This window comes from Oryzicola mucosus (assembly GCF_014534685.1).
Taxonomy (GTDB): domain Bacteria; phylum Pseudomonadota; class Alphaproteobacteria; order Rhizobiales; family Rhizobiaceae; genus Oryzicola; species Oryzicola mucosus.
The window spans coordinates 908,549-965,197 of the sequence record NZ_JACVVX010000001.1 but is presented as its reverse complement, the minus strand read 5'-3'; the positions used below and the strand labels follow the sequence as shown (position 1 = coordinate 965,197).

The window sequence follows — 56,649 nt, the reverse complement described above, 5'->3', positions numbered from 1 at the left end:
GCTGTTGATGGCAGGGCTTCTGGTCCCGATGGGCACACTGGCGGACCGCGTCGGCAACCGCAAGATTCTGCTCATCGGCCTTGCCATTTTCTCAGCGGCCTCGGCATGGGCAGCCTTTGCGCAAAGCGCGGCCATGCTGATTGCCGCGCGCGTGCTCCTGGCGCTCGGCGGCTCGATGATCATGCCTTGCGTGCTGGGCCTTATCCGCAAGACCTTCGAAGATGAGGGTGAGCGGGCCATGGCTCTCGGACTTTGGGGCATGGTCGGAGCCGCCGGCGCGGCAGTCGGTCCGCTGGTCGGCGGCGCCCTTCTGGAGCACTTCTGGTGGGGTTCGGTCTTTCTGATCAATGTTCCGGTCATGCTGGTGGTCGCGCCGGCCTGCTATTTTCTGCTGCCGCACGTCGAGCAGACGACGCCCGGAAAGTGGGCCATCGGCCAGGCGCTCCTGCTGATCGTCGGGATGATATCGCTGGTTTACGGGATCAAGGCCGGGTTCGGCGGCAAGCAACCTCTGCTCATCATAGTCCTCATGGTTGTCCTTGGCATTGCGGCCTTGACGCTGTTCGTGCGCAAGCAACTGGGTTCGTCCGAACCGATGCTGGACCTGTCGCTCTTGTCTCATCCCGCTGTTGTCGCCGGGCTGATCATGGCCGTCGTCGCATCGGGCGCGCTGGCCGGCGTCGAGTTGACGCTGGCGCAGGAACTGCAATATGTGCTGGGCAAGACGCCGCTCCAGGCCGGCATCTTCATGATCCCCATCATGGCGGCGGCAGCCATAGGCGGCCCGGCCGCAGGCTATCTGTCCAACCGGTTCGGATTGCGGCTGGTCGCCACACTTTCGCTTGTGATCTCGGCGGGAATGCTGATGTTGCTCGCGCAAAGCGACTTCCACGATCCGGGTTTCCTCGTTCCGTTCGCACTTGCCATTCTCGGGCTCACGCTCAGCATCGGACTGACGGCCTCGTCGATCGCAATCATGGGCTCCGTCGATGCGAGCAAGGGCGGCGCGGCGGGCTCGCTGGAGGCGACGGGTTATGAGTTGGGCACCGGTCTCGGGATCACCCTGTTCGGCGTCTTCACGTCGACCGTGTTCAGCCGTACCATCGAACTCCCTATCGGCTTGTCACAGGATTTGGCCGAACAGGCGTCCAAAACGATCGGCGATGCCTATATCGTCGCCGGTGCGCTTCAAGCTGAGCAGGGTGCCGCCCTGATCGAGGCCGGCAAGGCGGCCTTCAGCCGAACACACACGGTCCTCCTGATGACGGCTGCCGTTGTGATCGCGGCGCTGGCAGTCATCGTGTTCTTCACCCTCGCAAGGTACCGCAGCCTGTCCCATGCACAGCACTGACCACTTTTCAAAGAGTAGAGCACATGCAGATCATCGAGACAGACCGGCTGATCCTGAGGCCATTTCGCGAGGGGGATGCAGTTGACCTCTTTGCCTATCTGCGCGCGCCGACCGCCACCTGCTTCCTCTCGCTGAAACTCGCCGACCTGGCCGAGGCCGAAATCGAGGTCAAAAAACGCGCGCTCGACGAGGGCAGCGTGGCGATTTGCCTGAAACAGACCGGTCAGGTCATCGGCGATCTTTTCGGCGGCGGCGCAGGAGAGGATGAGGACGCCGCGACTACCTCAGTCGGCTGGAATCTCAACCCGCAGTTCGGTGGCCAGGGATATGCGTTCGAAGCCGCAAGAGCCCTGCTCGACCATCTTTTCCGAGCAAAGGGCTTTCGCCGACTTTATGCCTATGTCGAAGACCACAACAAGCCCTCGCAGCGCCTCTGCGAGAAGCTGTGCATGCGCCGGGAGGGCGTGTTCGTCGAGTTTGTGTCGTTCACCAAGGACGATGCGGGCAATCCGATCTACGAAAACACCATGCAATACGCCATCCTGCGCAGGGAATGGATGTCTGATGCTGTAGCAATTGGTCAATCGCTTGGCATGACCGGCGTCGCAGGCGCCGAGACGTCGGGCAGTGGCGCATAAACGGCGGTGCTTGGCGGAACGGAGGGATTCGAATTTAGGTGTTCGCCTGCTGCCGATGGGAACAACCAACAAGATAGATTGCGGAGATTACCCCAAGCGTAGCGGCATGCTGTACCTGTCTCAGGACCTATCTAGAGCCGACTACTTCACGCCGCTCGCCAAAAAAGCCTGCAGCTCAGCTGTGGTTGGACGTTCGAAAAGCTCCTTCGACGGGCCGGCCTCCCATATTTTGCCCTGATGCATGAAGACGGTCAGATCGGCGACGCTGCGGGCGAAGCTCATTTCGTGCGTGACGAGCAGCATCGTCATCCCTTCTTTCGCAAGCTGCTCCATGACGAGCAGCACCTCGCCGGTCAGTTCCGGGTCGAGCGCGGAGGTCACCTCATCGAACAGCATCACTTTCGGCCGCATGGCGAGCGACCTTGCGATGGCCACGCGCTGTTGCTGGCCGCCGGACAGCATGTCGGGATAAGCGTCGAATTTTTCTAGCAACCCGACCTGCGAGAGGACCCGACGGGCAATGACTTCCGCATCCGCCGCTTTCACACCCTGGGTGATCCTGGGGGACAAAGTGATGTTCTGGCTGACGGTCAGATGCGGGAAAAGGTTGTAACTCTGAAAAACGATTCCGACATCCTTGCGCAGTTCGCGAAGCTTGGTCGGCTCCTGTTGTACGTCGTGGCCCGCAACCGTGATGCTCCCGGACTGAAACGCTTCAAGCCCGTTTATGCAACGCAGCATGGTGCTCTTGCCGGAACCACTCCGACCGATGATGGCGACCACCTGACCTGTATCGACGCTCAGCGAAACCCCCTTCAGGACCTCCAGGGCGCCATACCGCTTGTGGACTTGATCAATGGCTACGACCGACATGGAGCACCCTTTCGAGATAGCGGCTTAAACGCGACAGTGGAAAGCAGATGGCGAAATAGATGGCCGCGACGACCATGAAGACCTCGAACGGTCTGAACGTCGCGTTGTTGACCAGTTGCCCGGCGCGCGACAGTTCCACGAAACCGACGACGGAGACGATGGAGGTGTTCTTGACGAGTTGAACCAGGAAGCCGACCGTCGGCGGCAGGGAAATCCGCAGCGCCTGAGGCAGGATGATGTAACGATATTGCTGCGGTCGGGTCAGGGCAAGCGATGCGGAAGCCTCCCACTGTTGAGGGGGCACCGCCTGGATCGAACCCCGCCAGATTTCGGCGAGATAGGCCGACACATAGATCGACAGCGACACTGACGCTGCAAGCAGCGGCGGGATTTCAACTCCTGCGATCGACAGCCCGTAATAGGACATGAACAGGATCATCAGGACCGGAATGGACTGAATAACCAGGATGTAAATGGCGGCGATGTTGCGCAGCACGGCGTTGTTGGCAAGCCGCATGATGGCGAACGCCCCGCCGCCAATCGCGCCAAAGGCGAACGCGATGACGGTCAAAACGATCGACCAACCCGCCGAGCGCAACAGAAAAAGAAATTCGGGCCAACCGAAAGTCGACATCAGGCGATCCCTCCCTTGCTGGCGGTACTCAGGATGGAAACCACCTTCCTGTGGAACAGCCGATGGCCGAGCCAGATCAGGATAAGTTTGAGGACGAGGGCGAGCGCGAGATAGCTCAGCGTAACGACGATATAGGTCTCAAAGCTTCTGAACGTCCGTTGTTCGACTATCGCGGCAGCGCCTGACAGTTCGGGAACAGAGATGAACGAGCAGATGCTGGATGCGAGCAGCATCAGGACGAACTGGCTCGAGAGCGAAGGCCAAACCTTCGCGATGGCGGGCTTCAGGACAACGTAGCGGAACACCTGTATCCGGCTGAGCGCCAGGGAAAGGCCGGCCTCGATCTGCGACTTGTGGATCGAATCGACACCTGCGCGAATGATCTCGGTCGCATAGGCCGACAGGTTCAGCGTCATCGCCAGAAGCGCGGCCTGGGTGCCCGACATGCGAACTCCCATCAGCGGCAATCCGAAAAAGATCATGAAGAGCTGAATGAGGAAAGGCGTGTTGCGCAGAAGCTCGACATAGGCATCGACGCAACCGCGAACGAATTTATTCCCGAGGTTGCGTGTTGCCACCAGCAGTATCGCCAGGCCGCTGCCAAGCAAAATGGCGCTGGATGACAGGCCGATCGTCAACAGGATGCCACGTATGATCAGGTCGGACTCTGCGAATACCGACGCGAAATGAAGCGAGAATTCCATAGCTCACCCTTCTCCCAAGATTGCTGTCCGCAACCGAACCAAGCTGCCGGTCGCGGACAGTCACAGGTGCGACTAGAATGTCGGGAGTGGCGGCAGCGGCGTTCCGACCCATTTACGGGCAATGGCATCGAGCTCGCCGTTTTGCTTCATCATGTAGATGGCGTTGTTCAGCCATTGATGCAGTTCGAACGCGTTCTTGCGAACTGTCATCGAATTCGGCTGCATCGAGAAGAAGAACTTCACTTCGGTTGAGGTGTCCCCACGCGAGCGGATAGCCGCGTTCGACTGTGCGTCAGGGCCTGCGATTGCCTGGACCTGGCCGGAGAACAGAGCCTGCATCGTGGTCGCATCATCCTCGAACCTCAAAATTGTCAGGCCCAATTCCGTCTCACGATTGACGAACTCTTTTTCGACGCTCGATCCGCGATTGACGCCGACCGTCATCCCTTTCAGGTCCTCCCATGTTTTGATCTCGGCCGTCTTGGCGGCATAGATACCGACCTGGAAGGCGCTGTAAGGAATGGTGAACATGACCGCCTTGGCGCGTTCCGGAGTTGGAGCCAGCGTGGCCACCAGGAAATCGACCTTGCCGGATTCCAGTGCGGGGATACGCGAGGGCGGCGTTAGCTGAACCATGGTGACTGGCACACCGAGATATTTCCCGACCAGTTCGGCGACATCGGCGTCGTAGCCGATGGCATTGCCCTGTGCATCAACCGAGCCGAAGGGCGGCGCCCCGACCAAAACCCCGATCTTGACGGAACCGCGGCTGACGATTTCATCGACGCTTTGCGCGCTCGCAGAACCCGCCGCTACAATGCCGACGGATACCGCCAATATGGCAACCACTGATTTAACGGAATGTAAGAAGCTCATCACTCTCTCCCTTGTTTGCTGAGCTGGCGGTCGGAACCCCTTTTTGAGCCGACCGAAATTCGTCCCTTAACCCTGCCGGATTTCTTCTCTGACGACGTTCATGCAAGGGCTGCCCTCCAGCCGCCGGCTTACATTTTCTGCGATGGTCTTCTGACGGCGGCGAATGGTGCCGCTTGTCCAGCCGGACATGTGCGGCGTCATGACGATGTTATCGAGTTGATGAAACGGCAGCGACGATGGGTGTTTGGTGGATGCGTCCGCGCTCGGATAGGCATACCAGGTATCTATGACCGCGCCGCCTATCCGCTTTTCCCTGAGCGCATCGAAAAGCGCCTGCTCGTCGATTGTTGGACCGCGACCGACATTGAAGACAACGGCGTCGGCCTTCATGACGGAGAACGCCGCTGTGTCGACAATGCCGCGGGTGGACGGTGTCAACGGCACCGAAACGACGATGAAATCCGCCGTTGGCCAGAACTGCGCGAGATCTTCCAGCGTGAACGACTGATCGACCAGATCGGACGGCTCGACGCGGCTGCGGTTGGCAACGGTCACGCGCATGTCGAAGGCCTTGGCGCGCCGTGCGATAGCCTTGCCGATATGACCGAATCCGACCAGACCAACCGTCTTGCCCGACAACTCGCCATGCACACGGTGGAGTGCGCCGGACCAATAGGCCCATTCGCCGTTCCGAAGCTTGCGGTCGGCCGCTTCGAGCGGGACATGGCGGCTCAGCATGGCCGCAAAAACATATTCTGCGATCGCCGGATCGTGGCCAAAGCAATTGCAGACCACCGCGCTATCCGGAAGCAAGGAGAGGTCGACCGCATCGTAACCGGCGCCGGGCACGTGAAACAGCGAGAGGTTCCTTGGCATCGGCAGCGATGCATCGAATTTGACGCCGACGATGAATTCGGCTTCCGCGTAAATCCTGCGCTCCGCCTCGGTGCTTAGCACATCAGGAAGAATGGCAATGTCGCCTATTCCCGCGACCTGACCGGCGAAATCCTGGCTGAAACACGCGGCGTTCTCACCATGGAAAACGATCCTCGGCGACATATGACGTCCTCCCTAGAAACTTAAAGCTTGAAAATCGGCTCGATGCTGCAATCGAGCAGGCGCGGATCAACGCCTGCCTCCATCTCGTAAAACATCGATTCAACGAATCCGATCAAAGCGTCGGTTGCCGCCAAGGCGGTATCGAGATGTCGGTTCGCCACAGCGTTCAGCACCGACAGGTGACAGTCCACAGTCCGGGTCAGGTCGGACGTTCCAAGCGTATGCGTGTGATGGATGAAGCCGATGCGCCGGTAGATGGTGTGCAGCGGGCGCAGCGTGTGGACGAGGAACGGCTCACCGGCTGCGGAAAGAAGGATCTCGTCGATCCGACGGTCCAGCACATTGAATTCAGCCAAGGTAATAGCGCTGCGCCTTTCTTTCAGTGCGCGCTCGATATGCAGCATCTGGTTACGGTGTGAGAGGCTGGCCCGCTCGATAGCGAGCTTGACAACGAAACGCTCCACATCGCGCCGCAACTGCAACAGCAAACGCTCTCTTGACAGATCGATGGGCGCAACCTTGAGGCCATGGCGCGGCACAATGACGAGCAACGTATCGGCGGCCAGCCGGCTGACGGCATTGTGGACAGGCGTGCGGCCGAGGCCGGTCATGTCCTGTAATTCCTGAAGCGTCAGTTGCCGACCAGGCTTTAGCTCGCAATTGACCAGCAGATTCTCGATCCGCTGATAAGCGAGCTCAAGAAAATTCACCCGATTTGCTCTGGCTGGTTGTCCGCCATCGACCACCAGTTGAGGCTTATTCTTCGTCTTGGCCATGAACGGTCTCCTCCCCTCACGACTGCAAACAGCTGTCTACGTTCGAAATGTTTTTAAACATGTTGTGAAATTTTACAAGCGATATTATCGTAGCGGTCGGGTGGAGCGAGGCGCGTTGGTCAACCGGCCTACAGGGTTCAGGCATCGTCTCGGCAGCAGGAGGAATGAATGAAGATAGTTTCGCTCGAAACGTTGCGGACCGACGAGTTCGCCAATGTGTTGTGGGTGCGTGTTCACACCGATGCCGGGGTGATCGGCCTCGGTGAGACTTTTTACGGCGCCGGCGCCGTCGAGGCTCACATTCACGACACCCTGGCGATGCGCCTTTTGGGCAAGAACCCGCTGAACATCGAGGCTCTCCATAGGGAAATGACCAACCTGCCCATGGCCCAGGCATCCACTGGCGTGGAATCGCGGGCCACATCCGCCATCGACATCGCGCTCTGGGATCTGTTTGGCAAAGTGTGCTCGCAGCCGGTGCACCAGATGCTGGGAGGCCTTTGCCGCGACAAGCAGCGGGTCTACAATACCTGCGCCGGGTACAAATACGTCCGCTCACAGAACATCAAGCCGGTATCCACATGGAATCTGGGCGATGTCAGCGGTCCTTACGAAGATCTGGACGGCTTCATGAACCGCGCCGACGCTGTCGCGGAAAGCCTGCTGGAAAGCGGAATTACCGCCATGAAGATATGGCCGTTCGACCCGGCCGCCATCGAGAACCACGGCTTGCATATCACACCTGAGCAGATGAAAAAGGCGATCGAGCCGTTCGAAAAAATCCGCAAGGCGGTCGGCGACAAGATCGAGATCATGGTCGAGTTCCATTCGCTCTGGAACCTTCCGACCGCCATCAAGATCGCGCGAGCACTCGAGCCGTACAGCCCGACATGGTACGAAGACCCGATCCGCATGAACTCTCCACAGGCGCTGGCGGAGTTTGCACGCTCGACGACGGTTTCGGTCTGCGCGAGCGAGACGCTCGGGTCCCGCTTCCCTTATAAGGACATGCTCGACCGGGATGCCATGCACATCGTCATGGCGGACCTTTGCTGGACCGGCGGGTTGACCGAAGGGCGCAAGATCGCCGCTATGGCCGACACCTATCATCGGCCGTTCGCTCCTCATGACTGCATCGGTCCGGTCGGCTTCATCGCAGCGATCCATGCCTCGTTCAGTCAACCAAATACGCTGATCCAGGAATCGGTACGGGCTTTCTATACCGGCTGGTACAAGGAGCTTGTCGATACGATCCCGGTGATCGAGGACGGCTATGTCCTGCCGATGGAAGGCCCCGGACTCGGCGTCGATCTTTTGCCCCAGGTTTTCGAACGGCAGGATTTGCACGTTCGTCGCAGTTCGCTTTGAAGGAGGCAGACATGACCACCTTTCCACTATTTAGCCTTCACGGCCGCACAGCTCTCGTGACCGGTTCCTCCCGCGGCCTGGGACGGGCCATGGCCGAGGGCCTGGCCGCCGCTGGCGCTCGCCTCATCATCAACGGAACCAATTCCACCCGTGTTGCAGAGGCGGTTTCGGCCCTGCGGGACTCCGGCCATTCAGCCGATGGCGCCACGTTCGACGTCAATTCCGAAGCGGAAATCGTCGCCGCATTTCAGCGTTTCGACGCTGAAGGAATTGCAATCGACATTCTCATCAACAATGCCGGCATTCAGTTTCGCAAGCCCATGGTCGATCTCGCGACCGCCGACTGGCAGCGTGTGATCGACACCAATCTGACCAGCGCGTTTGTGATCGGCCGCGAGGCGGCGACGCGCATGATCTCCCGCGGTCGCGGCAAAATCATCAATATCGGGTCCCTGACGAGCGAACTCGCCCGCGCGACTGTTGCGCCCTACACCGTCGCGAAAGGCGGCATCAAAATGCTGACCCGCGCCATGGCGGCGGAATGGGCCCAGCACGGCATCCAGGCCAATGCCATCGGTCCCGGCTATATGCTGACCGACATGAACCAGGCCCTGGTCGACAACCCCGAATTCGATGCGTGGGTCAAGGGGCGTACCCCAGCGAAGCGCTGGGGCCGACCGGAGGAACTGGTGGGGACCGCGGTCTTCCTGGCCTCGAGCGCGTCCGACTATGTCAATGGGCAGATCATCTATGTCGATGGCGGCATGTCGGTCGTGCTCTGAGAGCGCTTGAAGACTGGACACCCAAGGGAGGAGAACATGCGGGGCATTGTCATACACGCGCCGAAGGATCTGCGGGTCGAAGAGGTCGCCTCATCGGGCCTAGCGCCTGAAGAGGTGAGGGTGAAGGTCGCAGCAGGGGGAATCTGCGGATCAGATCTTCACTACTATCACCATGGCGGATTCGGGACCGTCCGACTTCGCGAGCCGATGGCGCTCGGCCATGAATTCGCGGGCGTGGTCAGCGAGATCGGCGGCGCCGTTTCACATTTGGTGCCGGGGATGCGTGTTTCGGTCAATCCGGGCCTGCCTTGCGGCATCTGTCGCTATTGCGTCGAAGGACGCCAGAACCAGTGTCTCGACATGCGCTTCATGGGGAGCGCCATGCGATCGCCGCATGTGCAAGGCGGTTTCCGGGAAATCGTTACGGTCCATCATTCGCAGCCGGTTCCCATTGCCGATACGCTGTCGATGGGCGAAGCGGCGATGGCTGAGCCGTTGGCGGTATGCCTGCATGCGGCGCGGCAAGCCGGTCCACTGCTGGGCAAAAACGTGTTGATCACCGGCGCCGGGCCCATCGGCGCCCTGAGCGTCCTTGTGGCCCGATTTGCCGGCTCGGCGCGTATCGTAGTGACCGACGTTGCGGATGCGCCGCTTGCCATCGCCCGTCGAACTGGTGCGAACCAGGCGATCAACGTCGCAAGAGACGCTGAGATGCTTGAGCCTTATCGAGCCGACAAAGGTTTTTTCGACGTGCTGTTCGAGGCATCAGGCAATCAGGCAGCTCTTGCCGACGCGTTGCACCTGCTTCGGCCGAGCGGCATCATCGTCCAGCTCGGCCTCGGCGGGGAGATGACGCTCCCCATAAACACCATCGTCGCCAAGGAATTGCAGCTTCGAGGGACCTTTCGTTTTCACAGTGAGTTCGCTCAGGCTGTCGATCTGATGGGGCAAGGTCTCATCGACGTGAAGCCGTTGATCACTGCGACATTGCCGTTCACTGAGGCTAGGGACGCCTTCGAGCTTGCCAGCGACCGCTCCCAAAGCATGAAGGTCCAGCTGGATTTCGGCGGAGGCCTGCATTGAACCACCTGCTCGCAGCGCAACTTACCGAAGAGGCTTTTCGGCCCTTCGGCACGGTTTCCGACGTGTCCGACCTGACAGGATTGCTGACGATCCACGCGGCTTACGAGGCGGGCGAGCCAGCGTCTGAACCTGTTCTTCAACTCGTCAAGATTGAGAGCATCCCGCAGCCGCTGACGATTGTCCGCCTCGAAATCCATCCCCATTCGGCGCAGACCTTTCTGTCGCTAGACATGGCGCCGTCGCTCGTCGTGGTTTGCGAACCCAATGCTGCGGGAGAGCCGGATCTGGCCACGGCAAGAGCTTTTATCGCTCGCCCTACACAGGTCGTCACCTATAATCGCGGCGTCCTGCACCATCGTCTGACGCCACTGAAAACACCCGCTGTTTTTGCGATGACAATGATGCATTCATCAGACGGAGACACGGTCGTTTTTGATCTGCAAGAGCCTATCGCCGTGGCATGGCCCGATTGAAACGCTCAGGTCACAGGCGATTAGAAATGTTCGTAAGCTGGCAAGTTCGCTAACGCGTACATCACACTTGTGCGACAGACAATGCTACGGTCTGAATAGCCCCGCACGAACGGCCGCGAAGATCGCCTATCCCCTTTGGGCATAAATGAAGCCAGCATCATGGGCCGATGGTACGACAAAATCGCTGGCCAAATTCAGTTGCCCATTTAATCAATTCCCTCCACTGCCGCCAATGCGTCGTTCAATTGCGCTTGGGTAAAGGGTTTAGAGAGCCGCCTCAGATCGCCGCCTTCTCCACCTGGTAACTCAGCATACCCAGTGGCGATAATGACTTTCATCTCCGGGTAGCGCTCGAGCACCTGCCGAGCCAATTCTGCGCCCGTCATGTGAGGCATCGCATGGTCTGTGATCATGACGTCCGGAACTTGACCCTGTTCGAGCAGCCGGAGTGCCTCTCCCGCTGAGTTTGCCTCGATCACCCTGTGCCCGAGGTCCTCAAGCATCAGGGTCGTGTTCATCAACACGAGGCTGTCGTCGTCTACAGCCATGACCGCGAGGTGCCGCAGTGCAGCCCCCGTCGAGGCCCGGTTGACAGGTTCGGGCGTCACGTTTGCTTCGGCGACCGGGAGCCAAAGCTCCGCGGTAGTGCCCTCACCCGGCTTCGAGCTAAGGATCAACCGCCCCCCAGACTGGGCCATCAATCCCTGCACCATAGGCAATCCCAAGCCTGTGCCCTTGCCGACACCCTTTGTCGTGAAGAACGGCGTCGTCGCTTTTTCGAGTGTCTCAGCATCCATCCCCTCGCCCTCGTCTTTTACGGTGAGGCAAACATATTCACCGGCTGCAAGCTCGGGAATCTGTTTCGACCTTAAGGAATGCTTGTGGGCTGAGATGGTGATCACCCCGCCACCTGGCATCGCGTCGCGGGCATTGACCACAAGGTTCAAGAGCGCGCTCTCGAGCTGGTTTGGATCGGATGAAACCGGCGGCAGAGAAAGGGGGAATGCCGTGTTGATCTCTATCGTGGGACCGATGGAACGTTGCAGAAACTCGGTCGTCTCCATGACGAGGGCGGGTACATCCACCGCCTCAAATTTGAGGTCCTGCTTGCGGGAAAATGCCAGCAACCTCTGCGTCAAAGAAGCGCCGCGCTTCGCGCCGGTAATCGCGTTCTCGATCAGGCTGACAACGTTCTGCCCTTCGAGGGCCCGCTTATGGGCAATTTCCAGACTTCCGAGGATCGCCATAAGAAGATTGTTGAAGTCGTGCGCGATACCGCCGGTCAATTGTCCGACGGCTTCCATTTTCTGAGCTTGGAAGAGCTCCTGCTGCGCTTGATCGAGTGCCTGCTGGGCCTGGCGTTTCTCGGTGATGTCCCGCGTCACCTTGGCGAAACCGACGAGCTTGCCGTCTTCGAGGTGAATTGCGTCGATGATGATGTTCGCCCAGAACCGAGTGCCATCCTTTCGAAGCCTCCATCCCTCCTTTTCGAAGCGTCCTTCCTTGGCCGCGATCTCCAAAGCCTTCTGCGGCAGCCTCGCTGCCCGGTCCTCCTCGGTATAGAAGCGTGAGAAATGCTGGCCGATGATTTCCTCCGGTTCGTAGCCCTTGATGCGCCGGGCCCCCGCGTTCCAGCTTGAGACGTTACCTTCCAGGTCAAGCATGTAGATGGCGTAGTCCGTCACGCCCTGGACCAACAGGCGGAATTGCTCCTCGCTGCGCTTCAACTCCTCTTCGGCAAGCTTTCTTTCGGACAGGTCGCGGGTGATCTTGGCGAAGCCAAGCAGTTGACCATGCTGGTCACGAATTGCGTCAATGACGACGTGGGCCCAGAACTTCTCACCGTCTTTGCGGACGCGCCAACCCTCAGCTTCAAACCGCCCATTTGCTCTGGCAGTCGAAAGCGCTTTGGCTGGAACACCGTTGGCCAAGTCTTCCGGTGTGTAAAAGCGGGAAAAATGCTCTCCGAGGATCTCGGGTTCGGTATAGCCTTTGAAACGTTGTGCACCTGCGTTCCAACTCGCAACGCGGCCTTCCGTGTCAAGCATGTAGATGGCATATTCGCTGATAGCATCGACGAGAAGGCGATATCGCTCTTCCATGGAGGCAGTCTGAAGCGCGGCGACTTGTGCGGTCAAATAATCCTCCTCTCAGAAACGAGTTCTCTCGCCCGTGCAGATGTAAACGGTCCTCGCATCCAGACAAGAACTTTAATGGGATGTTGAGCGACAGGGACTTTTGCGCTGTTGCGCGCGCCCGTTTGTTGCGAGCACTTGACTAAGTGCTCTGGGAACAAATCGGCCATGTTTTGCCTTGGAGCGGAGCCCAAGCAAGCTTGGAGTCCGATGGCGCTGGAAATGGAATCATTCGTGCAGTTCTCTTCTCATTCAATACCGCCTGCCTTGTCTAGAATCCTTTCTTCCCTAAATTGGTCGCATGGCCGCTGATCATCATGACAAACGTCCTTTCACTTCGGACGGAGTTCGGTCGATGCACTTCCAAAACAGGTTGAACCCAGAGCTTGCCACACGGGTCGAGAGCCTGTTAGGCGGTCGCACGCGGGACATCCGGCTTGATGGGGAACTTGCCCGCCATTTCCGCGAGCGCTCCTGGCGGCAGGCCGCCAAAATCATTCGAGCATGGATGATCTGGGTGATACTGCTCGATGTTCTCACGCTGGGACTAAATGCTGTATTGCTGCCCGGCCACGCTGTTGCGCCCATGGCTCTTCCCGCCTCAATTCTTCCCCCGGCAGCCCTTGGCGCCGCTATACTGTTTCGCAAGCCGCGCGGACAGTGGCTGGAGGGAGCGGTGCTCCTGACGAGCATGTTCTTCATTCTGCTGTCCGTAGCACTCGTCGGCGTCAGTGCTGGCGGCGAATTTTATGAGCGGCACCTGACGATCATGCTCTTTGTCGCTGTCACCGCCATTGTCATCTTTCCCATTCCGCTGCTCTGGGCAACAGCGATCGGCGCTTTTGCGCTTGGGCTGTACCTGGTGTTCCAACTGCGCAATCCGGACATCGAAGCGGGAAGTGCTCTGGCAGGAACCTTGTTTTTCGCCAGCGGTATTGCTGCTACTATCGTAGCCCGCCGCACGGCAACCATCTTAGCGCAGAAGACATTTCTGCTTGAATTGCGGGACCGAAGCCGGCTCGCTGACCTCACCTATGCGAATGCACGGCTCGAACTGATGGCGAGAACGGACCCCCTCACCGGCGTTGCAAACAGGCGCTCCATGACGGAAGCACTCGAACGCTTCTGGAACGAGGGCGGGGCGCATCAGGACGGAGTCGCAATCCTGATGTGCGATATCGACGATTTCAAGCGCCTCAACGACAACCTTGGCCATGCCGAAGGCGACCGAAGTCTGGTGAAAGTCGCCGGGATCATCCAGAGCTGTATGAGGGACGATGGAGATCATGTTGCCCGCTATGGCGGTGAAGAATTCCTTATTTTCCTCCCTCGGACTGGACAACAAGAAGCTGAGGGAATCGCCGAACGGATTCGCGGCCGAGTAGAGGCCGCATCGCTTCCAAACCCCACTTCAAGTGTCGTCCCCTATGTCACTCTGAGCATCGGGGTGGCCATCATGCTGCAAAGCGAGCCGCTGTCGATGACGGAACTTCAGCGCCAAGCAGATGCCGCGCTCTATCTTGCAAAAAGAGACGGCAGGAACCGCGTAGTCGTATATTCTTCTGAGCTCGATCAGACAAAGCGTTAGGTTGCGGTTGTAACAATCGGGCGGCTAGCGCTGCGTGCAAAGCACTGCGGGCCAACTGCCGCGCCAAGCCGATGTCGTCCTGGCCAGGTCAGGCGTCTGGTTCGCTCAGGTACACTTCACATTGGCCAGTGGTGATCGCCAACACCCTACTATGGGCAAACGGACCTTGGGCATCTCGCCAAATTCTAGCAACCCCATCAAATCGGTCGCTATCCCTCTATTCGAGAACTTTTAGATTCGGCGGCCGCGGACTGCCTCTTGCCTAGCATTGCGATGATCTGGTCGGCAGATATCGGCCGAGAAAGAAGGTATCCCTGCAACTCGTCACATCCAATCTGAGTCAGGGTTTTCTGTTGATCGGTTGTTTCCACACCTTCGGCAGTCACCACCATGTCCATGGCACGGCCGAGGTCGACAATCGATTTGATGATGCTCTCGATCTGTGGGTCAGTGCCCAACAACGCCGTGAAGGACTGATCGATCTTCAGCTTGTCTATGCCGTGAGTGCGCAGGTAACTGATGGAAGAGTAGCCAGTTCCGAAATCGTCAAGCGCAATTTGGATTCCATCGGCTCGAAGCTCGCGGAGGGTTGTTTGAATAAGGTGAGAATTTTGAAGCAATAGACCTTCCGTGATCTCTATTTGCAGACGCGCCGCTGGAAAACCTATTTCCTTCAAGATGGCGCGCACGCTATCGGCGAAGCGCTCGTTGCGAAATTGCAGTGGCGAAACGTTGACCGCGACCCATGGAAGGGTTGTTCCAGATGCAAATGAGCATGCAGACCGCATGACCCAGAGGCCCAATTGGTCGATCAGGCCACGCTCTTCCGCCAGGCCGATGAAGGCATCGGGCGCCATGCGGCCACGGGTTGGATGGTTCCAGCGGATCAGGGCTTCGGCACCGGCGAGACCACCGCCTACGGTGTGGAAGACAGGCTGGTAGACCAGTTGCAGGCCTTGGCCGGTGGCGAGCGCGGCGCGCAGATCAATTTCCAGCATGCGGCGCTCCTGCACGGCATCGTCCAGCTCGCCCGCAAAAAGCTGATACCGCCCCCTCCCGCTACTTTTGGCTTCATAAAGCGCTATATCGGCCTGCCGCATCAAATCCACAGCACTAACCGAGGGATTGGCGGTAACGATGACGCCCACGCTGGCTCCTACCGAAGCCTCGACACCGGCGATCGGAACCGGATCGGCAAACACATCCACCACTTTCTGGCTCAGCGCCTCGGCGGAAGCGACGTTGGGAGGCTGAAACTGGATAATGGCGAATTCATCACCACCGAGGCGTGCAACCGTATCCACTTCGTCCACAAGGCCGGCCAAGCGTTGCGCGCCATACCGTATGAGTTCGTCGCCGGCTTGGTGACCAAGAGTATCGTTAACATGCTTGAATCGATCCAGATCGATGTAGTGCAGCGCAATCATCGAGCCGGTCCGACGCATGTTCGCCAGCGCCTGCTCAAGACGGTCTTCAAACAGGGCGCGATTTGGAATGCTCGTCAATGGGTCATGGAAGGCGAGGAAGGAAGCCTTCTCCTTGGTATCTTCGAGCAGATTGGAGGTGCGTTGAAGGCGCCGGAGCAAAAACGTCACAGCGATGATGGCTGCTAAAATCCCGGCGGCCAACACCGGCGCTGTTTCCTTGATAAAGCTCGACGCGGGCTTCTCAGGTGCCCAGTTAAAGAAGCCGATAATACTCCCATTCTTTGCAAGAATTGGTGTGCCGAGGCGATCGCCTTCGGTGGCCAAGGTTTCCTCGAAACTAAGGTCCCACAATTCCGTGCGCTTGCGCATCTCCGAAAGAAGCGCCCCGTTTAGGAGACGTGTCGAAATCATAACATATTCAGTGCCTGGAGTTTGCCGCACCGCATTGGTGTCCGGCACTATCGGCCGAACGCTCACAACTGCCGCAGCGCCTGAACCGAGGCGCAGGTATTCCAGTATGCCTAGCCCGGTAATAGCCTCAGTTGAATCGTCCAGACCTGCGGAGGCTTGGGCCATTTGTGCGCGTAGAGAAACGACCAACGGCAATAAAGCCGGAAGCTCTCTTTCGTAAACGTCTTTCCTCATTTCGCCGCCGCGTTCGGTGGCTCGCACGACCTTGTTGCTAGCGTCAAAAAGAAAGATCTGATCGTGATCAAAATGGCTGCTCATCCATTCAGCCAGATTGTCTTTGATCCAGGATGTGTTGTTGCTGCGGAGATTGATTACAGCATCATCCCAGATAACCGAGCTGTTCTGCTCTACCGGAATGCGTTCGGCCAATTCGGTGAGTTCGTTATGAACCGACCGCGTTTCTCTTGCTATGGATCGGCCGTCAATTCTTGAGGCCGCCCACCATCCAAAAGAGCCAAGTACAGCCACCAGAAGGATAGCGAAGATATAGGAAAGTCCCGTTATCTGGTTTGCAAGTGATGTTGTTGGGGCTCTCATCGCCGCATATCCTCCACTCTGAAAGTGGTACACCGTCGAAGGCTAACAACATATCAATCTCTGGAGCCGATCGCGTTTTCCAATGCAGGACTGGAACCGGTGTCGAAAGATGTTTTTCCAATCAGCGGACCCTACCGCCTATCGGACACCTAAAGCTGCGTCCTTAGCAAGCTTGCCATCCAATCCGAAAACTGATCCCAGACCGAGCGGTTCTCCCAATCCTGAAAACTAATCTCCCGCGTTCGCTGTAGGTCGTGGTTGAAAATCGCAATCTGCTTCCGCGCGAAATCTTGGTCGTAAACATTCAAGATTGCTTCGTCGTTCAACCTCAATGATCTTTCGTCGAAATTGGCCGAGCCAATAATGGCCAGTTGCTCGTCTGCAATAATCACCTTCGTATGGTACATTGTCGGCTGATACTCATGAATACGGATGCCTGCCTTGAGCAGCCGTCCCCATAAATGGCGTGAAGCACGACGCGCCATTGGAACGTCATTATTGTCGCCAGGGACAATGACATCGACTTTCACGCCACGCCGGCGCAGATCGAGCAATTGCTTGATCGCGACCTCATCGGGCACGAAGTAAGCCATTGCGATGCGGACGTGGCTCGTGGACGCTGCCAAGGTCATGAGCAACATCTGGTGCATTGAGCTCGATCCGCCGCTCGGCGACGACTTTATGTGCTGGGCAACAACGGCGCCATGGCTAGGATGCTGTGGATAGAACTTGGCCCCCTGCAGCACCTCATTGCTTGCCTCAAGCCAATTCTCTGCAAAAGCCGCCTGCATGTCTGACACAACAGGACCTTTGACGAGGTAATGGTTGTCACGCCATTGGGTCGGGGCTTCGGCATTGCCCAGCCACTCATCGCCAATCCCAACGCCTCCTGTGAAACCCACTGTTCCATCAACGATGAGTAGTTTTCTGTGAGTTCGGTTGTTCAGTCGATCGATCGAATACCAGTGAAGAGGACGAAAACGGTGAACTATGACGCCGGCATCTTCCATGATGTCGATCAGACGCTGATCGAAGGGTATTGATCCTGCCCAATCGAGAAGCACTCGAACCGCGACGCCATCGCGAGCCTTGTCGGCGAGAGCTTTGGCGAAGACTTCCGCAATCTCGCCAGACCAATATATGTAGGTCAGAAAATTGATCGTCTCTTTTGCCTCGGCGATTGCTTCGAGCATCGCCGGAAAAATGACATCGCCGTTGACCAGCGTAACGATTTCATGGCCAGCTTCTATGTTTGACCCGTATACGCTTTTCGTCGTCTGTAAAAAGTGCCGGTCTGACAGAGCAATCTCGTGTGGGATCGGATCGCGCACCTCGCGGCGTTCCGGCAGGATATTGAGCGCCAAGAGTATCAAAGCTGAAGCAAGCGCGAACGCGGTTAAAATCTTCAAAATGGAGCGGATCACTTCCGACTCCTGATCGTGCAGACGTAACCCTTGTACTCGTTCATCTTCATCGCATCGCGCAAGACGCTCGCAGCATCTCGCCTGCTGCCAGTCGCTGTGGTTCTTTGGTATCTGCCAAGACTAAAGTGACACCCGAGATTCGCCCTATCCGGAGTCTATCCGGCTACACTGTTCATTCAAAGTGACAACGTTAACGCTCGACATACTGTAAGAGCGGCTCCCCCGCGATGGGGGAGCCGCCATGATTCACGTCTCAGCGAACGACGTAAACAATCTGTCGAGTTTTTCCATCTACCAAAACGGGCTGTCCGTTTACGTAAACATATCGGTATTCATAGTCGGGAACGTCATAGAGCTTGACGTTCTCGGGAAGGCTGGCTCCGACAACCGCCTCGCCATCCAGATAGACGACGTCCTGCTTGTTGCTTGTCACATACGTCCTTACATTTTGCGGCGGATCAATGACTGTGCCGGTCGCACCGCCGGCGACAACACCAGCCGCACCTCCGACAGCGGCGCCAACGGGGCCACCGATAATGGCTCCGGCAACCGCGCCGGTGATTCCGCCAGCGACCGCACCGGTGTCGCCGCCGCCCTTATTGGCAGGGGCCTCTACGACCTTGACGCCGGAGTCCGCTGGGCGCTGTGTCAACACAACCTGAGAACCACCGAATTCACCAACCAGATAGTCGGAATACACCCAGCCTTCGCCCGTTGCGGTTGTAACGGAACACCACTTGCCGCTTTCCAGGCAACCGTTCAGCGGTGCCGCTTGGCCTGCCCCAATCATGCCCACAACCGGATAGTTCGGCCCAGGACCACTACGAACATTCAGGTCTGTTGAGGCCGTCACCGAGGATTGAGCCATTGCCACATTGCCCATACATGAAAGAAGAACTCCAGCGGCGAACGTGGTGGTGAGAAGCTTGATCATTTTGAAATCTCCTAATGTCCCATCGGCACCACAACGAGCCCTTGGCAACCGCGTTCCTAAAAAATCTTGTCATAGGACCTAGGTCTGATGGAACGTTACGTTGCATCTCTGCTGGCAAAATCACCCGGCGATCCCATGCTCGATCTGGACTCTGTGGAGGACTAAATCGGACTTAGGTCCGTATTGTTACGGCGGGGCATATGAGGTCATATCGCCTCGGGGAGGCTAATTGCCGACCTAGCCGGCGCGGACTAAGCCCCCGATGCCCTAAGTCGCGCCGGCCCCCCAACCTCTCTCAAGAGCTGCGTACAGAAGGGGTGTTTACCCGCGCTGTTGCTCATCGCTTGTCACGTAAGATCGCAGATCGTCGGACTTAAGTCCGGGGAACCGCCTTACACCTCCTGCATTCTCAAAACATATCACAGGAGGTGGCCGTGAAAAGTTTCATGATGATAGTCAGCGCGCTTGGTTTGGCTGTTGGGATGCTTATGACGGGTGCCGTTGGAGCAACAATTTTCTTCCGAGCTGAACCTGAACAGGAGTTGGCGCTAAAGTCGGACGCCTTAAATGTTTGGACCGACAAGCCGGCAAAAGTAGATGTTGAGACGCAAAATTTCGATCGGGTTCCTCCCCGCCCTTCGTTCAAAACATTCGTTTCGACAACCGAAGCGGATGCAAGGGAAGCGATGATCGGGGATGCTATTGAAAGACCCGATGCTGCGCTGGAAGAGACCATACAGCATCCTGACGATGAAAACGCAACGACCACGGCCCATTGGGAATGGTGTGCCAAGCGGTTTCGCTCCTATCAAATCTCCGACAATAGCTACACCTCACATCGAGGCGTGAAACGGCAGTGCAAATCGCCATATGGCGACGGCTCCGCAGAACCCGTACAAAATGGGGAAGAAGTAAGGATTGTTGAGGCTTCCTTGCAGTCGGGGGCAGCTTTTGACGGAGCTACGCGCATCTTGAACAGCGATCACGTTCAGAGTTGCTTCAACCGCTACCGCTCTTATCGTCCCGAGGATAACACATATCAGCCCTACAGCGGCGGGCCCAGACGGCAGTGCAACTGACGATGACCTACGAGTGGACGCTTATCGTGTAGGTTCTGAGACGTGAAGACATCTGAACCAGGTGCAGTCCTGTCCCTTCCTGCACCGGTAAGGCCCGCCAGCTTCGCAACTGGTGGGCCTTCGTCATTCTGAAGCGGTTGTCAAAATGTCACCCGCGATATAACGTTCAGGCTATAAGAGGGTTTGATGGCATTTCAATTCCTGCGGCGGCCCGTTGCCTCTCTAGGCCTTTTACTGCTTATAACGAGCTCGCCTTCCAAGATTGTCGTCGAAAGTGGCGGGTTTGTTGTCGCTTGGGCAACCTCGGCGCACGCCAAGGAAAATGGCGACAAAGGCAAGGGCAACGATAAGAGCGGCGGCGGCAACGGCAAGAGCGGAAAAGACAATGGCCAAGGTGGCAAAAGTCAGAATTCCGGCAGCAACCTGAATCAACAACCCAAAGCTTCTAAAGGTGCCAATCCGAAAACGGGTGATGTCATCGAGCGTCGGGGACGCAACATTTCGGTGAGACATAGCAACGGGATATTCGAATCGATCGTTGGAGCCATCTACGAGATGAGGGATGCCAAGGGCAGGCGGATCATCCGACGTCCGGCGACGAACGCGGATCGAGCCCGTTTGGCAGCTATGTCGGGCTGATGATCAGCAGCTTTCGGCATCACGGAGGATCATCGCGGCATCAGTCCTGTTGCGCGCTTTCAACTTAGCAAGCACGCGTGTCATATGATGCTTGATCGTCTTTTCTTGCAAGTCGAGCTGGATCGCCACATGCTTGTTGCTTAGTCCAGCCGCAACAAGCCTCAAAATCTCGAGCTCGCGCTCAGTCAATGAGCCGAGTGCACCTTTTATCGGACTATCGCTGCTCGTCTGCGGCACATGCGCAAGCATACTCGTCGCGAGGGCTGGAGAAATGTAGGTCTCGCCCGCGTGAACCGAGGTCAGAATTGCTGCAAGAGAGCGCGAGCCAACCCCTTTCAGCACATAGCCGCGAGCACCGCGATTGAGGGCCACTGCTGCGTTTTCCCGGCTTTCGGATACCGTCAGTATGACGATCTTTTGCGCCGGATTCTTCTCTAAGACAGGAAAAATCGCGTTCAGGCCACCGCCAGGCATAGATATATCGAGGAGAAGAATATCCGGCGCTGAAGTCGAGGAAAGAGAAATGGCGTCGTCGCGACTTGCGCCCTCTCCAACTATATCGAACCCCATATCTGCGAGACTCCGCGCAACCCCTTCACGAAATAGAGGATGATCGTCAACGATGGCCAGCCGGATTGCTGTCATGTGGTGGTTCCTTAACTTTCAGTGTCATCGACAATCGCGTGCCGGACGTTGACGTTTCGATTGAAAACGTTCCGCCGAGACTTTCGATCCGATCACGCAAACCGGCCAACCCTAGACCCTCACCCCCAGCACGCTCGACATCGAAGCCTTGGCCAGAGTCGGTGACAGCTAGGGTCAGCAGACCCTTGCCGCAATTCACATCGACTCTCTGGCCGGCGCCGCCTGTGTGGCGATAGGCGTTGTTGAGGCCTTCTTGGAGGAACCTATAAACGCAGATCTTCTGTGGAGGCATAAACAGAAACAATCCATGAAAGTTTCCTCTCTGAGAGACCTGTACCTTTGTCAAAGTGCGCTGCTCATGAGAAGCAACGGCTAGCGCTACAATATCGCGGAGTTCGGCTGTTTCAATACTCGGCAACATCAGACCGTTGCAGATGCTGCGAATTTCCATCATCGCATCATCGAGACTTCGGCGAATGGCATTGACGGCGGTTTCTCGCTTGTGCGTCGGTGCATCTGCATCCAATGCGGCGCTGTCCATTGTCAGCGAAGCCAAAGCAACCAACTGAGCCGGACCGTCATGGAGATCGGCGCCGATACGCCGCAAATATTGTTCGTTGGAAGCGGTCGCGCGTTCGGCCGCCTGCTGGACACGTGTGCGGAGCGCATCGTTTGCAGCCAGAAGGTCTGATAATTCTTTGACTCGTTCAGCAAGAGCAACACGCTGTTGGTCGATCGTCCTGCTTCCGCGCAGCACGATAGTCGCGAGAGTCCCGAAAATGGCCCCTGTAACCGCAGCGACGACCGCCCATGCCCGCCACAGAGCATGCCGCAGATCGGCACGCAAATCGTCGGCAACCTCATAAAATTCAGAGACCGCGACCACCTCCCCAGACCAAGGTTGTAGTATGGGATTATAGATTTCGAGCAGGGAAACGCCACGGGCACCTTCCGTTTTTGCCTCGATAGCGTCAAATTCGTCAAGTTGAGCAATGACGCGGCCCTGCCAGGCGTTTCGCAAATCCTTCGACGGGCCAAAACGCTTTCCAACCAGCGATTTGTCCTTGGAATAAAGGATCGTTCCATCAGCGCGCCATATTTTGAACTCGACAAGGCGCCGTCCAAGCGCCCCCATATTCAAGGTCTCGTCCAGCGCCTGCTGCACACTGACGTCCAATTCCGTACTGCGTTGGATGTCCGGCAATAGCGGCGCGATTATACTATCGACATAAAGCGCAGTCGTCGCCGCCGCGTTTCGCGTTACGCTTGTTTTGATAAGAGTAGTGACAAAAACACCAACCACGACCATGGCAACGATGCTGACCAATCCCCCTGCAAATAGAAACTGTCTGGCCAGCGATTGGGCATTCCAAAGGGCTTTTGTATAAGTCCCTAAATTAGCGTTGATGCCCCGCATTCCATTTTTCCAATTGGACGCTGTTTCCTACACCTTATTGCGTTCGGGATTCGAGTACATCGTTCTGTGAAGCTCGACTAGCACCATCGATCAGCGCGCGGGTCTGGTGCCGGACAGCTTCATGGAAATCGCATCCTCTGCTCACGGCCGTCTGCGGAGGATGCACACTGTCGGCGGGGTCATCACTTTGGTCACGCCGGCCGAATGCGCCAACTTCTTCAAGGCCGCTGGATATGAACCAGATTAGAGAGGATATGCTCTAAATCCGACGCGCTGCTGGTTGCTGCAATCGAGAGCAATGTGTCTGACCTCTCCATGGCGCAAACGTTGAACGACGACTTTCAGACGATACGATCAAAGACGGTCAATCCGACGCTCCAATCCCTGGAGGCAATACTCGGGATGCTATGAAGAGCGCGCTTCGGTACTTCGGCCTTCTGCGCTATCAAGCCGTGTTCGCTTTGTCTTTGACGAGCAGATTGCTGAGCAGCGTGACGCCTCCGACTGCGACTGACGCATACAGCACGATGAGCAATATAACGGCATACAACTGATCCATCGAAAAGACCGTGCCGTATTTTTTGACCAGGCCGCCCAAGCCGATGATTGCGATCAGAACCTCCCCATTGATCAGGCCCTTGACCCCGCGCGCCACGCCAAGGCGCAGTCCGGCGACGAAATAAGGAGCGCCTGCGGGAAGGCGGATATCGCGGAAGATGGCCCAGCGGCTTGCACCGAATGACCTGCCCATTTCGAGAAGGCGATCGTCGATGGTCCGCATCGCAGTGGCGGCATTGGTGGCGACGATAAAGATGGAGAACGCGACAACGGTGGCAATGCGCGTTTCGGAGCCGATCCCGAAGATCATCAGAAAGACAGGGACGAAAGCAATGAGGGGAGCGGAAAGTCCCGCCTTTACATAAGGGCCTATGGCGACGTCGATGACGCGAGACATCCCCATGCCGATGCCAATCGCACTGCCGAGTGTCAAGGATATGGCCAAACCCGTCAACAGCGCCATCGTGCTGTCAAACAGCGGCGCGGTGACGGCCCCGCTCGACCAAAGCTTGCCGAAAGCCACAAGCACGGAACTCAGCGGGGGCAACGTCAGAATGTTGGCCGTCCGTCCGACAATTTCCCATATCGCCGCAAGCACCACCAAAGAGAGAAGGAACGGCCCGTATTTCCGTGTGCCTAGCCCCAATGACAACGTCATGCCGCGACATCCGCGTTAGGGTCGGTGATCATGCCGCGCAGACGATCCCACACCCGGCCCGTCAGTTCGACAAAGCGCGAATCCCGGCGCGTCGCCTCATTTCTCGGCCTGGGCAGGTCGACGTCGATTACCTCCGTGACGTGCCCCGGCCGCGCACCCATGATGACAACTTTGTCGGACAGGAAAACCGCCTCATCCATGGCATGTGTTATGAACAGCACGGACAGATCGGTCTTGGACCAGATGTCGAGCAGGTCGGTCTGGAGGATCAAACGGGTCTGCGCGTCGATTGCGGAGAATGGCTCGTCCATCAACAGCACCTGCGGCGATACGGCGAGAGCGCGGGCGAGGCCGACACGTTGCTGCATCCCACCCGACAATTGGCGCGGATAGGCATGTTCGAAGTCGCCGAGACCGACGGACTTCAACAGACCGCGCGCGATGTTGTAGCGCTCGGGTTTGGCAACGCCTCGCACCTTCAGGCCGAATGAGACGTTGTCGATAACGGTCATCCAAGGCAGCAGAGCGAAGGATTGGAACACTGTCGCGCGTTCCGGTCCCGGACCTTCCACCGCCTTGCCGAGCACCTCGACCTCGCCATGGTCCCAGCCGAGAATACCACCGACCATTTTCAGCATGGTCGTCTTGCCGCACCCGCTCGGTCCGATGATCGATACGAACTCGCCGCGATTGACAGTCAGATCGACGCTATCGAGCGCCTTGGTCTTTTTGCCGTTTCCGGAGACGTAATATTTCGAGACGCTGCGGATCGAGATGGCCGCATCTGCCTTGCCGCTCATTGTTTGCTCCACCGGCCGAGACGCCGTTCAATCCATTCCACTAGGCTCATCAGGATGATGCCCTCGATCACGATGCTACATGCCACCGCAAGCACCGGAGCTACACGGAAGCGCCCCTGAAGGTCGGCGATGAGGCTTCCGATGCCTGCGCCGACGATGGTGAGTTCCGCGACGACCATGCCGATGAGCGCCTGGCCCAGCGCGATCCGGATGCCCGCCATCATACCCGGCACCGCAGCCGGCAAGACGACGTCGCGCAACGTCATGAGACGGCTGGCGCCGAAGCTGAAAGCCATTTCCGTCAGCACCGGATCCACCCGCCTGACAGCTACAGCGGTGTTGATCACCACATAAGGAATGGCGAACAGCACCACCACAGTGACGCGCGCGGCAAAGGTGAGCCCGAGAAGCGCCTGAATGACCGGAATGATGGCGATCATCGGGATCGCGACTAAGAAGGTGAGATAGGGTGAGACGATCTTGTCCATCAGCTTGATGCGCGCGGTGAAGATGCCAATGGGTATTCCAAGAACGAGAACGATCAGAAAACCGACAAATAGGGTCTGGTTCGTGATTAGAAGTGTGATGGGGAGCACGCCGCTTTCGACCAAGTCCCACCACACCGAAACGGTGCGCGTGAAGGTTGGGAACAGAAGGTTGATGCTGTCGTCGCCCGCCGCTTGCCAGATGCCGATGAACAGCACCAGAGCCGCGATGCGAATTGCAAGTCGCCCAAGTCGTCTGTCTGCCATACTTTCGAGACGCCACCGAGGTGCGCGGGGCCTGGCCGGCCTAGCCGCAACCATCGTCATTTGCCTGCCAGAACCTTATCGAGCGGGCCGCGATCGATCACATCCGCCGGCGTCTTGATTTTCTCGAAGGGTTGGCCGTCGCTGTTGAAGAAATCGATGGTCTGCTGCACTGCCTGATCGGAGATGCCACCGTCGACCGGCCAGACCTTTGCGGCGGTGAAAGCTTCAATGATGGGCGGCAAAGCTTCGGGATCGACTTCACCAAGCAGTTCCTTACCCTTGTCCAACAGCACTTTCGGATCCTTGTAGGTCTCCGCATAAACGTCCAGGTGGACGCGGATCCAATCCTCGATCAGCTTCGGATTTTCGGCGATGAAGGACTGGCGGGCTGCGAAGGCAGCGCGCAGGATCGGCGTGACTTTGGTGAAATCAGCCGTGATCGTGAACTCACCCGGCTTCTGGCGGTTGAGAAGCGTCCAGTCCTGAAGGTCGACGACGCTTGAGTCGAGTTGGCCGGCGAGCAGCGCCGCCAGCCTGTTGTCGGATCCTTCGATGACCGTCAGGTTCGGCTTGGCGTCGGGACACTCCTTGGCCAGCCACTGGATAGCCAGCTGCCCAACGAAAGAGCCAGTCGATTGGATGCCTACGGTACGCCCGTCGAGCGACTTGCAATCCTTAAGGTCCGCTTTCGACACGAGGATGAATTCATTCGTGTTCGCACCCATGAAAAAGCGGCTGTCCAGACCTTGGTCCATCGCGTCCATGACCTGGGCGATCGCAGTTATATCGACATCGCCTGTGGCTGCGGCCTGGAGCTGGTTGCTGTTGCCTCCCAGCTCGGCAACCTCGATATCATAACCCATTGCCTTAAGGCGCTCGATTGCCACCGCGGTGGGCAAGTATCCGACCGCCCAGCCGGAGAAACCGAAGACCGCGTCGGCGGCACGGGCTTGCGAGGCGAGGGTCAACAATCCCAACGCGGTTGCCACGTATAAAACAGTTCTATTCCGGACCATCAGCATTCCCCTGTTTATGTTTGTTGGATGGTGGCTTGGCAGGCCGGAACTCATGCCGGCTCATTGGGTGATAAAACAAGCTGTAAGTCGAAACGTCAATAGATTATCGAAAATTTATACCTCTGCCGATTATGTTAAGAGTCGCTGTATAATCAAGTTGCTTATCGAGATATGAGTCCCTAGCTAGTCATCAAAGTTTCACCCGCGCCAGAGAGATGCCATGAACGAACAGAGCACCTTGAATGCCACAGTGTTCGGCTTGCTACGTGAGGATATCCTCACCGGCAGGCTGCGCCCGGGGGAGCGGTTGCGGGCAGAGACGCTGCGCCAGCGTTACGATGTTGGCGGCAGTCCGGTTCGAGAAGCGCTGATGCGTCTTGAGTCGGAGGGCTTCGTCTCCCTGGAACAGAACAAGGGCTTCAAGGTTTCCGGCGTTTCCCTGGCCGACCTTGAAGATCTGACGCGCACCCGCATCGAGATCGAAAACATCGCGTTGCGCTGGTCGATTGCCAAGGGTGGAGTCGAATGGGAAGCGCTGCTGGTGGGCGCGCTGCACCGGCTGTCGAGCGTCCCGAAGCGCGCGAGCGATGGTGAAGCAGGGCGCAACAGCGACTGGCTGCGCTATCATCGCGAGTTCCATTCCGCCCTGGTCGCCGCATGCGACTCGCCGACGCTCAGTTCGATAAGAGACAGGCTTTTTGACCAAGCGGAGCGCTATGTCTCGCTTGCCATCGCCTCGCAAGGCGAGTTTCGCGACGATGTGAGCGAGCACGCCGCACTCATGAACGCCGCGATCTCGCGGGACGCGGAAACCGCGCTGCGGTTGAACCGTGCGCATATCGAGCGGACCACCGAAAAGCTCAAAAAGACCAGCGACTTCAAGATGATGGACGTCTGAGGCACCGCCTCAAGCGCATTCATCTCAAGTTCAAACGCAAATGGCCGCCAATCGTCAGTGTCCGCCATTCTTGGCCCATGGCATCGCGATGCGCTCAGCGAGTGCAACGGCTCCGAACAGTCCCATGCCCAGCAGGCTCAGCCAGACCAGGGCAGCCCAGGCAAGCGGACTGTTCAACTGCGAATTGGCGGTGAGAAGCAGGTTCCCAAGCCCTTCGTTCGAACCGACGAACTCGCCAATCACAGCGCCGATCACCGTCAAAGTTACAGCGACTTTCGCGCCGGCAAAAACGAAGGGCAGTGCGGAAGGAAACTGCACCTTCCAAAACACCTGAAGCGGAGAGGCGCGAAGCGACTGCGCCAGTTCGAGCAGGCCCTTCGGCGTTGCGCGCAGCCCTGTGGCAGTGTCTACCACGACCGGGAAGAATGCCACAAGGAAAGCAATGGCCAGCTTGGATTCAATCCCTAGGCCAAACCAGACGAGGATGATTGGAGCCACAGCCACCTTCGGCACGGACTGCATCGCGATCAGCACGGGATAGAGCGTGAGATTGAGAATTTGCGAGTTCGCAACCGCAACAGCGACCGGCACGCCAATCGCCATTGCCAGCATAAATCCCAGAACGCATTCCAGAAGCGTCGGCCAGAGATGACGCAGCAGCAATCCGAAATTGTCGTTGCTGGCCACAAGCACGTCCATCGGACTTGGCAAGATGATGCGGTTGACTGCGAAGAATTGTGTATAGGCCTGCCATGCCGCAAGGATAAGGGCGAGCCCAATCAGCGGGTATATCGCCCTGAAAACCCGGTCCAAGATCATCGTGCTATCCCCAGCGCGCGCCCGGCCTCATGTTCGTACTCGGTGAATTTCATTTCGTACCGCATAGCGTTTTCGCGTGGATAGGGAAAATCGATGTCTATGAACCGCGCAATCGTCGCAGGCCTTTTTGAAAAGACGGCAACTGTGTCCGACAGGTATATGGCCTCGGAAATGCTATGAGTGACGAACATGACGCTGACTCCCGTGCGCAGCCGGATGTCGAGCAGAAGATCATGCATTTCCATCCGCTTCAGCTCGTCTAGAGCGCCGAAAGGTTCGTCCATCAGAAGAAGTTTGGCGTCATAGACCAGCGCTCGGCAGAGAGCGACGCGCTGTTGCATGCCGCCGGAGAGTTCGGACGGGTAACGATCCTCGAAGCCATGAAGGCCCACAAGGTTCAACAAATCGCGCGCACGCTCGATGCTCGCGCGTGTCACCTCTCCGCGTATTTCGAGCGGGAACAACACGTTTTTCAGCACAGTGCGCCAATTCATCAGGTTCGCCTGCTGGAAGACGAACGCAAAGTTGGGATGCGGTCCGTTTACGAGCTTGCCTTCAATTGTCACGGTGCCATACGTTGCCGTTTCGAGGCCAGCGACGATCCTAAGAAAAGTGGTTTTGCCACAGCCGCTGGGCCCAAGCAGCCCGACCAGTTTACCTCGACCCAGAGTGAACGACACGTCCTCTAAGGCATCGATCTGGCGATCCCCCGGCAGCTTGAATATTTTTCCAACACGGTCGAAGCGTGCGAAGACCGTGTTGGATCCGGCGGCTTCCGTAGGAGTCGCTGACAATGCATCCTTGCTCATCATTGCATGCCTAATTCACGGTTTGACCGGCTCGTCAGGCAGAAACCCTTCGACATAGAGTTTATCGGCGGACGGCGCTGTGCCTGTAATCGCCAAATTGTCGGTGACGAATTTCAATCCGGCTTCCATTTTTGAAGCTTCGAAGGAGCCAAGGCCGTTCTTCTTCGTGTCTTCGGTTACGACGAGCTCACGGACGATGTCGATTTCTGCGAGGATAGCGGGCTTGGAAAGACCGTCTACCACCTTCATCTGGTGATCGGCCGCTGCATCAGGATTGTCCAGAGTGAACTTCCATCCGCGCAGGGCGGCACGGACGAATTTTCGTACGACATCTGGATGGGCTTCGATGAAAGCCTGTGACGCTCCTATGCCGTTTGAATAGAGCTCAAGCCCATGATCTGCCATAAGAAATGTGGTGAGGCTGGTCGACGCGTCCTTGGCGCCCTTTTCCAGGCCCGGCTTCGACATGATGAAAAATTCGATGGACGGCACCTGACCGCTTAACAAGGCGGACGCACGTGCGGGCGGCGCGACGTTGGACACGTTCAGCGAAGCCGGATCCAAGCCGCTCTGCTTCATGAACCCTTTGATGACCTGCGGCGTGATGCTGCCGGCGCCACTTCCAATCGTCAGCCCTTCGAGCTGCTTCGTGTCGGTTACATTCGCTCCGTTGGCCAATGAAAAGATCGCATAGGGCGCCTTTTGGTAGTTGACCGCGACCATACGGATATCGGTGCCCGCCGCTTGCGCAAGCACGACGCCTGGAAGATCGACAAACCCCAGCTGTGCGGTGTTGGACGCAATCGCCTGCATGACTTGCGCCGTTCCCTGGGAGGGAATGATCGTGACGTCGAGGCCTTCTTCCGTGAAGTAACCTTCGCCGAGGGCGGCATACCAAGCCGCGTGTCGACCCAGCGGAATGAAGTCGAGCGAGAAGGTGACTTTGGTCAGCTCTTGCGCCAGCCCAAATGTGGGCGCGGCAAAAGCGGACATGAGGCTGGCGGCAATCGCCAGCGTGGATCGTTTCCATGCTTTCAAGGCTCTGTTCCCTTCGTCATTGAGCCGGCTTTACGACGGCTGCGTTTACGTTCTCCCATACGCACCACATCCTATAACAATCGAGCAGTCAAATGATTTTCGATAATTCACTTGATTATCGGAATATTCTTCAATATCGAATCTGAACCGGAGCCTGCCAAATGAGAATTTCATGCCGATAGCGATCGACTCCACGCAGCTAACCGACTACGTCAGCAGCCTCTTCACCGCTGCCGGGCTCGACCAAGAGCCGGCGCGTGTTGTTGCGGAAGGGCTTGTCGATGCCGATCGGCTCGGGCTGCATTCTCATGGCGTCATGTTAGCCGACATGTATGTGAAGCGCCTGATTGCCGGCTCCGTGAGCAAGCAGACCGAGCCGGTCGTTGTCTCCGACGACAAATCGATCGTGGTTCTTGATGCCAACCATGCGTTCGGCGTTTTGACGGGCGACGATGCCATGGAGCGGGCCGTGGATAAGGCGAAGCTCTACGGCATCGGTGTAGCGGCGGTACGGCATGGATTTCACTTCGGTACTGCACGCCGTTTCGCCCAGGCAGCTGCTGATCGTGAGTGCATCGGCATCGCGATCTGCAACACCCGCCCGCTTATGCCCGCACCCGGCGGCGCGGAGCGTGTCGTCGGCAACAACCCCATCGCCATCGCTGTGCCGTCGGATGATGGAATCCCCCTGGTGCTGGATATGGCAACCAGCGAGGCAGCAATGGGCAAGATCAGAATGGCTGCCAAGTCCGGTCAGGCGATACCCCTGAGCTGGGCAGTCAAAGCAGACGGGTCTCCGACAAGCGATCCTAATGAAGCCATCAATGGGATGCTCCTGCCGAGCGCAGGACCGAAAGGGTTCGGGCTGGCACTGATGATCGACCTGATGTGCGGGTTGCTGTCAGGGGGCGCGATGGGCAGCGCGGTTCAACCGCTTTATGGCGATGCGTCCGTACCTTACGATTGCTCGCACATCTTCATCGCCATCGACCTTGCCCACTTCGGAGAACCGGCAGTTCTGCGCGCCATGGCGGGGGCGGCAGCCCGCGGCATTCGCAACGGCCAACGCGCACCGGGAATCGAACGCCTTTACACCCCTGGGGAACCCGAGTGGGACCGCCAGTCGAAATCCAAAGGGCGCGTTCAGTTGCAGCCCGCAGTGCGCGATGCCCTCACGGCAATCGGCGCAGAACTTGGTGTATCCGCACCACAATGGACGATCATCTGACAGTCTAGAGGAGCCAAAACATGGCCAAGCAAGAAATCTCCACACCCAATCTCCGCAAGCCAATGGGGCATTTTTCCCAAGCAACCGTCATCGAAGCCAGCGGCCGCCTGGTTTTCGTCTCAGGCATGACAGCCCGGCGCCCCGATGGCAGCATCGCGGGCATTGGCGATGTTAGCGAACAGACACGCCAGGTATGCGAGAACATCAAGACTGCTGTGGAACTGGCCGGTGGAACCCTTGCCGATGTTTGCAGGGTTGATGTCTATGTGCGCAACATGGAGGATTTCGAAAAGATCCACGCCGTGCGCCGCGAATATTTCCAGCCTCCGTTACCGGCCTCGACCATGGTCGAGGTCACCAAGATGGTGTCCCACGAATATCTCATCGAAATCAATGCCATCGCCGTAATCCCGGACAACCGCGGAGCCTGAATCCATGAAGCTTGCCAGTATTTTTTATGACGGCAGGAGCCGCATTGCCATCGTTGAGGCCGACACAATGCGCCTTTTGCCGCCGGAGGCGGGCGACATGGTCGACATCGCATCTCGAGGACGGGCCGCACTCACTGATCTCTCATCGTCCGGCGGAGTTGAGGTGCCTTTCGATCGCTCTGCTCTGCGCGCTCCCGTCCAGCGTTTCAGACGTGACATTCTGTGCGCGGGATGGAATTATTGGGACCACTTCGAAGAAGGCAAGGGACGCCGCGAAGGACAGGACGTGGAGCGCCCTGAACATCCGACGTTTTTCACCAAGGGACCAGATACAGTCATCGACCCCGACGCGCCGATTTCCTTCGATGCAGAAATCTCGAGCAAATGGGATTACGAGGTCGAACTCGCTCTCATTATCGGCAAGGATGGACGCAATATCCCCGTAGAGTCCGCACTCGACCATGTTTTTGGCTATTGCCTGGCCAATGACATTTCACAGCGGGATCTCCAGCGCGCCCATGGCGGCCAGTGGCTCAAGGGAAAAAGCATCGACGCCACCATGCCGCTTGGCCCCTATATCGTCACCGCCGATGAGGTGGACCCGCAGGACCTCACTCTTGAATGCGTCGTCAATGGCGAGGTGTTGCAGAGCGCATCGACGAAACTGATGGCGTTCACCGTTGCCCAGTTGCTCTCCGAACTGTCCTTTGGCATGACGTTGCGTGCCGGCGACGTGCTGTTGACCGGGACGCCCGCGGGTGTTGGCAATGCCCGGACGCCACAGCTCTTCCTCAAAGCCGGCGACGAGGTGATCTGTCGCAGCCCGCAACTCGGCGAACTGCGGAACGTCATGCAAGCTGCCGATCTGCATTCTCCTCGTTGACCGCCGTCCCGTTGATAAGGATATTTTCATGAGTCAGGATTTCGGATTTGCCCTCGCCAAACGGCGCGGGATCACCTTGGGCGATATAGGCCACCGCATCGTTGAGGAAAACGACCAGACGAGGGTTTGGGAAGTTCGGCTGGAACCCGGTGAAATGCTGGATTTTCATATTCACCGCCATCCCTATCTCGTCATTTCGCTCGGGGGCGGCGACAATGAGATCGAAACCATATTCGGCGACAGAATTGCAACCAGCGAGCCACTCGGCCACACGGTCGCAATCCAGGAAAAGCGCGCAATTCACCGCCTGACTAACACGTCGGATACGCTTTATCTGTCGCGCTTGGTGGAGTTCAAGTCGGTTCGCTGGGTGTATCCTGACGAAGGAGAATTCCTGCCCGAAACACCAGTCGGCGGCACTGTTCCGGAGGGCTTTGCGGCAGCCTTCAAGGAAATACTCATCAACGCGGCGGATGAGCCCTGGTCGCCGAAATCGCTTGCCGGCCTGTCGCAGAAAATGCTCTGGCGCAACGAGGAAAGCGGAGCCTCGATCGCCTTGATCAAATTCGAAAAGGGAGTGGGCATCCCCAACGCACATGCCCATGCGTCCAACCAGTTCATGTACTGCCTGTCGGGCCAGTACCGATACATTCCGACTGGCACGACGCTGGTCGCCGGCTCGTTCTACTGCAATCCCGTCGGCAGCGTCCACGGCCCGACCGTCGCCGACGAAACGACGGTTTTCCTGGAGATTTACGACGGGCCCCACTACCCCGTGCAACCGCCGTGGTACACCGATGCGAGTGACGCGCAATGACGTCGGACCAGGGAACCCAAGGCGGCTGGGACATCCACACCCACCTCCTGCCGCAACCCTTGATCGCGGCGGCGGCTCAAGGCGACTTCGGGATGAAGCTTGAGCCAGATGCGATCGACGTGCATGGGTTTCGCCTTGCTCTGAAAACCATGGGCACTCCGAAAGCTCTGCTTGACCGTATCGATGCCGATGGGCTGCACGGAGCCGCCGTGGGAGTTCCTCCTCCCCTTTTTCGCGCAGACCTCCCCACGGGCGAGCGAGCGGCCTATATCGACCTGCTTAACAACGGTCTTCTGGAGACGGTGGATGTCGCACCGGAGCGCCTGCGTCCTCTGGCCTATCTTCCCACCGATATTCCCCAGCTTGCTGTGAGCGTGGCTGACGCGCTCGACGATCGCTGGGCGGGCGTTATAGTAGGGACCGATCTCGGCGCACATTCTTATGCCGACGAAAGCTATCACGATCTTTGGCGAATTCTCTCCGATAGGAAGCTTCCAGTTTTGCTGCATCCTTCCGAATCGAAGGACGCTCGGCTCAAGCCATTCTATCTTTCGAACCTGATCGGCAACCCGATGGAGACGACGATTGCCGCCGCGAACCTAGTGTTCGGCGACGTGCTAGGGCAGTTTCCCGACCTGCAGTTCATCCTGTCGCATGGAGGCGGCGCAGTTGGCATGCTCTACGGCAGATGGCAACGCGGAATGGATACAGATCGTCCAGGCATTCGCCGGCTAACCCTTCCGCCAGTTGAGGCGGTTCGGCGTTTCAATGTCGACAACGTGGTTCATTCGCCAGCGCAACTCAGTGCATTAGTCGACATCCTGGGCAGCGAAAGAATACTTCTGGGCAGCGACTGGCCGTTCCCGATGGGCTCGGTGAGCGCGCCTGCTTCGCTCGACGGGATCGATGCCGAAATCGCTCGTCTCATCCGGCACGATAATCCCCGCCGAATATTCGGTTTCGCTTGGGCTCAAGAGACATAGCGCCCGCGTTTAGGCGCCGCACCAATCGGAAGCCAGATCAATTAAGCGGATGAGGGCCGGTCAGGTCTTCCAACCTGACGGGCTTTTCCGTCGACAGTGACGGCCTCGACGACGGCGGACATAATCCGCTGACGCAAGCTCTCCAGCGCCGCGCCAGGGACGAATGCTCCCGGTTGCGTGATCGTCGTCGACAGCCACGGCGACGTGCGCTCGGCCCTCCGCTGGCGACCTGGCCATCCTGAAATGGCGCCAGGAGACCCAGGTCTATTGGCACGACATCGCTCTTTAAGTCACAGAATGCCAAAACTTCTTCAGGCCGCAGCATATTTTTTTGCCCAGCCCTCGGGCAGCAACAGCCTCAAGCCCGATCCCGCAAGGCTCCGATGAGGAGTCGACAAATACGTTGCGGCGCCTCGTCCCCGCCTGCTTGTGGCGCTCAACAACAGACTCCTTGTTAATATTTTATCATAATATTTGCAAATCTACCGCTTCTTTTTTGACTATCATTGAAGTCTGGGTATGAACGGCCGCGCGAGTGAACCACCGAAGCGGACGACATTGAATTTCGCAGAGCCGCATGGCAGATGTTTTATCTAAAGGGAAATAATCGGCTTATGTCCAAGACGAAGAGACAAGTGAGTGTGGCACGGCCCACAATGATGGACGTTGCAGCCGCGGCAGGCGTCTCCCAAGCCACCGTCTCTCTGGTTCTCAGCGGAACGAAAGGTGCGCGGCTTGCCGACGCAACACGAGCCCGCGTTGTAGAAGCCGCAAAGGCGCTTGGCTATCGGTTTGTGCGGCGGGGAACCAAGGCACCCCCCGGTGGGCGGTCCGCTATCGTTTTCGTCGCCGACGAAACCTCGACGGATCCGTGGATGTCCCTCGCCTTCGAGGGCGCGCGGGACAAAGCGCTTGAATATGGCATCAACATGCTGATGGTGGTGAGCCATGGCGATGCGGAACTCGAGGCAAATATCATCGGCGGCCTCAAGAACCTGCCCATTCTCGGCCTGATCTACGGGACGATCCTGACCCGCCTCGTGCAGATTCCCCCAGCCCTTTCCGACCTCAGCATCGTTTTGGTGAATTGCTACGACGAGAATCGCGAGCATCACTCGGTTCTGCCCGGCGACCTGCTGGGTGGCCGCACGGCGACTGAACACCTGCTGCTGTCCGGCCGCAGCAGGATCGGGTTCATTAATGGCCAGCAGGGCGTAGACGCAGCCCGCGACCGCCTCAAAGGCTATAAACAGGCACTTGCCAGCAACGATATCGCCTTCGATCCCGCTCTCGTGCGCCCAGGCAACTGGGAGCCGTCTGCAGGTTATGAAATGACGATGGAACTGATGGCCCTGGACAACCCGCCCGATGCCATCTTCTGCGCCAACGACATGATGGCCGTCGGCTGTTTCGACGCATTGAAGCAACTCAATGTCCGAATACCGGACGATGTGGCCGTGATCGGCTTCGACGACCGCGACATCGCGCAATATACGCACCCTCCCTTGTCGACGCTTGTTCTGCCGCTCTACGAGATGGGCCGGACTGCTGCTGAACTGCTGATCGAGGCGGCCGGCGGCTTGCACACCAATCCAAGCCGCATCAAGGTCGAGTGCGAACTGATCGCGCGGCAATCGACCGCCACTAGCCGATACCTCGATGATATCGAAGCTACCCTGGCGGCGCAGTAACTGTTGAGCCTCGCCTCCACAGGGGCGGGGCAACCATCCTCAACCCTGCTGGCGAACACTCCGGAACCGGTCGAACGCCACAGCGATCACAATGAACGAACCGACGAAAGCGCCTTGCCAGAAGGTACTGATACCCAGCAATATCAGACTGTTGCGGATAACCTCGATGAGAAGCGCACCCACCACAGCGCCAAAGGCCGTGCCCACGCCGCCTGCCAGATTGGCCCCTCCGATAACGGCCGCCGCGATGACCGCGAGTTCCATGCCTTGGCCGAGATTGGTCGTGACACCACCCAGCCAGCCCACTTCCAGCACACCGGTAATGCCGGCCGTCAGCGCCGAGAACACATAGACGGAAACCTTCAACTGCCGCACTGGAATACCGGTAAGCTTGGCCGCGCTCTCATTACCGCCCATCGCGAAGAGATGCTGGCCCCAGCGGGTCCATTTGAAAAGGAACCCCGTGATCGCGGCCAGGACCACCATGACGAGAAGCGGGTTTGGCAGGCCCATCGTGGAGCCGCCGCCTAGCGCCAGCAGCAGTTCGTGATCGGGGCCGAACTGGTAGATCATCTTGTTGTTGGACAGGACCATGGCAAGTGACCGCCCCACCGAGAGCATGCCCAGCGTGACCACGAAAGGCGGCATGCCGGCATAGGCGACCAGCACGCCGTTGACCGCACCCAGAAGGATTGCAACGGCCAGCGCTGCCGGAATGCCGATCCAGAACGGCATACCCGCCGACATCAGAACGGCCACGGTCATGGACGACAGCACGACGGCAGACCCCACCGACAGGTCTATGCCCCCAGACGCGATTACAGCTGTCATGCCAAGAGCAATGATAGCCACGAAAGCAAAGTTGCGCGAGACATTGAACAGGTTCCGCTCGGTGGCGAATGTGTCGGTCAATAGCGACAGCGCCAGACAGGCCAGAACCGCAGCCATAAACACCCAAAAGGTCTGATGGTTGGTGAGGCGCGCAAGCATGCCGCGATGTTCGGAGTGGCCGATCGCGTCAGCCAGCGAATTTGCCGTGGGCGTGAGAGTTCTATTTCCCTGGTTGCTCATGCGAATTCGATCGCTCCCGTGATAAGGCCGGTGACTTCTTCCGGCGACGAATTCGCCGCCCTTTTGCTGGCCACCAGACGGCCTCGGCGCAGCACGGCTATCGTATCAGCCACCTGAAACACGTCCGGCATGCGGTGGCTGACCAAAACGACGGCGATGCCGTGATCGCTGAGATTGCGTATGAGATTGAGCACCTCCGCGACCTGCCGCACGGAAATAGCGGCGGTAGGCTCATCCATCAGGACGATCTTGGCATCGCTGAGAAGGGCACGGGCGATGGCAACAGCCTGCCGTTGTCCGCCAGACATTCGCTTTACGAGATCCCGCGGCCGGGTCTCGGATTTGAGACGCGCGAACAGTTCTCCTGCCCTGATCCGCATTCGCGCATAGTCAAGGATGGGTATAGGCCCAATCTGCTTGGTGAGTTCGCGCCCCAGAAAGACATTTGCGGCCGCTGAAAGGTTGTCGCAAATGGCGAGGTCCTGGTAGACGACCTCGATTCCGGCCCGCTGGGCATCCAACGGCTTATGGAACTCGACTTTTGTGTCCGAGATGAAAATCTCGCCCGCGCTCGGCGCGAAGTTTCCAGCGATAACCTTCACCAAGGTGGACTTACCGGCCCCGTTGTCGCCCATCAGGCCTATGACTTCCCCCGGTTCAATCAAAAGCGATACGTCGCTCAACGCGTGGATTGCGCCGAAGTGTTTGCTCACTGCCTCAAGTCTCAAAGCACTCATATTCCTCCCCTTCTTCCCGCCTGCCTTTTGCATCCCGCGCGGCGGCGCGTGTCGCGCAATGGCTCCCCTCTCAAGTCCAAAACTCAGTCGAAATTCCAGCTTGACGAAGCAGGTAATTAAATGCTGTTATTATCATATAATATCATCAAATCTGCAACTGCAATGCTTGTCAATATTGGCGCGAACTTCGGATGGCTCGAGCCTCGCATGCATGCCGCGATGGGAGGAACAGCGCGGCAGACAGTTCTGGCAGTCGCTTGGTGGGCATAGCCTTACCTGCGCCAGCCAGATAACCCCAACGGAGGAGTGCACTAATTTGAGGTACGTAAATCAGATTGCCGCAGCTGCCGCTCTTATTGCTTTGGCAGCCGGTGCAGCGGAGGCGCAGGACAAGAAAACCTTGGCCATTGTCGTTAAGGGACTGGACAATCCGTTCTTCGAGCAGATCAACCTGGGCTGCCAGGACTGGGCGAAGAACAATCCTGATTCGGAATATCAGTGCCTCTATACCGGCCCGGCATCGAGCGCCGACGAGGCCGGCCAGGTCCAGCTTGTCGACGACCTCATTGCCAAAGGCGTGGCAGCGATAGCCATTTCACCGTCCAATGCAGCGGCGATGGCCAACCGGCTCAAGGAAATCGCTCCGAAAATGCCGGTCATGACGGTGGACGCGGATCTCTCCGAGGCCGACCGCGCGTTGCGCTCCGCCTATCTTGGAACCGACAATTACTTGATGGGCGTGAAGATGGCCGAACAGGCAACGCGGCTGAAGCCCGATGGCGGTACAGTTTGCCTGCAATTGGGCAATGTCGCAGCTGACAATATCAACGCCCGCGCGGCCGGCTTCCGCGATACCATCGCGGGCTCGAAAGGGATTGACCGCCTGACAGGGCAAAGCGGCTGGAGTGAAATCGAGGGTTGCCCGGTCTTTACCAATGATCAGATCGATCTCGCCAACCAGCAGATGGCCGATGTCTTCACGTCTAACCCCGATCTCGACGCCTTTATTCTGATCGGCGGCTGGGCGCAGTTCGCGCCGCAAGCCTATGCCCAGGTCACTGACCAGGTGATGGACCGCCTGAAAAGCAATGATCTGATCATCATCGCTGGCGATACCCTGCCACCGCAAGTGCAGGCCTTCAACGAAGGACGCAGCCACGCGCAGGTGGGCCAGCGCCCCTTCGAAATGGGCCAGCGCTCACCTGAAGTCATGATCCAGTTGATCAAGGGCGAGAAGGTCGAAGACACGATCTACACCGGGCTGGATGTATGCACCCGTGAAGAGCCGGGTTTCTGCGCCCCAAAATAAAGTGATTTCGACGCAATCCCGTCATGGCGTTACGGCGCCATGACGCTCGGCCGCTGCACGGGCTGCGAAGCGGTAGCCTCGATTTCACCGCGCTCGTGGGGCTTATAGGGGAAGCAAATTGAAACTTCTGGTCACTGGACTAACGGGAAAGGTGGGAAGCAATTTCCTGCCAGAATTTCTCACCACCGAAAAGTTTTCCGGCTGGTCCCTGCGCGCGGTCTGCAACAACCGCATCATTGATCATGCAGCCGTCGAGATTGTGCGCGGTTCCTTGTCGGATACTGACGCGGTCCATGCTGCGATGGATGGCGTAACCCATGTCCTGCATATGGCTGCGGTCAAGGAGTCGCCAGATCTGGCCATCGACGTCGGGGTCAAGGGCATGTTCAATCTCCTCGAGGCCTTCCGAACGTCGAAGACTGCAAGGCAGTTTGTCCTGATCGGCGGGGACTGCTCGGTGGGACACATTTTCCATCGCTACGATGCCCCGATCACCGAAAAATCCGCGCGGCGCGCCTATCCCGGTTGCTACGCGCTCACCAAGGTGATCGAGGAAGTCATGCTGGAGCAATACCGGATTCAGTATGGCATCAACGCCTGCTGCCTGCGGGCACCTTGGATCATGGAGAAGGATGACTTCAAGCATGTGCTGAGCTTCCGCGACCAGTTCGGCGGACCGGCGTGGCGCGAATTCCTGGCAGAAGAGGAAATTGACCGGCTTGCCGCCGCAGGCGCCGTTCCATTGCTCCGCGATGTTACCGGCGCATCGCTCAAACGCAATTTCATCCATGTGAGCGACCTGGTCAGCGCCATTCTCCTGGCGCTCGACAATCCCGCCGCCAACAGCGACCTGTTCAACGTCGCCATGGATATACCGGTGGACTATGCCTGCGTGGCAACGCAACTCAGTGCATCGCATGGTTTGCCGGTTGTGACCATTCCGACGCCCTATCACAGCAACTGGCTCGACAACACCAAGGCACGCATGCTGCTGGGTTGGCGCCCGGCCGTCGATCTCAAACGCCTTATAGAGCGTGCCTGGTCCTATGTCCGGGCGCCCGATGATCCGCGCCTCGTCTGGTACCCGGGATAAGGGAGGGAAAATCCGACACGGCTCCGGGCGATTCGCATGCAGCCGTCCGGGCGAGGCCGGAAGCAAAGGATATGCACCGCCCTCTGGCAAACGGTTTGCCACGGGCATTCGGTAACGCTGAAGCGTGGCCATGACCACGCTCACAATGGGAGGATAAACAATGAAACTGAAGCTTGCTGTCACCATCGCCATGGTTGTTGCCGGCGTGGCTGGCCCCGCTGCCGCACAGGACAAACCACAGCTGGCCTTTGTCGTAAATGCCGCTTCGGACTTCTGGAAACTTGCGGAAGCCGGGGTCAAGAAAGCGCAGGCCGAGTTGCCGGGCTATGATCTTCAGTTCCGTTACCCGGCTCAGGGCACGGCGGCCCTGCAGAATGCTCTGATGGATGACCTTGTTGCCGCAGGCGCCGATGCCATCATGATCTCGTCAGCCGATCCGAAGAACTCCATCGACGCTTTCAATCGCATTGCAGGGCAGGTGCCGCTGTTCACCACAGATAGCGACGCGCCTGCCAGTAAGCGCATCGCCTATCTGGGTTCGTCCAACACCCTGGCGGGCGTCCAAGCGGGCGAAATCGCCGTCGCGGCGATGCCCGATGGTGGAAAGTGCATGGGTTTCGTCGGGTTCCTTGGAGCAGACAACGCCATGGAGCGCATCGCCGGGTTCCGCAAGGCCGTTGAAGGGTCTGGCATCGAACTTGTCGACGTGCGCGGCGACGATGTCGATTTCGCCCGCGCTCGGTCCAACGTCGATGACGTGCTTGCCGCCAATCCGGACATCAACTGCATGGTGGGTTTCTATTCTTACAATCCGCCTAAGATCTACGAGGCCCTCCAAGCCGCGGGCAAGCTCGGCGCAATCAAGGTCATCGCGTTCGATGAGGATCCGATTACGCTTGGTGCGGTGCGCGAAGGCAGTTTCGCCGGCACCGTCGTGCAGGATCCCTATCAGTGGGGTTATCAGGGCATGCACCTGATGGCGAAATACCTTGATGGCGACAAATCTGGCATTCCAGCGGATGGCCTAATCATTGTTCCAACCAAAGTCATCGACAAGGCTAACGTCGATGCCTTCGAGAAGGAACTCAAAGAGCGCATTGGCGGGTAACCTCCCTTCCTGTCAGCGTGGCCGTATCGGGCCTTCGACCGGCCCGATACGGCTTTTGGGACAGATCGGGCAATAGCTTCGGGCATCGCTGTTGCCGCAAATAAGATGGCATGTTTTATGACGACGAATGAGGATCGCAAGCGCCCCCTGCTGGTGCTCGAAAACATTTCCAAGGCTTACAGCGGCGCGGTCGCCCTCTCCAATGTCTCCATGACGGTCATGGCTGGCGAGGTGCTGGCATTGATCGGAGAAAATGGCGCCGGCAAGTCCACGCTAATGAAAATTCTGGGAGGCGTGATCCCGCCCAGTTCAGGGCAGATCGTCATTGACAATGTGAGATATGACCGGCTTTCGGTGACCGAATCCCAGTCTGTGGGGTTCGCCTTCGTCCATCAGGAACTCAATGTCTTCGACAATCTCGATGTCGCTGCCAATATGTTCCTTGGCCGTGAAAAACGCGCCGGTTTTCTCCGGCTGCTCGATGTAGAGGCCATGCGTGCCGCGGCCGAACCGCTTTTGAGACGGGTTGGGGCGACGTTCAGGCCCGATACGCCGGTCGCAGAGCTGGCCTTGGCCGAGCGGCAATTGCTTGAAATCGCCAAGGCGCTCTCCATTCAGGCACGCCTTATCATCATGGATGAACCAACTTCGTCCCTTACCCTTTCCGAGACGAAAACACTGATGAACGTCATTGCCGGCCTGAAGGCTGATGGCATCGCCGTCATCTATATATCGCATCGGCTGAGCGAGATCGAGGAATGCGCTGATCGGGTCTTCGCGCTCCGCGACGGCAAGGCGGCGGGTGAACTCGACAAGCCTGAGATAACCCATGACGCAATGATCCGAATCATGATCGGCCGCGACCTCAACTCTCTGTATAAGCCGCCGGCCCGCCCTCCCGGCGAGCCCATCCTGACCTTGAGAGATATCAGGACCAGTGCAAAACCGCTGGCCTTGGTGGAGTTCGATGTCCTTGATGGCGAAATCCTCGGCGTAGCCGGACTGGTTGGCGCAGGACGCACCGAACTGGCCGAGGCCATATTCGGGATCACGGCTATTCTCGAAGGCACGATCATGTTGAAGGGCAAGCCGTTCAGGGCCTCGTGCCCGCATGACGCCATCGCAGCCGGTATTTATCTGGTTCCCGAAGATCGCAAGCGAAGCGGCCTCGTCCTGGAAAGCGCGATCTGCGAAAACATCTGCCTCGCAGATCTCGACGCGGTATCGTACAACGGCTTGGTTTCCCAAAGACTGGTCAAGGCGCGCGCCGAGGATCAGCGCACAAAACTTGCTATAAAAACCACTGACGTCATGCGCAACACCGCCGAGCTTTCCGGCGGAAATCAGCAGAAAGTGGTTCTGGGCAAGTGGCTTTCCATGCGGCCGGCCCTGATCATCTTCGACGAACCCACTCGCGGCATCGATGTCGCCTCCAAGGTCGAGATTTACCGGCTGATGCGCGCTCTGACGGACGCGGGCGTCGGCGTCATGATGATCTCCAGCGACATGGAAGAAGTCATCGGCGTGTCCGACCGCATCGTCGTTTTGCGGGAAGGAGAAATCGCCGGATCTCTGTTGCGGCCTGAGTTCTCCGAACACAATGTTCTCAAGTTGGCCGTCGGCGCAAATTAGGAAAATGCCCAATGCATAAAAAAGACTTCGGCTTGGCTGTCCTGATCATCGTTGTGGGAGCGGCGGTGTATCTGCAAAATCCGCTGTTTCTCTCGCCGATCAATCTTGGCAACACCGCCAACCTGATCGGTCTGTTCGGCCTCTTCGCCATTGGCCAGGGTTTTGTCATCATGACAGGCGGCATCGACCTGTCGGTCGGCTCGATGGTCGCTTTGCTCGGTGTGCTGTTCGTCGACATGGTGGGCAAATTCGGCGTCCCATGGCCGGTGGCAATTCTCGCCATCCTCGCCATAGGCACGCTCCTTGGGTTGGCGCATGGGCTGCTGATCACCAGGCTGCGGATGCAGCCCTTTGTGGTGACGCTATGCGGCCTGTTGATCTATCGCGGTTTGGCGCGTGGCTATACCGGCGAAGCCACCGCGGGGTTCCCCTTCGGCGCGAGTTATCCTGCCCTGGAATGGCTGACGATCGGACGCTCGTTTGGTGTGCCCCACTCCTTCTTCGCCATGATCTTGGTCGGGATCGTCTGCTGGTTTGTGCTGCATCGCTCCGTCTTTGGGAGACATTTGCAGGCGGTGGGCAAGAATGAGGACGCCGCGCGCTATTCTGGCATCCGCACCGGTTTGGTCATCACCGCCGCCTATGTCATCTGCGCCGCACTGACCGCCGTTGCCGCCGTCTACTTCGCCATGTTCACTCGATCGGTACAACCTTCGTCGCACGGTAATTTCTACGAACTCTACGCCATCGCGGCCGCTGTCCTGGGCGGCTTTTCGCTGCGAGGTGGAGAAGGCTCGATCATTGGCGTGATCTTAGGGGCGGTCCTGCTTCAGGAATTGCAGAACCTGGTCAACCTCCTCGGAATCCCGTCCTCGCTCAATTTCGCGGTGATGGGAGCCGTGATCCTGGCCGGGGTCTTGGCGGACCAGCAGTTCAACCTCTATCGGGCAAAGAGAAGGGCCGCCGCGGCTCTCGACATTCAGGATACGAAGATTGCGCCCTCTAGCCGGCAAAAATCAGAAATAGGGGGATACATATAACAACAGTTTTTTGATCCGTTTTTGAAATATGTCACAATGGCTTAGGCTCAGGACTGAAGTAGCCGAGCCAGAAGATGACTGTCGCGGCGATGCACATGGCGCTGAAGAAGGCATGGGCGCAGCGGTCGTAACGGGTTGAGATGTGTCTCCAGTCATAGGCTTTGTCTGCATCAGCCTACCGGCATGGTAGCATCGGGTAGATCAGAGCGGCGCCCTTGTAGACGCTCATTTCGGTGACCCCAGCGCTTAGCAGAGCTATCCACCTTTGCCCGCAATCAACGGTGCTTTGCAATGAACGCGAGTTTCATATCGCGTCCCTGGCAAAGTCGGCTGCGGCCTTTTTTTAAGATAGCGCGCTCCGCCTTCAGCTTGGTGCCTTCACGACGGCGCCGCTCGATCAAGCTGCTCCGGCTTCATTTGACCTTTTCCAGGAAAGGACTGGCCAGGATCGTCGCCATATTCCCGGACCATTGGCGCAACACATCCTTGTCGACATCAAGCTCACGGACCGCTTGGGCAACAGTAACCCCGCGGTCCCTGACCAGCTTCACCACCTCAACCTTCTACTCGCGGCCAGATACGCGTCTTTGCATTCATGCTCGCCGGTCCAGAGGAACACCTTCACTCGATGTCCATGAAACCGGCTGCGGACCTTATGAAAGGTCCTGGCGCGAAATCTCTGATTTGAAATGGGGGTTCTGCTCTCGCTCCAGAACCCTTCGCACGGCGGGCCTCTTGAGCATCTCGCTTTTGTGGCGCGTGAAATGCTCAAGCGTCTCCATTGGCAGCCCGTTACTCATGCCCCAGCCGTAGAACACCAGCGCATAGGGGTCCACGACCGTGTACCGCTCCCCCATGATCCAGGCCTGATCGGCAATCAAACCGTCGATCTCAACCATGTTTTCCCAGTATTTCGCCAGTGCCTTCGTCCGGATGTCGCCATGAACCTCTTCGTTGTCGGCGAAATGATAAGGACGGAATTTGGCCTTCTGAAATATATGAGGCGTGTTCGAAAACCATGCCATTTGCGCAATGCATTGCATCTGCTCGACAATATCAGTCGGAAGCAATGATACCTCCGGGTTGGTGAGACCGATATAGGTCAGTATGGCGGTGTTTTCCGTTATCACCTGACCATCCGGAGTGATGAGGGAGGGGACTTTGCCGCGCGGGTTGATCGCCAGATAGTTCGGGGCAAGGTGCTGTTGTTTCCCGAGCAGTGTTTCGATCGGTCGAAATGGCTTGCCCGTTTCTTCCAGTGCTATATGCGGGGCCAGCGAGCAGGCCCCCGGACTGTAGAACAGAACCGTTTCGCCCTTCAGCGCAGAAAGCCCTCCTGAGAGTTGCTCGATATTTTCCATAGTCCGTTCTCTCCGTTCCCGGTCCAGTCAGCTGCTCACAGCGGGGCGCCACCGATCAGGCGACACAACCTATCTTGCATCAGGCGTTCAAAGCGGCTGCCATGATCCGCTCGCGTGTCATCGGCATGTCGCAGATACGGATGCCCAAGGCATGGGCGACAGCATTGCCGATGGCCGCGGCGGTAGGTCCACCGGCACATTCCCCGACCCCAAGCGCTTCATGCTGGTCTGCTTCGATGAGCTCGACGTGAATCTCGGGTATGTCTGAAAATCGAATGACGGGGTAGCTCTGCCAATCCAATGTCGAGATGCCCTGCGGGTCGAAACCCACTTCTTCGATCAAGGTCCAGCTGATGGCCTGGACGATATTGCCTTCGACCTGGCTGACGATGCCGTCGGGGTTTATCACCAGCCCGGCATCCACGGCGCACCAGATATCTGTGACCCGCACCGCTTCATCGACCTCCACCGCCGCGACAACCGCAGCATAGGCCGAGGAGTTCTTGTAGCGGGCGAGGCCGATGCCCAAGCCACGTCCGGCACCGCCAGCGTCCCGCAATGACCAGCCGGCCATTGCCGCGGCTTTTTCAAGCGTTCTGCGGGCGCGTGGGTCGGAGAGTGTGGACAGGCGGTATGACACGGGATCTTCGCCTTCGCGAGCGGCGAGTTCGTCCATCAAGGCTTCGATTGCAAAGACATTCAACGTCGCTCCGAGCCCGCGCAACGAAGACGTCCGCACCGGCACGTCGTGGATCAGGTGATAGCTGATCCGCTTGGCGTCTATGTCATAGAGTGGAATTCCGTTGCGGTCCGCGCCCCCTCCCCGTTCGAGAGGAATGTCGAACGGCTTGCGTTCGGGAGGCTGTTCCTTCATCGCGTCGGCGGCAAGCAGATAGGCGCCGCCGACGCCGGGGCGCTGGCCATGGGCAGCGCTCCATATCTCGGTCGTCCAATCGCGGGGACGCCCTCCGGCATCGAGTGCTGCGTGAACTGTGACGGTCATCGCCGAGGACAGCGGTTCGTAGCCGAATTCCTCTTCCCGCCGCCACATCAGCCGGATCGGCTGGTTGGGAAGTGCCCGCGCCAAAAGGGCTGCATCCAGCGCAGCATCGTCGGCACCGTTATGGCCATAGCAGCCACCGCCCTGCACATGGTGGCATGTGACGTTTTCGGGCGGCAGGCCGAGTGTCTTTGCAATGTTGTCGCGCAACGGATGCATGCCCTGGGCATGGGACCACACGGTCAGCGCGCCGTCGCGATAGACCGCCAAAGCGCAGGATGGGGCAATTGAGCCGTGTGACAGGAAAGGCCGCGTAAAGGTCAGCGACGCACCATGCGCCCCTGCGGGTTCTTCAACAGGAGCGCCGATCAGCCGATCGTGAGAAGGCTGCGCTGCAACCCATTTTGCGGTTGCCTGTTCGGGATGGAGGATGCGAGCATCGCTCCAGACGGCACAGTCCGCTGCCGCGACGGCCGCAGCACGAACGGCGGTTTCGTCGGCTCCGACAAAGGCCACGAAGTTGTCGATGCGTATGATGCTGATATCCGCGCCGGCCTTGCGTCTCACGAAAGCCTCGTCGAGCGCAGCAAGCGTAGCGCCACGACCAGGCTGGCGCAGGGTACGGGCATGCAGCATGTCAGGCAGCACCATGTCGTGAATGAAGCCTGAGCCTGTCAATTTCGCAGGAAGATCGAGCCGCGGAACGGACGTGCCAACGAGACGATATGTATTCGAGGACTTGGGCAACACCGTGCCGGTCGCCTCGGCGGCAAGATCGAGATCGCCGGCAACCGCCCAATAGTCGAAATCGGTCGGGGTACCATTTCTGAGAAAGACACCCTCCACGACGGACAGCTCATCGGGAGACGCGTTCAGGCGCAGCGCAGCCTGCTTCAAGGCGAGTTCGCGGACTTCGGCCGCAACGAGGCGGATTGCGCCGCCCGAATGCTCGATGGACCAGCTCGAAGCCGTATAGCCCTCTCCCGGGCCTTCCGCTGTGTTGCCGGACATCATGCTGATCTGGTCGATCCGCAAATCCAGCTCTTCTGCGGCGATCTGGGCTAGCGCGGTGAGCACCCCCTGGCCGAGTTCGACCTTGCCGGTGCCGACGCGGACGGTGCGGTCGTCGCAGAACTTTAGCCAGCGATCCAGGCGCGGATTGTCCTTGAGGCTGTTGGAAAGCCCTGCCATCAAGCCACCTCTTGGCGCAATGTGGCTGCCGCCTTGAGAACAGCGCGCAGGATGCGGGGATGCGATCCACAGCGGCAAAGATTTGCATCGAGCGCCGCGATCACGTCCGCGCGCGTCGGGTTCGGATTTCGATCCAGCAAGGCTTTGGCCGAAACGAGAATGCCCGACAGGCAGTATCCGCATTGCCCGGCCTGTTCTTCAAGAAAGGCTCGCTGAAGCGGATGGAGCGCCTCTGGCGAGCCCAAACCTTCCACCGTGGTGACGCACCGGCCCGCGAGGGTGCCGACTTCACGGCTGCAGGAGTACTCGGCATTGCCGTCGATCAACACCATGCACGCCCCGCATTGCTCCAGCCCGCAGCCATACCGGCTGCCTTTCAGCCCGAGATGGTTACGCAGAACGTCCAACAGAGGCGTGGTGGCCGGGATATCGAGGCTGTGATCCCGGCCATTGACGGTCAGGGTAAAAGGCTGACTCATGCGGTGAAGTCTCTTCCGTACACGTCTAACACGCTGTCGATGGAGGTATTCGGCCTCGCAGTGAGGCGCGTGAACCTATGCCGGGAATGGATTGCCGGGCCTTTGGACTCCAGGGCCCGGCAACCATCCGCTGCCGAATTCAGCTCGGCTGCACGAGGCCTGCCTCGACCAAAGGTATGAGCGTTTCGATCTCGCGCTCGACGGAGGCGCGCATCTGGTCGGGGGTGTTGACCACGGCGGTGAGGCCGAGCGACGCCAGCTTTGCCTGAGCAGCAGGCGTATCGCTCCACTCCTTGATGGCCGAGTTGATGGCACTGACGATGTCGGGAGACATTCCCTTGGGACCCACCGCTCCGAACCAGAGGGTCTGGTTGTAGTCCTTGAGCCCTTGCTCAGCGACCGTCATGACTTCAGGCAGTTCGCCGATGCGCTTTGCAGATGTCACCGCCACGCCGTGGATTTTGCCATCCTTTATGTGTGGCAGGTAATTGGACGGCGCGTCGAGAGCGAAATCGATATGCCCGCCCAGCAGATCGGCAAGCAGAGGCGGAGAACCCTTGTAAGGGATATGGTTGAGCTCAATGCCGGATTCGAGCCCGATGATGGCAGCGCAAATGTGGCCTTTTGTTCCTGCGCCCGGATTTCCGATGTTCACCTTCCCAGGATTGGCTTTCGCATAGGCAATCAGTTCCTGAAGCGATTTCGCCGGCGCATTGGCGCTTGCGCTCAACAGCGCCGGGCTTTCGGCAACCACGGTAATCGGCGTGAAGTCGACCTGGGGGTCGTAGGCAAGGTTCTTCTGCACCACCTTGTTGGCGGCGAGAGGCGCGCTGCCGCTGATGAGGATGGTGTAACCGTCGGGCGCCGAACGGGCGAGTTTTCCGCCTGCGAGAGCACCGGCGGCACCCGCCAGGTTCTCGATGACGAACTGCTGGCCGAATTTCGCTGTCAGCAGATCGGCGACGATACGGGCAATGATGTCGCTCGTGCCGCCCGGAGGGTAAGCCGAGATCACGACGACCGATTTGCTTGGCCAGTCGGCAGCGATCGCTATTCCGCTGGTGGCCAGCGTCACGGCCGTCCCTCCCAGCACGATGAATTCACGTCTGTTCATGTTACTCCTCCTCCCGCTCGTTCCATCGAGCTCCTTGGCCAAAGACCTAGCCTGTCTCGGCCTCAGAGCGAAATGTTCACTCCCGTCATTTCGTCCTTTGGAACGATCGCGTCGCAACAGCTGCGTCGCCGATCATGCAGCGCCGGCAAGCCAGCGGTCTTCGGCGGCGTGAAAGGCGCTGAGTTCATCGGGGCGATCGTCACCCAGCAGATCGGGATTAACCCTCACGCCGCGTTTGTATTGGATATAGGTCAGGAATTTATAGGACGGTCGCATTGTCGCCAGCAGCGACCAGTCGACCGGGAGAAGGTCGGACGGATTGACCGGTTTCATGATGTCCCTCTCGAACAGGACCTCGAAGCTCATCAGCTTCCATGTCCCCGCTTCCCGCACTGCCCGCGAGAAAAAGCGGCAAAAGACGTGAACGTCGACTTCGATGTCGTCCGGACGCGCGCGGTTGAAAATCATCGCCGGACTTTCCACGGTCGCCCGATCGCCGTTAACCTGAGCGAAAGCCGGGAACACCCAATGCTTGCTGTTGCCGGTCGCGCTCATCCATTTGCGGGTCGCCTCCACATAGGCCTCGCCGCCGCGCGCATCGTACCAGCTTGTGCGGATATGCGCGTCCCTGTGAAAACATGCGCTCATAACGTCGAAACGCCGCTGGTCACGAGCAAAGCGTTCGCGGCGCACGAGATCGAACAGGTCTTCGCGATCGAGGAGAGCGCGAAGGCGCTTGTCATCATCCGGCTGCATGGTCACCTCATTGACGGTTGACGGATTGGAGCGGCCGGCAACCGGTTAGTCCATCCGAAGGCTGATCTCTTGCCGCTAGTCCGCATCTTGCAGCCCTTCTTCGCGGACCTTGCGGAAGCGTGGCGATACGATCGACAGCAGCAGCAGGAAGGCGACAACCAGCGTTCCGAGGCTGAGCGGGCTCGAGAAAAATACGGTCGCGTCGCCATGGGAGATCAGAAGCGCCCGCCGCAAATATTCTTCGGCCATCGGACCGAGGATCATGGCCAGAATCAACGGCGCGGGTTCTGCCCCAACCTTCTTGAAAAAATAGCCGAGCACGCCGAACAGAGCCATCATGTAAACATCGAAGACGCTGTTGTTGATGCTGTAGACGCCGATGGCGACGAAGACGCAGATCACCGGGAAGAGAAAGTGATAGGGCACCGAAATCAGCTTGGCCCATAAGCCGACAAGGGGAAGGTTCAGAAACAGCAGCATGAGGTTGCCGAGCCACATGGAGACGACAAGACCCCAAAACAATGCCGGCTGCTGCGTGAGGATTTCCGGCCCAGGCTGGATGCCCTGGACGACCAGCGCGCCGATCATCAGCGCCATGGTCGCGGTCCCGGGAAGGCCGAGCGTCAGCATGGGGATGAAACAGGTTTGCGCCGCGGCGTTGTTCGCAGCCTCGGGTGCGGCGACACCTTCGATTGCTCCCTTGCCGAATTGCTCGGGATGTTTTGAAATCTTCTTTTCCAGCGCGTAGGCCGAAAATGAAGCCAGCAGGACACCGGCGCCGGGCAGCACCCCAAGCAAGACGCCGATACCGGTTCCGCGCAGGATCGGCGCAGTCATTCGGCGCCAGTCATCCGCTGTCGGAAACAGGCTGCTGACCGGCGCCACGGTAGCTGTCCGGCTTCGTTCGTTTTCCAGATTGGCCAGGACATCTCCCAGACCGAAGATGCCGGTGGCAACGACGACAAAATCCAGCCCGTCCAGAAGGTTCACGGAATCGAATGTGAAGCGTGCGGCGCCCGAATTGACGTCTGTCCCGATCATACCCAGAACTACGCCGAACAGCGCCATGCCGAAAGCGGTGAGAAGCGAACCGCTCGTCAGCACCATCGAGGTAACGAGGCCGAGCACGATCAGCGCGAAATACTCCGTGGGTCCGAACGTCAGCGCCAAGCTCGCCAGAAGCGGTGCGGAGACCGCAATAAAGAGCGTGCCGACCGTGCCGGCAAAGAAGCTGCCGATCGCCGCCGCTGCCAGTGCCCGTCCGGCCTTGCCCTGCTTGGCCATTTCGTGGCCATCAAGCGTGGTGACCACGGACGACGCCTCGCCGGGGATATTCATCAGGATGGCGGTTGTCGAACCGCCATATTGCGAGCCGTAGAAGATGCCCGCCAGCATGATCAGTCCAGTGTCGACCGGCAGTCCGAAGGTAAAAGGCAGCAGCATCGAAATGGTGGCTATCGGTCCCAGACCGGGCAGCACGCCGACGGCCGTGCCGAGGAACACGCCGAAGAAGCAGTAGGCGAAGTTCGTCAGGGTGGTCGCGGTCGAAAGGCCGAGCAGAAGTCCGTTGAAGATATCCATGTCAAACTCCTGCGATGTCTATGAAGCGAGGCCTTGCAGCCAGTTTCCGACGATCGGAACGGGAAGGCCGAGCAAATCAACGAAGAGGATCGAACAGAATGCGGCAAAGGCAGCCGCACCGGCGAAAGCTCTCCAGTCGAAGCGGAATTTTTCGCTCGTCGAGGCGCTGAGGACGGTCAGCAGGAAGACCGCTATAGGCAGCCCGAGCGGTTCGACGGCGAGGCCGAACACAAGTATGGAGAGGGGAACGGCGATGACCGGCTTCCAGCCGACGGTCGGTATCACCACACGGGTCAATCGCGACCGCAACAGAATCAGAAGACCGGTGACGATGAGCAGGCTCGAAATGATGATTGGGAAGTAGCCCGGCCCCATCCGACTGGATGTCCCGAACGGGTAGCTCACCGCCATCGTTGCCGCAACGACACCGACGGTGGTAAAAAACAGTCCCAGCAAAATGTCCTGGCTAAGCTTCATCCGAGCTCCTCTCCTCAGAAGACGTGACACGCCCTAGTACGACAGGCGACGAAGGTTCAGTTCCAGCGTCCGCCGATGATCCCCGAGACACCACTGCACCATGCTCAATGTCGGCTGGCAACGCGGCAATGACATTGTTCCACCAGGCGAAGACCCGCTATGAGCCAGCACATCGCCGGAACAGCGGACGGCGTTGCGAGAACCGTGCGTGCTTGCGTTATAAATGCCGTCCCTCATCGACCGGAACGACGATCCCCGTCGAACTGGTGAGATGAACAATGCAGGCGATGACCGCCCGCGCAACGTCGTCCGGCTTTGTGATCTTCGCCAAGGGAAGCCGATCAGCGACTTTTTGCAGTTGCTCGCGGGAACGATGCGGAACGAAATCCGTGTCCACGCCCGCCGGTGAGACAGAAAAGACGCGAATTTTGGGTGCGAGAACCTTGGCCAAAGCAATGGTGAGCGAATCCAGCCCGCCCTTGGCAGCCAGATAGGCAAGGCTGCTCCCCAAGCCTGTCCGCGCTGCAATCGACGATATGTTGACGATCGCCGCGCTGTCGGCCTGGTCCAGCAACGGCCGGAATGCGCGGATCATGGCAAACGGGCCCCTGAGATTGATCGCAACAGCACGGTCGAAGATATCGTCCGTCAAGGCATCGAAATCGTTGGCTGCAACCGGTGTGGTGGCGCCCCCGCAATTGATCAGGGCGTTAAGGCTGCCGAATTTGTCCGCAACGGCGGACGCTGCCTGAGCGACGGACGCCGGATCGTCGATTGCGATCCTGAGCGCGATGTGACCACTGCCTTGAAGGCCGGTCACGACTTCCTCCGCCATCGCTCCGCGGCTGTTGTAGCCGACGATGACGGTTGCGCCCATGCTGGCGAGGCGCGCCGCCGTCGCGCGGCCGATCCCGCTGTTTCCACCCGTAACCAGCGCGACTTTCGGAACTTTCAGCTCCGGGATTTCGATGGCAGTCATGTCTTCTCCTGGCGCAATTTCTACGGTTATGCCCTTTGAAGAGCTGACGTTGGCAATCCTGCCCGCTCGACGTCTCGGCGAGAAGCTTTTTGTCCGCAAGCGTCCGTCTTTTTCCCGGCGCCGACTTAGTCGAAATAGTCCTTCAGTGCTGCGCCAGCCGCCGACCGGATGAAGCCGTGGTCGCTCGATACCAGCATGGCCGTCGCGCCGAGCTCCCTTGCAAAAGCCAAATCCGCCTTGCCATTCGGCAGCAGCATCAAGTGGACCCCCGCATCCCGAGCCGCTGCCGCCACTGTGGTGGTGATTTCTGCTACCTTGCCCGCCGCGTCAGGATCATCTCCGAACGCTGCCGTCAGGTCTCCTCGTCCCACGAACAATGCGTCGATGCCATCGACCCTGGCAATGTCGCCGGCGCGACCGACAGCTTCCGCGTCTTCGATCATTGCAATGCACGTCACCTGTCGATCCTGCACCGCCATATGCTGCACACTGCCAACCTTGCCCCAGCCGCTGGCGCGCGTGAGCCCCGCAAAGCCGCGATTGCCGCCGGCATATCGGCAGGCTTTCGCAATTGCCTGTGCTTTTTCCACCGTAGTCACATGTGGAACCATGATCCCCGAGGCGCCGCAATCAAGCGCCGAGAGGATGTTCGCGTCGCTGAAATCTCCCACGCGCACGATGGGTGCGACGTTGGATGCCCGCGCTGCAAAGATCATCATGTCCGTCGTGGTCCTATCCAGCGGAGCATGCTCCTGGTCGATCACCACGAAGTCGTAGCCAATCACCCCCAGGATTTCGACCACCTGTGTGGTCGGAAATTTCAGGAACGTGCCGAGCATCCGATCACGCGCCAGCAGACGGTCGCGGAATGAACTGAAGTGCGGTCGTTGTTCGGTCATTGAACCTGCCTTTCGATAGGGCTCCCTAATCACTCGCGACCGTCTTGCGAAGGCAATAGCCTCTCCGTTTCTCCCTGCGGAATGCCACCTTTCGATCAGCTTGCGCGTTTCTAGGCGCGAAACGACGGTCGATAGGATTTGTGGTCAGTGGCCTCGGATGCGAGCGAAGAGGCGAACTCTCCGGGTCGATACACGACCGCGCTCAGCAAGGAAGGCAACACTTGGCCGATCCCACAATCATCACCTGTGCCGTAACCGGCAATATAACCAGCCCTTCGCAGACGCCCTATCTGCCGATCACGCCGGAACAAATCGCCAATGCCTGCCTCGAGGCGACCCGCGCGGGCGCCTCCATCGTCCACATCCATGTGCGGCATCCCGATGGAAGACCAAGCATGGAACTGAGGCATTATAGAGAGGTCGTCGAACGGCTTCGGGCGGCCGACGAAGACGTCATCATCAATCTCACCACAGGTCCAGGCGGGCGCTTCATCCCGAGCGAAGACGATCCGAAGGTTGCAGCACCTGGAACGACGCTGTTGCCGCCGAGGCAGCGCGTCGAACATATCGCCGCCTTGCGGCCGGAAATCTGCAGCCTCGACTTCAACACGATGTATTCCGGCACATCGGTGGTCATCAACACGCCCCAGAATCTGGCAATCATGGCCGAGATCATACGGGATGCCGGTGTCCTGCCCGAACTCGAAGTGTTCGACACTGGCGACATACAGCTTGCCAATCATTTCCTGCAGGAAGGACGGCTCGATGGGCCGGCGCTTTTCCAGATCGTGCTGGGCGTCCGCTACGGCGCAATCGCCACGCCCGAAACCCTCCTTTATATGAAGTCGCTTCTGCCTGCGGGCTCGCATTGGGCCGCTTTCGGCGTTGGGCGTTTCGAATTCCCCATTCTCGCACAGGCATGGCTGTTGGGAGGCCACGTCCGGGTCGGCCTGGAAGACAACATCTATCTCGAAAAAGGCGTCCTTGCAGAGAGCAACACGGTCCTGGTCCAGAAAGCCGTGCGTGTCGTCAAGGAACTCGGCGGCAGGATCGCCACGGTCGGCGAGACGCGCGAGATGCTGAAGCTGAAAAAACAGCTTCCGAACGCGATCTGACACCCATTCCACAACGGCAAATGGAGGAAAACATGTATGTCCAGAGCGACCCTCGGTCGAGCCTGCAAGGCAATGCTTCGCCGAAGGATGCCAAGGTTCACAGCAGCTATTTCGGCTCTCAACTCGGCCTTTTCTACCAGGAGAAGCCACAGACCATCGATGCCAATGGCGAGACCTGGATCAGTCGTGGCCAGAATTGCGTCGTGGTCTACAGCAATGGCAAGGAAGGCGGCTGCTTTTCGCGGGAGAACCAGCCCGACGAATACGCCGTGATCATTCCGGACAGGGAAACCACGGTCGAGATTACCACGTCGCAAGGGAGCACGGTCGTGCCAGGTTATTCGGTAGCCTTCGTGCCGCCGGGAGCCAGCACCATCCGGATGTTGACCTCCGGTACCCTCGTCCGGCTCTTCACCCCCAAATCCGAGGATTTGGCGAAGGCGGCGGCCAATGCGGAAGCCTTCGCAGGGCCACATCCCAACGTGCCCCCCTTCGAGGCATGGCCCGAGCCGCCTGGCGGCCTGACCTTGAAATGGTACACTCTGGACGTTCCCGAAGATCCCTCACGCTTCGGTCGGATCTATCGCTGCACGACCTTCATGATCAACTATCTCGCGCCCCGGGTCGGTCCGCGCGAGCGCGATAAAGTCTCGCCGCACCATCACGACGATTTCGAGCAATGCTCGCTCGCGCTCAGCGGCAGCTTTACTCATCATCTGCGGTGGCCGTGGGTGACCAATATGAATATCTGGCGTGAAGACGAGCATCTTTATTGCGAGTCGCCTTCGATCTGCATCATCCCGCCACCCGCCATCCACACCACGACAGCGGAATCCGCCGGTATCAACCAGTTGGTGGATATCTTTTCGCCGCCGCGTGCGGATTTCTCGGCAAAGCCGGGCTGGGTTCTGAACGCGGACGATTATCCGCTGCCGGCAGGCTGAACACAATCGGCGGCGGCATCCAATGCCGTCGCCCGGTTCGCCTATGGTCAGGCATCATCGCTTGTTCGGCAGCGGAATGGTTTCGGCGAGCGCTGGATCGACCGCCAGCACGACTTTGCCGATCTGGCGGTTTTCATCAAGGATGCGATGGGCCGCCTGCACATGCCGGAATGGGACGACCTCGTGGATGCGGGTGACGATGCGGCCGTCTTCGAGCAGGGGCCATACCTGCTCGACAAGTTCCCTGGCAATCCGCCCCTTATAGGACGCAGGCCTTGGCCGCAGCGTCGAGCCGGTTATCGTCAAGCGTCTGCGCACGACAGCTCGGATATCCACCACTGCCGTCGGGCCTTGATGGCTCGCGATGAAAACCAGCCGACCGTCATTTCTCAAAAGGTCCAACTGCCGTTGTGTGTCAGGGCCGGCCTGGCCGTCGAGGATCACATCGACCCCCTCGCCTGCCGACACG

General features: G+C 58.6%; 55 protein-coding genes (2 of these 55 only partly in view). 23 read left to right on the top strand and 32 right to left on the bottom strand.

Translation table 11 applies throughout. From position 1 onward, the window contains the following. Both ICI42_RS04580 and ICI42_RS04575 read left to right on the top strand, forming a co-directional pair. Positions 1–1,351 carry the 3' portion of an MFS transporter gene (locus ICI42_RS04580; RefSeq protein ID WP_188163318.1) on the top strand. It extends 170 nt beyond the left edge of the window, so 1,351 of the gene's 1,521 nt are visible here — the last part of the coding sequence; the start codon falls outside the window, past its left edge; it ends in the stop codon at positions 1,349–1,351. 23 nt (positions 1,352–1,374) lie between these two features. After that, positions 1,375–1,989, top strand: coding sequence for a GNAT family N-acetyltransferase (locus tag ICI42_RS04575; RefSeq protein ID WP_188163317.1), 615 nt, complete (start codon positions 1,375–1,377; stop codon positions 1,987–1,989). Between the two features lie 141 nt (positions 1,990–2,130). Here the strand turns inward: ICI42_RS04575 and ICI42_RS04570 are convergent, their stop codons facing one another. From ICI42_RS04570 to ICI42_RS04545, 6 genes are all read right to left on the bottom strand, one after another. Further along, positions 2,131–2,862 (bottom strand): amino acid ABC transporter ATP-binding protein, encoded by a 732-nt coding sequence (locus tag ICI42_RS04570; RefSeq protein ID WP_188163316.1) that lies wholly within the window; start codon positions 2,860–2,862, stop codon positions 2,131–2,133. Next, a complete protein-coding gene (locus ICI42_RS04565) occupies positions 2,843–3,496 on the bottom strand; it encodes an amino acid ABC transporter permease (protein WP_188163315.1) in 654 nt (217 codons plus the stop codon). Before ICI42_RS04565 ends, ICI42_RS04570 begins: the two co-directional genes overlap by 20 nt. Next, complete coding sequence (locus ICI42_RS04560; RefSeq protein WP_188163314.1) at positions 3,496–4,200, bottom strand: amino acid ABC transporter permease; 705 nt, start codon at positions 4,198–4,200, stop codon at positions 3,496–3,498. Before ICI42_RS04560 ends, ICI42_RS04565 begins: the two co-directional genes overlap by 1 nt. Before the next feature lie 72 nt (positions 4,201–4,272). Continuing rightward, entirely contained in the window at positions 4,273–5,076 is an 804-nt protein-coding gene (locus ICI42_RS04555) for a transporter substrate-binding domain-containing protein (RefSeq protein WP_188163313.1), read from the bottom strand. 66 nt (positions 5,077–5,142) lie between these two features. Then, on the bottom strand, positions 5,143–6,135 hold the full coding sequence (locus ICI42_RS04550) for a 2-hydroxyacid dehydrogenase (protein ID WP_188163312.1): 993 nt from the start codon (positions 6,133–6,135) through the stop codon (positions 5,143–5,145). 20 nt (positions 6,136–6,155) lie between these two features. Then, positions 6,156–6,911, bottom strand: a complete 756-nt coding sequence (locus tag ICI42_RS04545; protein WP_188163311.1) for a GntR family transcriptional regulator — start codon at positions 6,909–6,911, stop codon at positions 6,156–6,158. A gap of 168 nt (positions 6,912–7,079) precedes the next feature. Between ICI42_RS04545 and ICI42_RS04540 the strand changes: the two genes are divergently transcribed. Genes ICI42_RS04540 through ICI42_RS04525 form a run of 4 tightly spaced genes read left to right on the top strand, consistent with a single transcriptional unit; the run spans position 7,080 to position 10,617 of the window. Beyond that, on the top strand, positions 7,080–8,279 hold the full coding sequence (locus ICI42_RS04540; RefSeq protein ID WP_188163310.1) for a mandelate racemase/muconate lactonizing enzyme family protein: 1,200 nt from the start codon (positions 7,080–7,082) through the stop codon (positions 8,277–8,279). Positions 8,280–8,290: 11 nt separating this feature from the next. Further along, positions 8,291–9,061, top strand: coding sequence for an SDR family oxidoreductase (locus tag ICI42_RS04535; RefSeq protein WP_188163309.1), 771 nt, complete (start codon positions 8,291–8,293; stop codon positions 9,059–9,061). Between the two features lie 36 nt (positions 9,062–9,097). Next, positions 9,098–10,144: an L-idonate 5-dehydrogenase gene (locus tag ICI42_RS04530; RefSeq protein ID WP_188163308.1), complete on the top strand. Its 1,047-nt coding sequence runs from the start codon at positions 9,098–9,100 to the stop codon at positions 10,142–10,144. Continuing rightward, entirely contained in the window at positions 10,141–10,617 is a 477-nt protein-coding gene (locus ICI42_RS04525; protein ID WP_188163307.1) for an ureidoglycolate lyase, read from the top strand. The genes ICI42_RS04530 and ICI42_RS04525 overlap by 4 nt, the downstream gene beginning before the upstream one ends. Positions 10,618–10,823: 206 nt before the next feature. Here ICI42_RS04525 and ICI42_RS04520 read toward each other — a convergent pair whose 3' ends face one another. Next, complete coding sequence (locus tag ICI42_RS04520; protein WP_188163719.1) at positions 10,824–12,719, bottom strand: hybrid sensor histidine kinase/response regulator; 1,896 nt, start codon at positions 12,717–12,719, stop codon at positions 10,824–10,826. Positions 12,720–13,107: 388 nt separating this feature from the next. Here ICI42_RS04520 and ICI42_RS04515 point away from each other — a divergent pair, with 388 nt between their 5' ends. Then, positions 13,108–14,340: a GGDEF domain-containing protein gene (locus tag ICI42_RS04515; RefSeq protein WP_188163306.1), complete on the top strand. Its 1,233-nt coding sequence runs from the start codon at positions 13,108–13,110 to the stop codon at positions 14,338–14,340. A 209-nt stretch (positions 14,341–14,549) separates the two neighbouring features. On the opposite strand, the gene ICI42_RS04510 is transcribed toward ICI42_RS04515, so the two are convergent. The 3 genes from ICI42_RS04510 to ICI42_RS04500 all read right to left on the bottom strand — a co-directional run bounded on the left by ICI42_RS04510 (position 14,550) and on the right by ICI42_RS04500 (position 19,133). After that, positions 14,550–16,775 (bottom strand): putative bifunctional diguanylate cyclase/phosphodiesterase, encoded by a 2,226-nt coding sequence (locus ICI42_RS04510; protein WP_188163305.1) that lies wholly within the window; start codon positions 16,773–16,775, stop codon positions 14,550–14,552. Between the two features lie 149 nt (positions 16,776–16,924). Further along, complete coding sequence (locus ICI42_RS04505) at positions 16,925–18,199, bottom strand: phospholipase D-like domain-containing protein (RefSeq protein ID WP_188163304.1); 1,275 nt, start codon at positions 18,197–18,199, stop codon at positions 16,925–16,927. A gap of 253 nt (positions 18,200–18,452) precedes the next feature. Beyond that, entirely contained in the window at positions 18,453–19,133 is a 681-nt protein-coding gene (locus tag ICI42_RS04500; protein WP_188163303.1) for a DUF1236 domain-containing protein, read from the bottom strand. A 434-nt stretch (positions 19,134–19,567) separates the two neighbouring features. On the opposite strand from ICI42_RS04500, the gene ICI42_RS04495 reads away from it, so the two are divergent. Both ICI42_RS04495 and ICI42_RS04490 read left to right on the top strand, forming a co-directional pair. Further along, positions 19,568–20,212: a BA14K family protein gene (locus ICI42_RS04495; RefSeq protein ID WP_330999102.1), complete on the top strand. Its 645-nt coding sequence runs from the start codon at positions 19,568–19,570 to the stop codon at positions 20,210–20,212. Between the two features lie 186 nt (positions 20,213–20,398). Continuing rightward, positions 20,399–20,851, top strand: coding sequence for a hypothetical protein (locus ICI42_RS04490; protein WP_188163302.1), 453 nt, complete (start codon positions 20,399–20,401; stop codon positions 20,849–20,851). A 3-nt stretch (positions 20,852–20,854) separates the two neighbouring features. On the opposite strand, the gene ICI42_RS04485 is transcribed toward ICI42_RS04490, so the two are convergent. The 6 genes from ICI42_RS04485 to ICI42_RS04460 all read right to left on the bottom strand — a co-directional run bounded on the left by ICI42_RS04485 (position 20,855) and on the right by ICI42_RS04460 (position 26,658). Continuing rightward, positions 20,855–21,496 carry a LuxR C-terminal-related transcriptional regulator gene (locus ICI42_RS04485; RefSeq protein WP_188163301.1) on the bottom strand — a complete coding sequence of 214 codons (642 nt, stop codon included), beginning with the start codon at positions 21,494–21,496 and terminating at the stop codon, positions 20,855–20,857. Next, on the bottom strand, positions 21,468–22,913 hold the full coding sequence (locus tag ICI42_RS04480) for a sensor histidine kinase (RefSeq protein ID WP_188163300.1): 1,446 nt from the start codon (positions 22,911–22,913) through the stop codon (positions 21,468–21,470). The genes ICI42_RS04485 and ICI42_RS04480 overlap by 29 nt, the downstream gene beginning before the upstream one ends. Before the next feature lie 445 nt (positions 22,914–23,358). After that, positions 23,359–24,129 (bottom strand): ABC transporter permease, encoded by a 771-nt coding sequence (locus ICI42_RS04475; RefSeq protein ID WP_188163299.1) that lies wholly within the window; start codon positions 24,127–24,129, stop codon positions 23,359–23,361. Then, on the bottom strand, positions 24,126–24,929 hold the full coding sequence (locus ICI42_RS04470; RefSeq protein WP_188163298.1) for an ABC transporter ATP-binding protein: 804 nt from the start codon (positions 24,927–24,929) through the stop codon (positions 24,126–24,128). The genes ICI42_RS04475 and ICI42_RS04470 overlap by 4 nt, the downstream gene beginning before the upstream one ends. Next, positions 24,926–25,681, bottom strand: a complete 756-nt coding sequence (locus ICI42_RS04465) for an ABC transporter permease (RefSeq protein WP_188163297.1) — start codon at positions 25,679–25,681, stop codon at positions 24,926–24,928. The genes ICI42_RS04470 and ICI42_RS04465 overlap by 4 nt, the downstream gene beginning before the upstream one ends. A gap of 56 nt (positions 25,682–25,737) precedes the next feature. Then, positions 25,738–26,658 (bottom strand): ABC transporter substrate-binding protein, encoded by a 921-nt coding sequence (locus ICI42_RS04460; protein WP_188163296.1) that lies wholly within the window; start codon positions 26,656–26,658, stop codon positions 25,738–25,740. Positions 26,659–26,917: 259 nt separating this feature from the next. Here ICI42_RS04460 and ICI42_RS04455 point away from each other — a divergent pair, with 259 nt between their 5' ends. Further along, complete coding sequence (locus ICI42_RS04455; protein WP_188163295.1) at positions 26,918–27,595, top strand: GntR family transcriptional regulator; 678 nt, start codon at positions 26,918–26,920, stop codon at positions 27,593–27,595. Positions 27,596–27,649: 54 nt separating this feature from the next. Here the strand turns inward: ICI42_RS04455 and ICI42_RS04450 are convergent, their stop codons facing one another. The 3 genes from ICI42_RS04450 to ICI42_RS04440 are packed head-to-tail and all read right to left on the bottom strand — an operon-like array spanning position 27,650 to position 30,261. Continuing rightward, a complete protein-coding gene (locus ICI42_RS04450) occupies positions 27,650–28,414 on the bottom strand; it encodes an ABC transporter permease (protein ID WP_188163294.1) in 765 nt (254 codons plus the stop codon). After that, positions 28,411–29,223: an ABC transporter ATP-binding protein gene (locus ICI42_RS04445; protein WP_188163293.1), complete on the bottom strand. Its 813-nt coding sequence runs from the start codon at positions 29,221–29,223 to the stop codon at positions 28,411–28,413. The genes ICI42_RS04450 and ICI42_RS04445 overlap by 4 nt, the downstream gene beginning before the upstream one ends. Positions 29,224–29,238: 15 nt before the next feature. Beyond that, a complete protein-coding gene (locus ICI42_RS04440) occupies positions 29,239–30,261 on the bottom strand; it encodes an ABC transporter substrate-binding protein (RefSeq protein WP_188163292.1) in 1,023 nt (340 codons plus the stop codon). 172 nt (positions 30,262–30,433) lie between these two features. On the opposite strand from ICI42_RS04440, the gene ICI42_RS04435 reads away from it, so the two are divergent. From ICI42_RS04435 to ICI42_RS04405, 6 genes are all read left to right on the top strand, one after another. After that, on the top strand, positions 30,434–31,489 hold the full coding sequence (locus ICI42_RS04435; RefSeq protein WP_188163291.1) for an Ldh family oxidoreductase: 1,056 nt from the start codon (positions 30,434–30,436) through the stop codon (positions 31,487–31,489). Between the two features lie 20 nt (positions 31,490–31,509). Then, positions 31,510–31,920 carry a RidA family protein gene (locus tag ICI42_RS04430; RefSeq protein ID WP_188163290.1) on the top strand — a complete coding sequence of 137 codons (411 nt, stop codon included), beginning with the start codon at positions 31,510–31,512 and terminating at the stop codon, positions 31,918–31,920. 97 nt (positions 31,921–32,017) lie between these two features. Continuing rightward, entirely contained in the window at positions 32,018–32,803 is a 786-nt protein-coding gene (locus ICI42_RS04425) for a fumarylacetoacetate hydrolase family protein (protein ID WP_230980145.1), read from the top strand. Positions 32,804–32,831: 28 nt separating this feature from the next. Next, entirely contained in the window at positions 32,832–33,620 is a 789-nt protein-coding gene (locus ICI42_RS23440; RefSeq protein WP_230980144.1) for a cupin domain-containing protein, read from the top strand. Next, positions 33,617–34,603, top strand: a complete 987-nt coding sequence (locus ICI42_RS04410) for an amidohydrolase family protein (protein ID WP_188163288.1) — start codon at positions 33,617–33,619, stop codon at positions 34,601–34,603. Before ICI42_RS23440 ends, ICI42_RS04410 begins: the two co-directional genes overlap by 4 nt. Before the next feature lie 641 nt (positions 34,604–35,244). Next, entirely contained in the window at positions 35,245–36,294 is a 1,050-nt protein-coding gene (locus ICI42_RS04405; protein ID WP_330999101.1) for a LacI family DNA-binding transcriptional regulator, read from the top strand. Positions 36,295–36,333: 39 nt separating this feature from the next. Here ICI42_RS04405 and ICI42_RS04400 read toward each other — a convergent pair whose 3' ends face one another. Together ICI42_RS04400 and ICI42_RS04395 are read right to left on the bottom strand one after the other, a co-directional pair. Beyond that, positions 36,334–37,284, bottom strand: coding sequence for an ABC transporter permease (locus ICI42_RS04400; RefSeq protein ID WP_210317011.1), 951 nt, complete (start codon positions 37,282–37,284; stop codon positions 36,334–36,336). 77 nt (positions 37,285–37,361) lie between these two features. Further along, the gene (locus ICI42_RS04395; protein WP_188163286.1) at positions 37,362–38,102 is read right to left on the bottom strand and encodes an ATP-binding cassette domain-containing protein; all 741 of its coding nucleotides are present in this window, start codon (positions 38,100–38,102) and stop codon (positions 37,362–37,364) included. 211 nt (positions 38,103–38,313) lie between these two features. Here ICI42_RS04395 and ICI42_RS04390 point away from each other — a divergent pair, with 211 nt between their 5' ends. The 5 genes from ICI42_RS04390 (at position 38,314) to ICI42_RS04370 (ending at position 44,284) form a co-directional block, all read left to right on the top strand. Then, a complete protein-coding gene (locus tag ICI42_RS04390; RefSeq protein ID WP_188163285.1) occupies positions 38,314–39,411 on the top strand; it encodes a sugar-binding protein in 1,098 nt (365 codons plus the stop codon). Positions 39,412–39,529: 118 nt separating this feature from the next. After that, positions 39,530–40,504 carry an NAD-dependent epimerase/dehydratase family protein gene (locus tag ICI42_RS04385; RefSeq protein WP_188163284.1) on the top strand — a complete coding sequence of 325 codons (975 nt, stop codon included), beginning with the start codon at positions 39,530–39,532 and terminating at the stop codon, positions 40,502–40,504. A 160-nt stretch (positions 40,505–40,664) separates the two neighbouring features. Continuing rightward, positions 40,665–41,612 (top strand): sugar-binding protein, encoded by a 948-nt coding sequence (locus ICI42_RS04380; RefSeq protein WP_188163283.1) that lies wholly within the window; start codon positions 40,665–40,667, stop codon positions 41,610–41,612. A gap of 117 nt (positions 41,613–41,729) precedes the next feature. Continuing rightward, positions 41,730–43,244, top strand: coding sequence for a sugar ABC transporter ATP-binding protein (locus ICI42_RS04375; protein WP_188163282.1), 1,515 nt, complete (start codon positions 41,730–41,732; stop codon positions 43,242–43,244). An 11-nt stretch (positions 43,245–43,255) separates the two neighbouring features. Continuing rightward, on the top strand, positions 43,256–44,284 hold the full coding sequence (locus ICI42_RS04370; RefSeq protein ID WP_188163281.1) for an ABC transporter permease: 1,029 nt from the start codon (positions 43,256–43,258) through the stop codon (positions 44,282–44,284). A gap of 413 nt (positions 44,285–44,697) precedes the next feature. On the opposite strand, the gene ICI42_RS24095 is transcribed toward ICI42_RS04370, so the two are convergent. From ICI42_RS24095 to ICI42_RS04320, 10 genes are all read right to left on the bottom strand, one after another. Next, the gene (locus tag ICI42_RS24095; RefSeq protein WP_330999100.1) at positions 44,698–44,838 is read right to left on the bottom strand and encodes a hypothetical protein; all 141 of its coding nucleotides are present in this window, start codon (positions 44,836–44,838) and stop codon (positions 44,698–44,700) included. A 99-nt stretch (positions 44,839–44,937) separates the two neighbouring features. After that, positions 44,938–45,645, bottom strand: a complete 708-nt coding sequence (locus ICI42_RS04360) for a glutathione S-transferase family protein (RefSeq protein WP_188163280.1) — start codon at positions 45,643–45,645, stop codon at positions 44,938–44,940. 79 nt (positions 45,646–45,724) lie between these two features. Beyond that, entirely contained in the window at positions 45,725–47,836 is a 2,112-nt protein-coding gene (locus ICI42_RS04355; RefSeq protein WP_188163279.1) for a xanthine dehydrogenase family protein molybdopterin-binding subunit, read from the bottom strand. Further along, a complete protein-coding gene (locus ICI42_RS04350; RefSeq protein WP_188163278.1) occupies positions 47,836–48,315 on the bottom strand; it encodes a (2Fe-2S)-binding protein in 480 nt (159 codons plus the stop codon). The genes ICI42_RS04355 and ICI42_RS04350 overlap by 1 nt, the downstream gene beginning before the upstream one ends. A 139-nt stretch (positions 48,316–48,454) precedes the next feature. Next, positions 48,455–49,429, bottom strand: a complete 975-nt coding sequence (locus tag ICI42_RS04345; protein WP_188163277.1) for a Bug family tripartite tricarboxylate transporter substrate binding protein — start codon at positions 49,427–49,429, stop codon at positions 48,455–48,457. A gap of 132 nt (positions 49,430–49,561) precedes the next feature. Beyond that, on the bottom strand, positions 49,562–50,185 hold the full coding sequence (locus ICI42_RS04340) for a nuclear transport factor 2 family protein (RefSeq protein ID WP_188163276.1): 624 nt from the start codon (positions 50,183–50,185) through the stop codon (positions 49,562–49,564). 75 nt (positions 50,186–50,260) lie between these two features. Next, a complete protein-coding gene (locus tag ICI42_RS04335; RefSeq protein ID WP_188163275.1) occupies positions 50,261–51,766 on the bottom strand; it encodes a tripartite tricarboxylate transporter permease in 1,506 nt (501 codons plus the stop codon). Positions 51,767–51,784: 18 nt separating this feature from the next. Beyond that, positions 51,785–52,243 carry a tripartite tricarboxylate transporter TctB family protein gene (locus ICI42_RS04330; RefSeq protein ID WP_188163274.1) on the bottom strand — a complete coding sequence of 153 codons (459 nt, stop codon included), beginning with the start codon at positions 52,241–52,243 and terminating at the stop codon, positions 51,785–51,787. A 217-nt stretch (positions 52,244–52,460) separates the two neighbouring features. Further along, entirely contained in the window at positions 52,461–53,222 is a 762-nt protein-coding gene (locus ICI42_RS04325) for an SDR family NAD(P)-dependent oxidoreductase (protein WP_188163273.1), read from the bottom strand. 125 nt (positions 53,223–53,347) lie between these two features. Continuing rightward, a complete protein-coding gene (locus tag ICI42_RS04320; protein WP_188163272.1) occupies positions 53,348–54,121 on the bottom strand; it encodes an HpcH/HpaI aldolase family protein in 774 nt (257 codons plus the stop codon). Between the two features lie 221 nt (positions 54,122–54,342). Here ICI42_RS04320 and ICI42_RS04315 point away from each other — a divergent pair, with 221 nt between their 5' ends. Next, complete coding sequence (locus ICI42_RS04315) at positions 54,343–55,236, top strand: BKACE family enzyme (protein WP_188163271.1); 894 nt, start codon at positions 54,343–54,345, stop codon at positions 55,234–55,236. Between the two features lie 32 nt (positions 55,237–55,268). Next, positions 55,269–56,180 (top strand): cupin domain-containing protein, encoded by a 912-nt coding sequence (locus ICI42_RS04310; RefSeq protein WP_188163270.1) that lies wholly within the window; start codon positions 55,269–55,271, stop codon positions 56,178–56,180. Between the two features lie 54 nt (positions 56,181–56,234). Here ICI42_RS04310 and ICI42_RS04305 read toward each other — a convergent pair whose 3' ends face one another. Then, a protein-coding gene (locus ICI42_RS04305) for an NAD(P)H-quinone oxidoreductase (protein WP_188163269.1) crosses the window boundary here: on the bottom strand, positions 56,235–56,649 show its 3' portion. It continues 605 nt past the right edge of the window; only the last 415 of its 1,020 coding nucleotides appear in the window; its start codon lies off the right edge, out of view; it ends in the stop codon at positions 56,235–56,237.

Coding starts and splice junctions, on each gene's coding strand:
- ICI42_RS04575 (WP_188163317.1), top strand. CDS start 1,375: ATGCAGATCATCGAGACAGACCGGCTGATCCTGAGGCCATTTCGCGAG.
- ICI42_RS04570 (WP_188163316.1), bottom strand. CDS start 2,862: ATGTCGGTCGTAGCCATTGATCAAGTCCACAAGCGGTATGGCGCCCTG.
- ICI42_RS04565 (WP_188163315.1), bottom strand. CDS start 3,496: ATGTCGACTTTCGGTTGGCCCGAATTTCTTTTTCTGTTGCGCTCGGCG.
- ICI42_RS04560 (WP_188163314.1), bottom strand. CDS start 4,200: ATGGAATTCTCGCTTCATTTCGCGTCGGTATTCGCAGAGTCCGACCTG.
- ICI42_RS04555 (WP_188163313.1), bottom strand. CDS start 5,076: ATGAGCTTCTTACATTCCGTTAAATCAGTGGTTGCCATATTGGCGGTA.
- ICI42_RS04550 (WP_188163312.1), bottom strand. CDS start 6,135: ATGTCGCCGAGGATCGTTTTCCATGGTGAGAACGCCGCGTGTTTCAGC.
- ICI42_RS04545 (WP_188163311.1), bottom strand. CDS start 6,911: ATGGCCAAGACGAAGAATAAGCCTCAACTGGTGGTCGATGGCGGACAA.
- ICI42_RS04540 (WP_188163310.1), top strand. CDS start 7,080: ATGAAGATAGTTTCGCTCGAAACGTTGCGGACCGACGAGTTCGCCAAT.
- ICI42_RS04535 (WP_188163309.1), top strand. CDS start 8,291: ATGACCACCTTTCCACTATTTAGCCTTCACGGCCGCACAGCTCTCGTG.
- ICI42_RS04530 (WP_188163308.1), top strand. CDS start 9,098: ATGCGGGGCATTGTCATACACGCGCCGAAGGATCTGCGGGTCGAAGAG.
- ICI42_RS04520 (WP_188163719.1), bottom strand. CDS start 12,719: ATGGAAGAGCGATATCGCCTTCTCGTCGATGCTATCAGCGAATATGCC.
- ICI42_RS04515 (WP_188163306.1), top strand. CDS start 13,108: ATGCACTTCCAAAACAGGTTGAACCCAGAGCTTGCCACACGGGTCGAG.
- ICI42_RS04510 (WP_188163305.1), bottom strand. CDS start 16,775: ATGAGAGCCCCAACAACATCACTTGCAAACCAGATAACGGGACTTTCC.
- ICI42_RS04500 (WP_188163303.1), bottom strand. CDS start 19,133: ATGATCAAGCTTCTCACCACCACGTTCGCCGCTGGAGTTCTTCTTTCA.
- ICI42_RS04490 (WP_188163302.1), top strand. CDS start 20,399: ATGGCATTTCAATTCCTGCGGCGGCCCGTTGCCTCTCTAGGCCTTTTA.
- ICI42_RS04485 (WP_188163301.1), bottom strand. CDS start 21,496: ATGACAGCAATCCGGCTGGCCATCGTTGACGATCATCCTCTATTTCGT.
- ICI42_RS04480 (WP_188163300.1), bottom strand. CDS start 22,913: ATGCGGGGCATCAACGCTAATTTAGGGACTTATACAAAAGCCCTTTGG.
- ICI42_RS04475 (WP_188163299.1), bottom strand. CDS start 24,129: ATGACGTTGTCATTGGGGCTAGGCACACGGAAATACGGGCCGTTCCTT.
- ICI42_RS04470 (WP_188163298.1), bottom strand. CDS start 24,929: ATGAGCGGCAAGGCAGATGCGGCCATCTCGATCCGCAGCGTCTCGAAA.
- ICI42_RS04465 (WP_188163297.1), bottom strand. CDS start 25,681: ATGGCAGACAGACGACTTGGGCGACTTGCAATTCGCATCGCGGCTCTG.
- ICI42_RS04455 (WP_188163295.1), top strand. CDS start 26,918: ATGAACGAACAGAGCACCTTGAATGCCACAGTGTTCGGCTTGCTACGT.
- ICI42_RS04450 (WP_188163294.1), bottom strand. CDS start 28,414: ATGATCTTGGACCGGGTTTTCAGGGCGATATACCCGCTGATTGGGCTC.
- ICI42_RS04445 (WP_188163293.1), bottom strand. CDS start 29,223: ATGAGCAAGGATGCATTGTCAGCGACTCCTACGGAAGCCGCCGGATCC.
- ICI42_RS04435 (WP_188163291.1), top strand. CDS start 30,434: ATGCCGATAGCGATCGACTCCACGCAGCTAACCGACTACGTCAGCAGC.
- ICI42_RS04430 (WP_188163290.1), top strand. CDS start 31,510: ATGGCCAAGCAAGAAATCTCCACACCCAATCTCCGCAAGCCAATGGGG.
- ICI42_RS04425 (WP_230980145.1), top strand. CDS start 32,018: ATGGTCGACATCGCATCTCGAGGACGGGCCGCACTCACTGATCTCTCA.
- ICI42_RS23440 (WP_230980144.1), top strand. CDS start 32,832: ATGAGTCAGGATTTCGGATTTGCCCTCGCCAAACGGCGCGGGATCACC.
- ICI42_RS04410 (WP_188163288.1), top strand. CDS start 33,617: ATGACGTCGGACCAGGGAACCCAAGGCGGCTGGGACATCCACACCCAC.
- ICI42_RS04400 (WP_210317011.1), bottom strand. CDS start 37,284: ATGCTTGCGCGCCTCACCAACCATCAGACCTTTTGGGTGTTTATGGCT.
- ICI42_RS04395 (WP_188163286.1), bottom strand. CDS start 38,102: ATGAGTGCTTTGAGACTTGAGGCAGTGAGCAAACACTTCGGCGCAATC.
- ICI42_RS04390 (WP_188163285.1), top strand. CDS start 38,314: ATGCCGCGATGGGAGGAACAGCGCGGCAGACAGTTCTGGCAGTCGCTT.
- ICI42_RS04380 (WP_188163283.1), top strand. CDS start 40,665: ATGAAACTGAAGCTTGCTGTCACCATCGCCATGGTTGTTGCCGGCGTG.
- ICI42_RS04375 (WP_188163282.1), top strand. CDS start 41,730: ATGACGACGAATGAGGATCGCAAGCGCCCCCTGCTGGTGCTCGAAAAC.
- ICI42_RS04370 (WP_188163281.1), top strand. CDS start 43,256: ATGCATAAAAAAGACTTCGGCTTGGCTGTCCTGATCATCGTTGTGGGA.
- ICI42_RS04360 (WP_188163280.1), bottom strand. CDS start 45,645: ATGGAAAATATCGAGCAACTCTCAGGAGGGCTTTCTGCGCTGAAGGGC.
- ICI42_RS04355 (WP_188163279.1), bottom strand. CDS start 47,836: ATGGCAGGGCTTTCCAACAGCCTCAAGGACAATCCGCGCCTGGATCGC.
- ICI42_RS04350 (WP_188163278.1), bottom strand. CDS start 48,315: ATGAGTCAGCCTTTTACCCTGACCGTCAATGGCCGGGATCACAGCCTC.
- ICI42_RS04345 (WP_188163277.1), bottom strand. CDS start 49,429: ATGAACAGACGTGAATTCATCGTGCTGGGAGGGACGGCCGTGACGCTG.
- ICI42_RS04340 (WP_188163276.1), bottom strand. CDS start 50,185: ATGCAGCCGGATGATGACAAGCGCCTTCGCGCTCTCCTCGATCGCGAA.
- ICI42_RS04335 (WP_188163275.1), bottom strand. CDS start 51,766: ATGGATATCTTCAACGGACTTCTGCTCGGCCTTTCGACCGCGACCACC.
- ICI42_RS04330 (WP_188163274.1), bottom strand. CDS start 52,243: ATGAAGCTTAGCCAGGACATTTTGCTGGGACTGTTTTTTACCACCGTC.
- ICI42_RS04325 (WP_188163273.1), bottom strand. CDS start 53,222: ATGACTGCCATCGAAATCCCGGAGCTGAAAGTTCCGAAAGTCGCGCTG.
- ICI42_RS04320 (WP_188163272.1), bottom strand. CDS start 54,121: ATGACCGAACAACGACCGCACTTCAGTTCATTCCGCGACCGTCTGCTG.
- ICI42_RS04310 (WP_188163270.1), top strand. CDS start 55,269: ATGTATGTCCAGAGCGACCCTCGGTCGAGCCTGCAAGGCAATGCTTCG.